Here is a 56,978-nt window from a genome sequence, read left to right as displayed (position 1 = left end):
GTGTACCGCCGCCTGCTGCCCCTGGGCCTGCAACAGGGCCGCCAGGCGCAGCGCATCGCCCTTGGTATCGGCCTGGGCCTTGGCGCAACCGCTGGAGCCGGTGCAGGCAATCAGGTGGGCCAGGGCCTGCTCGGGACGGCAAAGCAAACCCAGCTCGGCCAGGCCAGCGGTCACCGCCGGGGCATCCGCCACGGCAATGTCGGGCAGCAGCAGGCTCTGCCAGGGCGTCAGGCGCAGGCTGGCGTCGCCATAGCGCAGGGCCAGTTGCGCGGCCCCCTTGAGCATGCCCGGGTCGAGCCGCCCCAGGGGCGCGACCGCACCGACATAGACCCGCCCGGCCACGGCCTGTGGATAAGTTCCCAGGTGCAAGCCCTCGACGACCGCCGGCCGGCGCCAGCCATCGACGCTCAGCAGCGGGCCGCCCAGGCGCTGTTGCACCTGGAGCAGAAATTCCGCCAGCGGCACCTGGGCCAGCAAGTGCCGCATACGGGTCTGCTCGGGGCTCGCCAGGTCGAGGAACGCCTCCAGCACCGCCACCAGCAGGTCATGGCCCTGCTCCAGCGGCACCGCCGCCAACGGCGCATCCACCGGGCAACCGGCCAGGCCGAAGGCCAGCAACCGCTGGCCCTCTCGCTCGCAAGCCGCCAGCCACAAATCGTGGTGATGCTGGAGCATGGCCAGGGCTTCGCCACCGTCCAGTTGCACGGCGAACTTGGGCGACAACTCGTGGAACCGTGAATGACCTTGCAGGGTGTGCAGGATCTGCGCCGCCAGAGGCCGGGTATCGACCAGGCACTGGCGGTCGATACCGGCGCTGGGGCTGAGCATCAGGTTGCGCACATCGTCACCGGCCGCTATGGTCGGCCCCAGGCCTGCATCCAGCAGCTTGGCGATCAGTGCCTGGTGCTCGTCGCCGATGCCACGGATCTGCAGGTTGGCGCGATTGGTGGCCTCGATCACCCCGCCGGCGAACTCCTGCGCCGCCTCGGCCACGGCCACGGCCTGGGCCGCGCTGATGACCCCGCCGGCCAGCTTGATCCGGCAGATACCGCCGTCCAGGGCCGGGACGATACGCAACAACCCCGGACAGGCCGAGGGGCGGATGGCAGTGGACAGCGGACGTGGGTTCAAAGGAGTGACCGGCAGTGTGGGAAAAACGCTTCGCGGGCGAAGGCGCGGTATTATGCCTGCTTTGTCCGAAGGCATGAAAAGCCTGCCTGTCGGAACCCTGGCTTTTGTGTTCGAGGAATATCCATGTCGCCCTGGCTGACAGTAGTGGGAATCGGTGAAGACGGCTTCAAGGGCCTGGGTCGCAATGCCCGCCATGCCCTGTTGGGCGCTTCGCGGATCGTCGGCGGGCAACGTCAGCTGGAGCTGCTGCCGGCCTGCATCCGTGGCGAACGCCAGCTATGGCCCAGCCCGTTTTCCCTGGAGCCGGTACTCGCCCAGCGTGGTACCGCGGTGTGCGTGCTGGCCAGCGGTGACCCGATGTTCTTCGGCGTCGGCGCCAGCCTGGCGCGGCAACTGCCCGCCGAGGAACTGCTGATCTTGCCCGCGCCCTCCTCCTGCGCCCTGGCCGCCGCGCGCCTGGGCTGGCCCCTGCAGGAAGTGGTCAGCCTGTCGCTGGTGGCGCGGCCATTGGCCGCACTCAACGCCCATTTGGCCAACGGCCTGCGCCTGCTGGTGCTGAGCAATGACCGCCACAGCCCGGCGGCGGTGGCCGGCCTGCTGCGCGAGCGCGGCTTCGGCCCGAGCCGGATCAGTGTCCTGGAACACCTGGGCGGCCCGTTGGAGCGGCGTATCGACGGCACCGCCGACGACTGGCAAGACCCGGCCATCGCCGACCTCAACCTGCTGGCCATCGACTGCCGTGCCAGCCTCGACGCGCCACGCCTGTCGCGCCTGGCCGGCCTGCCGGACTCGACCTTTGCCCATGACGGCCAGTTGACCAAGCGCGACGTACGCGCCATGACCCTGGCCCGCCTGGCCCCGATGCCCGGCGAGCTGCTGTGGGATGTCGGTGCCGGCAGCGGCTCGATCGGCATCGAGTGGATGCGCGCCCACCCCAGTTGCCGCGCCCTGGCCATCGAGGCCGACGCGGGCCGCCAGCAGCTGATCGAACACAACCGCGACACCCTGGGCGTTCCCGGGTTGCAACTGATCCGTGGCAGCGCGCCCCAGGCCCTGGCTGGCCTGGAGCGCCCGGACGCGATCTTCATCGGCGGCGGCGTGACCCGCGACGGGGTGCTCGCCACCTGCTGGGAACGACTCAAGCCCGGCGGCCGCCTGGTGGCCAATGCGGTGACCCTGCAAAGCGAGATGACCCTGATGGACTGGCGCCAGCGCCACGGCGGCGAACTGACCCGCATCCATGTGGCCCAGGCCCAGCCGCTGGGGGAGTTCGACACCTGGCGCCAGGCTTTGCCCATCACCCTGCTGGAACTGCACAAACCCCAGGACCCAGCCTGCACGCCATCCGGGGACGCGCCCCATGCGTGAGGAAACCGCCGAACAGCCCGCTGCACTGCGCAGCGGCCTGACCACCGGCAGTTGCGCCACCGCCACCAGCCTCGCGGCCGCCCGCCTGCTGCTGGGCAACGTCGAGGCCGATGCGGTGGATATCGTCCTGCCCAAGGGCAAAGAGGTGCGGATGCGCCTGGAGTTCTGCCGGCGCACCAGCGACGGTGCCGAGGCCGGGACCATCAAGGATGCCGGCGACGACCCGGACGTGACCCATGGCGCCCTGCTCTACTCCCAGGTACGCCTGACCCATGAGCCAGGCATTCGCTTCGTGGCCGGGGCCGGGGTCGGTACCGTGACCCGCCCCGGGCTGGTCCTGGCGGTGGGCGAGCCGGCGATCAACCCGGTGCCGCGGCGGATGATCGGCGAGCACCTGCAACGCCTGGCCGAGGAACAGGCCTACAACGGCGGCTTCGAAGTCACGGTGAACGTCGAGGGCGGCGAGGTCCTGGCGCAGAAGACCATGAACCCGCGCCTGGGAATTCTCGGCGGATTGTCGATCCTGGGCACCAGTGGCATCGTCCGGCCGTTTTCCTGTGCGGCCTATATCGCCTCGATCCACCAGGGCATCGATGTCGCCAGGAGCAACGGCTACCAGCACGTCGCCGCCTGCACCGGCAACGCCAGCGAAGACACCATGCGCCGGGTCTACGACCTGCCGGAAATCGCCCTGATCGAAATGGGCGACTTCGTCGGCGCGGTCCTCAAGCATCTGCGCAAGGCCCCTGTGGATAAACTCAGCCTGTGCGGCGGCTTCGGCAAGATCAGCAAGCTGGCAGCCGGGCACATGGACCTGCACAGCCGCCACTCCAGCATCGACCTGCCGCAGCTGGCGCAATGGGCCGCCGAAATCGGTGCCGACCAACCGCTGCAAGAGGCCATCCGCCAGGCCAATACCAGCCAGCAGGCACTGGCCATGGCCAGCGCCGCCGGAGTCGCCCTGGGCGATGCGGTGTGCCGCCACGCCCTGGACTTCGCCCGCAGCGTAGTACCGGCCCAGGTCCAGGTGGAAGTCTTCGCCATCGACCGCCAGGGCGGCATCGTCGGCCATGCCGGAGCCCAGTCATGAGCCGCATCCTGCTGCTGGGTGGGGTCACCGAGGCCCTGGCCATCGCCCGCTCCCTGGGGCCTGAACATGTCTACAGCCTGGCCGGCATCGGCCGGGTGCCCACGGACCTGGCCTGCCAGGTGCGGGTCGGTGGGTATGGCGGAGCCGAGGGCCTGGCGCAGTTCATTCGCGCCGAGAACATCACTCTGCTACTGGATGCCACTCATCCTTATGCCGCGCAGATCAGCGCCAATGCCCAGGCCGCCGCCCGGCTCGTCGGCATTCCCTGCTGGGCCCTGCGCCGCCCGGCCTGGCAAGCGCAGCCCGGGGACGACTGGCGCGAGGTGGCCGACTGGCCGCAACTGATGCAAGCCCTCGAACCTTTCCAGCGACCACTGTTCACCCTGGGTCGTGAACCCTTGCAGCATCTGGAGGAGATTCCCGCCGGCCAGTTCTGGACCCTGCGCGCCCTGCAAGCCTGCCCGGGCAACGAGCGCTGCGAAGTGATCGGTGCTCGCGGCCCGTTCCAGATCGACGACGAGCGCGAACTGTTCACGCGCCGGCGCATCGATGTGCTGATCAGCAAGAACAGCGGCAGCAGCGCCACCGAACCCAAGCTGGAAGTGGCCCGCGAACGGGGAGTACCAGTGTTGATACTCAAGCGCCCCGAACTGCCCGAGGTCGATCGCTGTTTTACCGAAGTGCCCCAACTCCTGGCCGCCCTCGAGCGGCTGTCCAGCGCCTGACAGCAAAAAGCGCCGCGCCTCACCTCAACCTGGGAACTCCCTGGCTGTGCCCGCCAGTCTCCGACCTTAACTTCCTTGGGAGCTCTGCAACGGCCGGCTGCACGCCCGGTCGTCGCAGCGTTGCCTTTCATCTGGCAAATGAGTTGCCAGAGACGTATCCCAAGGAATACAGCCGCCATGTTCATCTTCGAGCAAACCCAGGAGTTCAGCCACTGGCTCACTCGCCTCAAGGCCCCTCAGGGGAAGACCCGCGTACTGGCCCGGATCAGGGCAGCGCAACTAGCAGGCCATTGAAAAATGTAGGCGAGGCAGCCAGCGCAAGGCAAAAACAGGCGAAAAAGCGCAGTTTACGAGTGGTAAATGAGCATTTTGACCGGGCTGGCGCACCAGCCTGTTTTTAACGCCGCGATGGCAACGCAGGTAGTTTTTCAACGGCCTGCTAGGGCGGTTCGGCGACTGTGTATCAATAGGAGGTGGAGTCCATGAGATGCGTATCCACCGCGGGCCCGGCTACCTCAAGACCCCGCAAGACATGGTGGCCTACCTCGATGCCTGCTTCGAGAAAGATGCCGGTGATGGCGTGCTGATCCGCGCCGCCCTCAACGACATCGCCCGCGCCCGTGGCATGACCCAGGTAGCCCGGGACACCGGCCTGGGCCGCGAAAGCCTGTACAAGGCGCTGGGCAGCCAGGGCAATCCCGAGTTCGCGACTATCATCAAGGTGATGAAGGCGCTGGGACTCAAGCTCCAGGTCAGCCCGGCCTGAGCCAGCACTGCGACACCACACCGCACACGGTGTTTTTTTACTTATCCACAGCGATCAGGCTAAATACCCGCCTGATCGCTCAACCGACGGATCGTCACCATGTCCCGACAACGGCTCGCATTTGCCTGGATCGCCTGCTTCGCAGTGCTGTTCAACATGCTTGCCATGCCGCTTTCCGGGGCCATGCAGAGCAGCGACCAAGGGCTGGATGAACAACTGCTATGGGGCAGTTTCTGTTCCTCCAGCGGCACCAAGATGATCGCCATCTCCCTGGGCAAGCTCGAACAAAAAGCCCCGCAGAACGACGATCACTCGAACATGCAGCATTGCTGGTGCTGCTCCGGCTCGGCGCCCTTGGTGGCCCTGCCTGGCCATGCGCCGCAGCTGTACTTCACCCGCTTCATCGCCCAGCCGGGCGCCCCGCAACCGCCGCTCGAGCAACTCACCCCGCGCCAGCAATGGCCCAGCCTGAATCCCGGTGCACCGCCTCTGGCATGATTCCCTTTCGCAAGTGACCTGCGTTTTTGAATCGTTCTGGAGAACCACCATGCTCAAGTCTTCCCTGGTCAAGCACACCCTGCTGCTGGCCGCCCTGCTGTTGCCTGCCAGCTTCGCCAGCGCCCATGAATACAAGGCCGGCCAATTGCAGATCGACCATCCCTGGTCCCAGGAACTGCCGCCGAACGCGCCGACCGTCGCCGCCTACTTCGTGCTGCACAACCCGGGCAAGAACGCCGACACCCTGCTCAGCGTCGAGACGCCGATCGCCGGTCGCGCCGAACTGCATGAGCATGTGATGCAGGGCGACATGATGAAGATGCAGCAGGTGGCCAAGGTGGTCGTGCCCGCCGGTGGCGAAGTGCGATTCGCGCCCATGAGCTATCACGTGATGCTCATGGAGCTCAAGGACCGCAGCCTGCTCAGCGATGGCAAGCGCTTCCCGCTGACCCTGCACTTCGAGAAGGCCGGCGACGTCACCGTCGAGGTCGCCGTGCAGAAGCAGGCACCCGGCGCAGCGCAAGAGCATCAGCACGCTCACTAAGCACTGACCGCCGGTCCCATCCGTGAACACCCCGCTCGCGCCTGGCCGCAGGCGGTCCGCAGCACGCCGTACCTCCATAGGGGTGCGGCGCGGCAGCTGGATCAGTCTGTTCGCCATGCTGATGATCTTCATCGGTCCGCTGATTTCCCAGTCGATGCCGATGGATCACGCGATGCCGATGAACATGTCCGTATCCATGGACATGGGCAGCGGCGTGTCCGGCTGCCACGGCGATAACCCACACGCTTCGCACCCTGCAAAATCCCAAGGCGAGCAACATGTGCTCTGGGAGAAATGCGGTTATTGCAGCCTGCTGTTCAACTGCCCGGCACTGCCATCGGGGCTGTCATTCGCCCAGCTCGATGCACCGCTGGCCCAGCATTTCCTGATCCCCGCCACGCGCCTGGGCCACGCCCGGCAGACCGTGTTCCCCGGCGCGCTGACCCGCGCTCCGCCGATCGACGCCTGAGTCACCTGCTCACTCCACACGGCCGGCTGTCAGCACGACAGGCGTGCGCTCGCGGCCGTGTCATTCAAGACCGATCGATGGAACCATTATGTTTTCTGCTGACTCTCGCCTGGGCGTTGCCCAGCCAACCAAGCCCTTTGCCCTGAACCCGTCGCGCCAGCACTTCAACCGTGCCCTGGCCGTGCTGTGTGGTGCCCTGCTGACGCCCCTGGCCATGGCCGACGACACTTCGGCCGAACACGCCCATCACAGTACCGAGCTGAGCCCGACGGTGATCACCGCCATCGCCCCCAGCTCGCCCCTGACCGTGGTCACCAACCCCAAGGACCCACGCCAGCCGGTGCCGGCCAGCGATGGCGGCGACTACCTCAAGACCATTCCCGGCTTCGCCCTGGTGCGCAACGGCGGCACCAACGGCGACCCGGTGCTGCGTGGCATGTTCGGCTCGCGCCTGAACATCCTCACCAACGGCAGCATGATGCTCGGCGCCTGCCCTGGCCGCATGGACGCCCCGACCTCCTACATCTCCCCGGAAACCTACGACCGGCTGACGGTGATCAAGGGTCCGCAAACCGTACTCTGGGGCCCCGGCGCCTCCGCTGGCACCGTGCTCTTCGACCGTGAGCCCGAGCACTTCGGCGAACTCGGCACCCGGGTCAACGCCAGCTTGCTGGCCGGCTCCAACGGCCGCTTCGACAAGACCCTGGACGCGGCCGCTGGCGGCCCCCTGGGTTATGTCCGGGTGATCGGCAACACCGCCCACTCCGACGACTACAAGGACGGCAACAACGACACCGTGGCCTCGCGCTACGACAAGTGGAACGGCGATGTCGCCCTGGGCTGGACCCCGGACGCCGACACCCTGCTGGAGCTGACTGCTGGCAAGGGCGACGGCGAGGCCCGCTACGCCGGTCGCGGCATGGATGGTTCGCAGTTCAAGCGCGAGAGCCTGGGCCTGCGGTTCGAGAAATCCAACATCGGCGAGGTCCTGGACAAGGTCGAGGCCCAGGTCTATTACAACTACGCCGACCACGTGATGGACAACTACAGCCTGCGCACCCCGTCGGGCAGCGGCATGATGGGCAAGCCCATGGTCAGCAACGTCGACCGCCGCACCCTGGGCGCACGGATCAAGGCCACCTGGCGCTGGGCCGATGTGCAGCTGATCGGCGGCATCGATGCCCAGACCAACGAACATCGCCAGCGCGGCGGCATGGGCGTGGATGCGCACAAGGGCCAGCCCTGGGCCAAGGACGCCGACTTCCACAACTACGGCGCCTTCGGCGAGCTGACCTGGTACGCCGCCGAGCGCGACCGGCTGATCACCGGCGCCCGCCTCGATCGAGCCTCGGCCAAGGACTACCGGCAGAGCATCAAGTCGGGAATGATGAGCCGCCCCAACCCCACCGCCGGCGACACCCGTGCCGACACACTGCCCAGCGGTTTCGTGCGTTACGAGCATGACCTGGCCGACAGCCCGACCACCTTGTATGCCGGTCTCGGCCACGCCCAGCGCTTCCCCGACTACTGGGAGCTGTTCTCGCCGAAGATGGGCCCGGCCGGCTCGTTGAACGCCTTCGACTCGATCAAGCCGGAAAAGACCACCCAACTCGACTTCGGCCTGCAATACCAGGGCGCCGACCTGGAAGCCTGGGCCTCGGGCTACATCGGCCAGGTACGGGACTACATCCTCTTCGACTACAACTCGAAAATGATGGGCATGAGCACGTCCCGGGCCGAGAACATCGACGCCCGGATCATGGGCGGCGAACTGGGCGCGGCCTACAAGCTGACCTCCAACTGGAAGGCCGATGCCACCCTGGCCTACGCCTGGGGCAAGAACAGCAGCGATGGCAAGGCCCTGCCACAGATGCCACCGCTGGATGCGCGCTTCGGCCTGACCTACAGCGAGGACGACTGGAGCGCCGGCGCCTTGTGGCGGGTGGTGGCGGCGCAGAACCGCGTCGACCTGAACAAGGGCAACGTGGTCGGCAAGGACTTCGGCAAGAGCGGCGGCTTCGGCGTGTTCTCCCTCAACGGCGCCTACCGCATCAACAAGAACCTCAAGCTCAGCACCGGGGTCGACAACCTGTTCGGCAAGGCCTACGCCGAGCACCTGAACCTGGCGGGCAACGCCGGCTTCGGCTACCCGGCCACTGATCCACAAGCCATCAAGGAACCCGGCCGCACCTTCTGGACCAAGGTCGACCTGAGCTTCTGACGAACCGTTGCAGCGGCTACACCAGGCACCTGTAGCCGCTGCCGAGCTGGCGAGGCTGCGACAAGGCCCGCAGGGCCCTCAGCAGTGGTTGCAGGAGCCACCCATAACGACAGATCCACAGCCTTGCGGAGCGCTTCCCGATGAACCGACCCAAAGTGTCTTTCTACAACCTGGCCTGGCGCTGGCATTTCTACGCCGGGCTGTTCGTCGCCCCTTTCATGGTGATGCTGGCCCTGACCGGTATCGTCTACCTGTTCAAACCGCAACTCGATCCACTGATGTACCCCAGCTTGCTCAAGGTCCCCGCCGGGCAGCACAGCCTGGCGGCCGACGAACTGCTGCAACGGGTCCAGGCGGCCTATCCCCAGGGCCATATCAAGCAGTACCTGCCACCTGTGGATGCCGGGCGCAGCGCCCAGTTCGTGGTGCAGCACAAAGGCCAGGAACTCAACGTCTTCATCGATCCCTACCATGGCGACGTACTCGGCGAGCAGGATGCCAAGCGCAACCTGCAAGCGGTGGCCCGGGCCATTCACGGCGAGCTGATGATCGGCACCGTCGGCGACCGGCTGGTGGAGCTGGCGGCCAGCTGGGGCATCGTCCTGGTGGTCTCGGGCCTGTACCTGTGGTGGCCACGGGGCAAGTCTTCGGCAGGCGTGCTATGGCCACGCCTGAATGCCCGGGGCCGGCTGTTCTGGCGCGACCTGCATGGCGTGCTGGGGTTCTGGGGCGCGGCCTTCCTGCTGTTGATGCTGCTCAGCGGCATGAGCTGGACCGGCTTCTGGGGCAGGCAGTACGCCGACCTGTGGAACCGCTTCCCGGTGGCCATGTGGAACGACGTACCGACCTCCGACCAGCAGGCCGGCGAGCTCAACAGCGCCACCCGCCAGACCGTGCCCTGGGCCCTGGAGAACACGCCGATGCCGATGTCCGGCGACCATGCCGAGCACATGGGCCATGCCATGGCCGCAGCGGCCCCGGCAGCCCCGGCCATCAGCTTGCAACAGGTCCAGGACATTGCTCGCCAGCGCCAGGTCGAGCCCGGCTACAGCATCACCCTGCCCAGCAGCGCCACCGGGGTGTTCACCATCGCCCTGTTCGCCGACGACCCGCGCAACGACGCCACGCTGCATGTCGACCAGTACACCGGCAAGGTCCTGGCCGATGTGCGCTGGCAGCACTACAGCAATGTGGCCCGGGCCACCGAGCTGGGCGTGATGCTGCACGAGGGCAAGATGTTCGGCCGCTTCAACCAGCTGGTGGTGCTGGTGGTGTGCCTGATGATCCTTCTGGGTGCGGTGAGCGGCATCGTCATGTGGTGGCAGCGTCGCCCCGCCGGCCGTCTCGGGGTGCCGCCGCTGCGCCACGATCTGCCACGCTGGAAAACCGCGATGCTGGTCATCGCCCTGCTGGCCGTGACCTTTCCCCTGGTAGGCGCCTCGCTGGTGGTGGTGTGGTTGCTGGATCGCCTGGTGCTCTCGCGCTGGAACCGCGATCCTGAATCTGCCTCATCTTCCACATGAATCAGCCGAGATGCGCATTGCAGAGGGCTCTGTACAATCCCCGCGCTTTAGCCGCGCACAGATATAGTGTTACTTTATAACACTTGATGTAAGCTCCTTGCCCGCAGCCCCCCACTGTGGGCAACCCTCTCGAAGAAGCGATTCACCGCCCCGATGAACAAGTACCTGCTGTCCAGTCTCTGCCTGCTCGCCCTGCCGTCCCTGTCCCAGGCCGACGATGCCGCCCTGACCCTGCCCACCGGCACCATCTCTGCCGCAGCCAACGACAGCAACGACAGCGTCAGCCTGAGGACCCCGACCACCGCTGGTTCACGCCTGGGCCTGAGCGCCCTGGAAACCCCGGCCAGCACCGACAGCCTGAGTGGCGAGCGCATCCGCGCCCGGGGCGATCGCAGCATCCAGGACGCGGTATCGCGCAGCGCCGGCATCAGCCGCACCGGCACCCCCGGGGACGGCGGCACCTCGTTGTCGGCCCGGGGCTTCACCGGGCAGAGTTCGGTGATGCAACTCTACGATGGCAACCGCATGTATACCGGCATGGGCACCGTGACCTTTCCGGTGAACAGCTGGGCCGTGGAACGGGTCGACGTACTGCGCGGCCCGGCCTCGGTGCTGTACGGCGAAGGCGCCACTGGCGCGGTGATCAACACCATCCCCAAGAAGCCCTTCAGTGGCGAGATCGAGAACCACCTGCGCTTGGGCTACGGCTCCTTCGATCGCCAGCAACAGGCCCTGGACAGTGGCGGTTCGCTGAGCGACAGCCTGAGCTACCGGCTCAACCTCAATCGCGAACGCAGCAACGGCTGGGTCGACCGTGGCGATTCCTCAGGGGATTTCGTCAGCGCCGCCCTGCGCTGGCAGGCCCGCGATGACCTGGCCTTCACCCTGGCCCACGACTACGGCGACCAGAACCCGATGAACTACTTCGGCACGCCGCTGATCGACGGGCGCTTGCACAAGCGCCTGCGGGACAAGAACTACAACGTCAGCAACGACAAGCAGCACTACAACGACCAGTGGACCCGCCTGACCAGCGAGTGGCAGATTTCCGATAACCTCAGCGCCAGCAACGAGCTGTACTACCTCAAGGCCCAGCGCCGCTGGCAGAACGCCGAGAACTACAACTGGAACACGACGGACCGGCAACTGAGCCGCAGCGGCTACTTCGGTATCGGCCACCAGCAGGAACAGGTGGGCGATCGCCAGACCTTCACCCTCAAGCACTCGCTGTTCGGCCTCGACAGCCAGACCCTGGTCGGGATGGACTACAACCGCATCCGCTTCCATATGAAGAGCAACTCGCCCTTCGATGACGTCACCACCCATGGTGACCCCATCGACCTGTACCACCCAGCCAAAGGCGAGTTCATCAGCAACAGCCCCTACCGCGATCAGTTCAAGACCACCACCAGGCAGATGTCGGTCTTCGCCGAAAACCGCCTGCAACTCAGCGAGCGCTGGTCCCTGGTGACCGGTGTGCGCCGTGACTATGCGCATATCGATCGCGATGACTTGAAGGACGGCAGCCAGAGCGACAAGACCCTGACCGGCAACAACTGGAAGGCCGGCCTGGTGTTCGCCGTCACCCCGGACACCTCCCTGTACGGCCAATACTCCACCAGCACCGATGGTGTCGGCGGATTGATTTCCCTGAGTCCGGATCAGCAGCAATTCGACCTGTCCACCGCCAAGCAGACCGAGATCGGCCTCAAGCAGATGTTCTGGGACCAGCGCGGCGAATGGACCCTGGCGGCCTACCACATCGTCAAGAAGAAGCTGCTGATAGATGTGCCTCAAGTTCCCGGGGTTGCGCCCCGCAAGGATCAAGTAGGCCAGCAATCCTCCAATGGCCTGGAGGCCAGCCTGGACCTGCAACTGCCCCACGCCTGGCAACTGCAGGCCAATGCCGCCATCGTTCGTGCCCAGTACGATGACTTCACCCAGATTGTGGATAACCAGCCAGTCTCTCGCGATGGCAAGCGCCCGGTGGACGTGCCACGGCGCACCGCCAACCTGTGGCTGAGCAAGGCCATCAACGACGACCTGCAGGCCGGCGCCGGGGTGCGCTACGTGGATGCGCGCTACGCCGACATGGCCAACCGCAACCAGCTGCCCAGCTACACCGTGGTGGACGCCAACATCTCGTGGCAAGCCTTGCGCAATACCACCCTGGGCCTGCAATTGAACAATCTGTTCGACCGCCAGTACGCCCAAAGCCAATACAATGACGGCCAGCAATGGATACTCGGCGAGCCGCGCTCGTTCTTCGTCACCGCCGACTATCGCTTCTGAACCCTTGCCGGACCACCGGCAACCACACGGACAAGGCATGACCTCGCTGAACCTCCTCGACCTGGCCTGGAGCCCCCTGGGCCAGGGCCACTGCCACCACCAGTTCCAACTGCGTGAGGCCAACCTGCACGTGCAGGCCGGGGAGTTCGTCGGCCTGATCGGGCCCAATGGCAGCGGCAAGACCAGCCTGCTGCGCTGCGCCTATCGCTTCAGCAAGCCGCAGCAGGGCGAGGTGCAACTGGCCCACCAGAATGTCTGGAAGCAGTCGCCACGCTGGTGCGCACAACGCATCGCCGTGGTGCTCCAGGAGTTTCCCGATGCCTTCGGCCTCACTGTGCAGGAGGTGGTCGCCATGGGCCGCACCCCACACAAGGGCCTGTTCGACGGCGACACCCGGCACGACCATGCCATCGCCCGCGAGGCCCTGGAATCCGTGGGTCTGCTGGGCTTCGAGGAGCATGCCTTCGCGACCCTGTCGGGCGGGGAAAAACAACGGGTGATCCTGGCCCGGGCCCTTGCCCAGCAACCGCAGTTGCTGATCCTCGACGAGCCGACCAACCACCTCGACCCGCGCTACCAGCTGGAACTGCTGCAACGGGTCAAGCGCCTGGGCATCGGCACCCTGGCCAGCATCCACGACCTGAACCTGGCCGCGGCCTTCTGCGACCGGTTGTACGTCCTCGACCACGGACGCATCGTCGCCAGCGGCACTCCCGGCGAAGTGCTCACAGTCGAGTTGCTGCGCAACGTCTTCGGCGTCGAGGCGCTGATCGATGCCCACCCCCTGTCCGGCTACCCACGAATCACCTGGATCACCCAACCATGACCTTGCGCTCCCTGCTTCGCTCCAGCCTGCTCCTGGCCCTGTCACTGGGGGCCGCCCAGGCCTTCGCCGAGGCCACCCGCTACCCATTGACCATCACCAGCTGCAACCGCGAAGTGACCTTCAAGCAAGCGCCCACGCATGCCCTGAGCCACGACATCAACATGACCCAGATGATGCTCGCCCTGGGGCTCAAATCGCGCATGGTGGGCTACAGCGGAATCAGCGGCTGGAAGGCCGTGACCCCACAGATGAGCGCCCTGCTGGACGGCCTGCCGGAGCTGGCGGCCAAGTACCCGTCGGTGGAGACCCTGCTCAATGCCAACGTCGACTTCCTGTTCGCCGGCTGGGACTACGGCATGCGCGTGGGCGGCGACCTGACCCCGCAGACCCTGGCGCCCCTGGGCATCAATGTCTATGAGTTGACCGAGTCCTGCGCTTTCGTGATGAAGCGCCCGGCCGCCAGTCTCGACGATACCTACAACGACCTGCGCAACCTCGGCCGGATCTTCGACGTGCAGGATCGCGCCAATGCGCTGATCGCCCAGATGCAGGAGCAGGTGGCCCAGGTGCAACAGGACCTGCCCGCGGAAAAACCCCAGGTATTCCTCTACGACAGCGGCGAAGACCGGGCCATGACCTCCGGCCGCCTGGGCATGCCCCAAGCGCTGATCGACGCTGCCGGCGGGCGCAACATCCTCGACGACGTCGAGGCCAGCTGGACCCGGGTCAACTGGGAGACCGTGGTGGAGCGCAACCCGCAAGTGATCGTCATCGTCGACTACAGCGAGGTCACCGCCGAGCAGAAGCAGCAGTTCCTGCTGGACAACCCGGCGCTGCAAGGCGTCGACGCCATCAAGAACCAGCGCTTCATCGTCATCCCCTATGTGCAGGCCACCCCCGGCATCGACAACGTGCTGGCGGTGGAAACCCTGGCCAAGGGTTTCCACGGCGAATGACTACACGTCGCTACAGCTGGCTGCTCTTGACCCTCGCCGGCCTGCTCCTGGTCTCTTGCGTGCTGTCCCTGGGCTTCGGCCCGGCGCGGGTGCCGGTGGACGTGGTGGGCCGAATCCTGCTGCACAAGACCCTGGGCCTGGGCGAGGTGGACTGGAGTCCCGGCCAGGAACATATCGTCTGGCTGATCCGCGTGCCGCGCATGCTCCTGGGGGCGCTGGTGGGCGCCGGGCTGGCGCTGATCGGCGCGGTGCTGCAAGCGGTGACCCGCAACCCGCTGGCCGACCCGCACCTGCTGGGCGTCACCTCCGGCGCCACCCTGGGCGCAGTGATCGTGGTCCTGCACGTGGGCCAGGTCATCGGCCTGCTGACCCTGCCCCTGGCCGCCTTCATCGGCGCCGTGGCGAGCATGATCCTGGTGCTGGGCATCGCCGCCCGCAGCGGTCGCCTGGACAGCGACCGCCTGCTGCTGTGCGGGGTGGCGGTGTCGTTCGTGATGATGGCGGTGGCCAACCTGCTGCTGTTCATGGGCGACCACCGGGCCAGCTCGGCGGTGATGTTCTGGATGCTCGGCGGCCTGGGCCTGGCGCGCTGGGAGCTGCTGGCGATTCCCGCGATCAGCGTGCTCCTCGGGTTGCTGTTGCTGCTGGGCATGGCCCGGCCATTGAACGCCCTGATGGCCGGCGAGCAGACCGCCGTGACCCTGGGCCTGAACGCGCGCAACGTGCGCCTGAAGGTATTCCTGATCGCCTCGCTGATGACCGGGGTGCTGGTGTCCATCAGCGGTTCCATCGGCTTCGTCGGGCTGATGGTGCCGCACATCGCCCGGCGCCTGGTGGGTGCCGAACACCGTCGATTGCTGCCGGCCTGCGTGCTGCTGGGCAGCCTGTTCCTGGTGTGGGTGGACGTCGCCGCGCGAACCCTGATCGCCCCCGAGGACCTGCCCATCGGCGTGGCCACCGCGGCCATCGGCGGCTTGTTCTTCATTGGTCTGATGCGCCGGCGCTGAGTCCGATACCTGGAGGCAGGAACCGGCTTGCCGGTGCCTGCACAAACCAGCCGCATCACTGGCAGCGATGCATTAAGATCTCGCCCTTCGGTCTCTCAGGATGAGTCTCATGCTTAAAACTGCGCTCCTGGCCTTGCTGCTCGGCACCTCCCTTGGCGCCGTGGCCGGCACCTCCGTCGATGTCTCGAAAATCTACGGCAACATCCAGTTCGTCAACAGCTTCCCCGACTACAAGGTCAAGGTGGTGAACTCCTTTCCCGACCTGAACGTGAAGCAGGTCAACGCCTTTGCCGACGCGCCGGGCAAGTGGAAGGTCGTCGACAGTTTTCCCGATTACAAGATCCAGATCGTCGACTCCTTTCCTGATTTCACCATCAAATATGTCGACTCCTTCCCCGGCGTAAATTAAGGCTCTGCGCCGCTCGCCGCTGCCGCCCAGCGGCAGCACCACAATGAAGCACCCGCGCGCACCAGCCCTTGCCCAAGCCTCGTCTTGGGGCATCACCGCCCCCACTCTTGCTGTTAAAGCAACGTTTCCATGCCTTGGCCAACCCGGCACACCCCTTGCAAAACACCCTTCACTGGTTCGCATCTGCCTCTTAAAAATCCAAGAGTTCACGGAGATCGCACAATGAAGCGTCGTAGCTTGCTCAAGGCTTTCACCCTCTCGACCGCTCTTGCCACCCTGGGCCTGACCTGGACCGCCCAGGCCGCCGAGACCATCAAGGTGGGCATCCTGCATTCGCTGTCGGGCACCATGGCGATCTCCGAGACCTCGCTCAAGGACATGGCCCTGATGACCATCGACGAGATCAACGCCAAGGGCGGAGTCAACGGCAAGCAACTGGAGGCGGTGGTGGTGGACCCGGCCTCCAATTGGCCGCTGTTCGCCGAGAAGGGCCGGCAGTTGCTGAGCCAGGACAAGGTCGCGGTGGTGTTCGGCTGCTGGACCTCGGTCTCGCGCAAATCGGTGCTGCCGGTGTTCGAGGAGCTCAACGGCCTGTTGTTCTACCCGGTGCAATACGAGGGCGAGGAAATGTCGCCCAACGTGTTCTACACCGGAGCCGCCCCCAACCAGCAGGCGATCCCGGCGGTGGAATACCTGATGAGCGAAGACGGCGGCAGCGCCAAGCGCTTCTTCCTGCTGGGCACCGACTACGTCTACCCACGCACCACCAACAAAATCCTGCGTTCGTTCCTGCACGCCAAGGGCGTGGCCGACAAGGACATCGAGGAGGTCTACACCCCGTTCGGCCACAGCGACTACCAGACCATCGTCGCCAGCATCAAGAAGTTCGCCGCCGGCGGCAAGACTGCGGTGATCTCCACGGTCAACGGCGACTCCAACGTGCCCTTCTACAAGGAGTTGGCCAACCAGGGCCTGAAGGCCACCGAGGTGCCGGTGGTGGCCTTCTCGGTGGGCGAGGAAGAACTGCGCGGCATCGACACCAAGCCACTGGTGGGCAACCTCGCCGCCTGGAACTACTTCGAGTCGGTGGATAACCCGGTGAACCAGAAGTTCGTCGCGGCCTGGAAGGCCTACGCCAAGGCCAAGAACCTGCCGGGGGCCGACAAGGCGGTGACCAACGACCCGATGGAAGCCACCTACGTGGGCATCCACATGTGGGCCCAGGCCGTGGAGAAGGCCAAGTCCACCGATGTCGACAAGGTTCGCGAGGCCCTGGCCGGTCAGACCTTCGCCGCGCCTTCGGGCTACACCCTGACCATGGACCCGAGCAACCACCACCTGCACAAGCCGGTGATGATCGGCGAGATCCAGCCCGACGGTCAGTTCAACGTGGTCTGGCAGACCGCAGGCCCGGTCCGCGCCCAACCCTGGAGCCCCTACATCCCGGGCAACGACAAGAAGCCGGACTACGCGGTGAAGAGCAACTGAGCAGCGTATCCATTCCTCTGTAGGGGCGAGCGGGCGGCGATCCGACTTGCCCGCGATGGCGGTGTACCAGACCCACCGCTATCACGGACAAGGACTAGGCGCCCCCTGCCCCTACAAGGCTCCCTGTTGTATCCAAGGACGTGACCATGTCGCTTTATCGCCTGCTCCTGGCTTGCTTGCTGTTGCTGCCAATCGCCGCCCATGCCGGTGACGCCGAAGACTTTGTCGCGGCCAACTCCAACCAACAGGCACAACTGCTGGAAGCCTGGGCCGCCCAGCCCGATCCGGCGCGCCTCGCCCTGCTCGCCAGCCTGCAGCAAGGCCAACTGACACTGGACGGCCAGGCCAAGCCCCTGCGCTTGAACAACCGCCTGCGCGGCTTGATCGATACCGCCCTGGCCAGCCACCAACTGCTGGCCGCTGACCCCGGCTCCCGCCTGACCGGTGCCCGGCAACTGCAGAAGAGCGCCAAACCGGCGCAGTTGAAGTTCCTCGACACACGACTGGCCGCCGAGCAGGACCCAGGCGTGCACGACGCCCTGAGCCTGGCCCTGGCCAACCTGCAACTGGTGGACAGCGACCCGGCCGTGCGCCTGGCCGCGGTACGCCTGCTGGGCGAGAGCGGCGAGCCGCTGGCCCGCACCCGACTCGAAAGCCTGCTGGAAGCGGGAATGGAGAGCGACTCCGGCGTGCGCACCGCCGCGCAAACCAGCCTGGCCCAGGTCAAGCGCAAGCTGCTGGTGGGCGAGGTGCTCGGCCAGGCCTTCAGCGGCCTGTCCCTGGGTTCGATCCTGCTGCTGGCGGCCCTGGGCCTGGCGATCACCTTCGGCCTCCTGGGGGTGATCAACATGGCCCACGGCGAGATGCTGATGCTCGGCGCCTACGCCACCTACGTGGTGCAATCGCTGTTGCAGCGCTACCTGCCCCAGGCCATTGAGTACTACCCATTGCTGGCCCTGCCGGTAGCGTTCCTGGTCACCGCCGGCATCGGCATGGCCCTGGAGCGCACCGTGATCCGCCATCTCTATGGCCGCCCGCTGGAGACCCTGCTGGCGACCTGGGGCATCAGCCTGATCCTGATCCAGCTGGTGCGCCTGCTGTTTGGCGCGCAGAACGTCGAAGTCGCGAACCCGGCCTGGCTCTCCGGCGGCATCCAGGTACTGCCCAACCTGGTGCTGCCCTACAACCGCCTGGCAATCATCGGTTTCGCCCTGGCCGTGGTGCTGCTGACCTGGCTGCTGCTGAACCGGACCCGGCTGGGGCTGAACGTGCGCGCGGTGACCCAGAACCGCAACATGGCCGCCTGCTGCGGGGTGCCCACCGGCCGGGTGGACATGCTCGCCTTCGGCCTGGGCTCGGGCATCGCCGGCCTGGGTGGCGTGGCCCTGAGCCAGATCGGCAACGTCGGCCCGGAGCTGGGCCAGGGCTACATCATCGACTCGTTCCTGGTGGTGGTGGCAGGCGGCGTCGGGCAGCTGGCCGGCAGCATCCTGGCGGCCTTCGGCCTGGGGGTCGCCAACAAGATCCTCGAGCCGGCGATCGGCGCCGTGCTGGGCAAGATCCTGATCCTGGGGTTGATCATCCTGTTCATCCAGAAACGCCCACAAGGACTCTTCGCCCTGAAAGGCCGGGTGATCGACTAGCCGGCAGATGCTCACGCCCATTGACGAACGCGCCGTCGCCTCGCTGGCGGCGGCCCCGAGAAGGAACACCAATATGTTTGCCAGCAGCCCGCTCGAAACCGCCCGTACCGCCATCGCGGCAGCCGCCCGGTGCACTGCACCCTTCGTCGCGAGCACACTGCGATGAACCAGCCACTGCTCATCACCGCCAGCCAGAAGGCCGGGCCCAGGGTCACCATCAGCATCGGCGCCCTGCTGCTCCTGGTGCTGCTGGCCCTGCCACTGCTGGCGCTGTTGCCGGCGGACAATCCACTGCACGTCTCGGCCTACACCCTGACCCTGGTGGGCAAGATCCTCTGCTACGCCGTGGTCGCCCTGGCCCTGGATCTGGTCTGGGGTTATGCCGGCCTGCTGTCCCTGGGGCATGGCTTGTTCTTCGCCCTGGGGGGCTACGCCATGGGCATGTACCTGATGCGCCAAGCCGCGGGCGACGGCCTGCCAGCGTTCATGACCTTCTTGTCGTGGAGCGAGTTGCCCTGGTACTGGACCGGCACCGAGCACTTCCTCTGGGCCTTGTGCCTGGTGGTGCTGGCGCCGGGGCTCTTGGCCCTGGCGTTCGGTTTCTTCGCCTTTCGCTCGCGAATCAAGGGCGTGTATTTCTCGATCATGACCCAGGCCCTGACCTTCGCCGCGATGCTGCTGTTCTTTCGCAACGAGACCGGTTTTGGTGGCAACAACGGCTTTACCAACTTCCGCAGCATCCTGGGCTTCGGCATCACCGAGCCCGGCACCCGGGCGGCGTTGTTCCTGGCCACGCTGGCGTTGCTGGTGGCCAGCCTGTACCTGGGCTGGCGCCTGTCGCGAAGCAAGTTCGGCCGGGTGCTGACTGCGCTGCGCGATGCCGAGAACCGCCTGATGTTCTGCGGCTACGACCCTCGCGGCTTCAAGCTCTTCGTCTGGGTCCTGAGCGCGGTGCTGTGCGGCCTGGCCGGGGCCCTCTACGTGCCCCAGGTGGGCATCATCAACCCCGGCGAAATGTCCCCGACCAACTCCATCGAGGCCGCTGTCTGGGTCGCCCTGGGCGGACGCGGCACGCTGGTCGGTCCGCTGCTCGGCGCCGGCCTGGTCAATGGCATGAAGAGCTGGTTCACCGTGGCCTTCCCGGAATACTGGCTGTTCTTCCTGGGCGCGCTGTTCATCGTGGTGACCCTGTACCTGCCCAAGGGTGTGATCGGTCTGTTCAAGCACAGGGGTGAATCATGAGAATCACGGCAACGGTGGACTACATGCTCGAACCCATCCTCGACAGCGCCCAGGATGCCGGCCGCGGCCAAGCCGCGGGCAAGGGCCTGGACACCCGCCATGGCACCATCCTGACCCTGGAGGACATCAGCGTCAGCTTCGATGGCTTCAAGGCCCTCAACGACCTGAACCTGTACATCGGCGTCGGCGAGCTGCGCTGCATCATCGGCCCCAACGGCGCCGGCAAGACCACCCTGATGGACGTTATCACCGGCAAAACCCGCCCCACCCGGGGCAAGGCCTGGTTCGGCGAGACCCTGGACCTGACCCGCTTGAGCGAGGTGCAGATCGCCCAGGCCGGAATCGGCCGCAAATTCCAGAAGCCCACGGTGTTCGAGGCCCTGAGCGTGTTCGAGAACCTGGAACTGGCCTACCGCACCGACAAGTCGGTATGGGCCTGCCTCGGCGCGCGCCTGGGCAGCGAACAGCAGGATCGCATCGCCCAGGTGCTGGACACCATTCGCCTGGCCAGCTCGGCCCGGCGCCCAGCCGGCTTGCTGTCCCACGGCCAGAAGCAGTTCCTGGAGATCGGCATGTTGCTGGTGCAGGAGCCTCGCCTGTTGTTGCTCGACGAACCGGTGGCGGGCATGACCGACGCCGAGACCGAGTTCACCGCCGAGCTGTTCAAGGGCCTGGCCGGCCAGCACTCGCTGATGGTGGTGGAGCACGACATGGGCTTCGTCGGCGCGATCGCCGATCACGTCACCGTGCTGCACCAAGGCAGCGTGCTGGCCGAGGGGTCCCTGGAGCAGGTGCAGGAAAATGAGCGGGTGATCGAGGTCTACCTCGGGAGATAGGCCCAGAGGCACGCTTCAAGCTTCAAGCTTCAAGCTTCAAGCAAGAAGCCAAAACCAAAACCAAAACCAAAACCAAAACGCACACCGTCCCGCTCTTACTTGCAGCTCGCAGCTAACCGCTTGCATCTGCCGTTTCGCTACTGCCCGGAGGGCTTCCATGCTGCAAGTCGACAAGCTTCACCAGTACTACGGCGGTAGCCACATCCTGCGGGGCCTTTCGTTCGAGGCCAGGGTCGGCGAAGTCACTTGCCTGCTCGGGCGCAACGGGGTGGGCAAGACCACCTTGCTAAAATGCCTGATGGGCCTGCTGCCGGCCAGGGACGGTGCGGTTACCTGGGAAGGCCGGACCATCACCGGCGACAAGCCGCACCAGCGGGTCCATGCCGGCATCGCCTACGTGCCCCAGGGGCGGGAGATCTTCGCCCGCCTGAGTGTGGAGGAGAACCTGCTGATGGGGCTTTCACGCTTCGCGGCGCATGAAGCCCGGGAGGTGCCGGCCTTCATCTACGAACTGTTCCCGGTGCTGCAGCAGATGAAGCAACGCCGGGGCGGCGATCTTTCCGGCGGCCAGCAGCAACAACTGGCCATCGGCCGGGCGCTGGCCAGTCGCCCGCGCTTGCTGATCCTCGATGAACCCACCGAAGGCATCCAGCCCTCGGTGATCAAGGAGATCGGCGCGGTGATCCGCCAACTGGCGGCCCGGGGCGACATGGCGATCCTGCTGGTGGAGCAGTTCTATGATTTTGCCGCCGAACTGGCGGACCACTACCTGGTGATGTCCCGCGGGGAAATCATCCAGCAGGGCCGGGGTGAAAATATGCAGGCCGACGGTGTACGCGGCCTGGTTACGATCTAATCTGTAGCCTCCTAACAATATCGATTGCCCATGAACTCACCTGCCGCCCACGCCCTGTTCACCCCCAGCTGGCACGCCGAGCTGGAGCTGGCCTATGCCTGTACCGGCAACGCCACGCGCCCGGTGCTGCGCCGCCACCAGGGCCCGCTGCGGGTGCAGAAGCACCTGTATGCCGAAGGCCCGCAGGTCTGCCAGCACATCATCGTCCACCCTCCGGGAGGCATTGCCGGTGGCGACCGCCTGGCCATCCGCGCCCGGGTCGATAGCGGCGCCTGGGCCCAGTTGACCAGCCCCGGGGCGGCCAAGTGGTACCGCGCCGCCAGCCCCGCCAGCCAGCTCCTGGAACTTGCGGTGGCGCCAGGAGCGACCCTGGAATGGCTGCCCCAGGAAACCATAGTCTTCAGCGCCGCCCAGGCCGAACTGACGACCCGCATCGAACTGCATGGCGATGCCCGGCTGTGCTACTGGGACATCGTCGCCCTCGGACGCCCGGCCAGTGGCGAGCGCTTCGCCCAAGGGCACTTCCAGGCCCACCTGGATATTCGTCGCGATGGCCGGCCGCTGTGGCATGAGCGCCAGCGCATCAGCGGCGGCGACGGCTTGCTCGACTCCCCGGTCGGCCTCGACGGCCAGCCGGTGTTCGCCACCTTGCTGGTCACCGGCGAGATCGATGCCCAACTGCTGGAACGTTGCCGCGCGCTGGAGCACCCGGTACGCGGCGACCTGAGCCAGTTGCCGGGCCTGTTGCTGGCGCGCTGCCTGGCCAGCGAAGCCTTGCAGGCCCGGGCCTGGCTGATGGACCTGTGGCGCTTGTTGCGCCCGGCACTGTTGGGACGCGCTGCCGTACCACCAAGGATCTGGAACACATGAACCGCCCCTTTTCCTTCAACTGCCCGACCACGGACCGACCACGATGGACCTGACCCCACGCGAAAAAGACAAGCTGCTGATCTTCACCGCCGGCCTGGTAGCCGAACGACGCCTGGCCCGTGGCCTCAAGCTGAACTACCCGGAGGCCATGGCCTACCTCTGCGCGGCTCTGCTCGAAGGCGCCCGTGATGGCCAGAGCGTGGCCGAGCTGATGCACTACGGCACCACCCTGCTCAGCCGCGAGCAGGTGATGGAGGGTATTGCGGAAATGATTCCGGAGGTCCAGGTAGAAGCCACCTTCGTCGATGGGACCAAGCTGGTCACCGTCCACCAGCCCATCGCCTGAGGAGCGCCCATGACGTATCAGATTCGTGACGCGGTGCACGCCGACTTGCCGGCGATCCGCGATATCTACAACGACGCCGTGCTCAATACCACCGCGATCTGGAACGAGACCCCGGTGGACCTGGATAACCGCCTGGCCTGGTTCAGCGCCCGCCAGGCCCAGGGTTATCCGGTGCTGGTGGTGGTCGACAGCGCAGGGCAGGTACTGGGCTACGCTTCGTTCGGTGACTGGCGGCCCTTCGATGGGTTTCGCCACAGCGTCGAGCATTCGGTCTACGTGCGCAGCGACCAGCGCGGCAACGGCCTGGGCCCAAAGTTGATGGAGGTGCTGCTCGAACGCGCCCGCGCCTGCCACAAGCACGTGGTGGTGGCCGCCATCGAAAGCGGCAATGGCGCCTCGATCCGCCTGCATGAACGCCTGGGCTTCATCACCACCGGACAGATGCCCCAGGTGGGCACCAAGTTCGGACGCTGGCTGGACCTGACCTTCATGCAACTGATCCTCAACCCCGGGGCACAACCACCCGCCCCTCACAAGGAGTGACACTTCGATGAACGCCGGCCAACTGCGACGGGTCCATGGAGAAAGCTTTGCCCACTACCGCCAGGGCTTGATCGAACTGCTGTTCGACTCGGTCCACCATGGCGCGTCCATCGGCTTCATGGCCGACCTCGACGACAGCCAGGCCCAGGCCTATGTCGCCGACGTGCAGGCTGGTGTCGAGAACGGCAGCCTGCTGCTATGGGTGGTGGTCGATGAGGAAAAGGTCCTGGCCAGCGTGCAACTGGCGCTGTGCATGAAGGCCAACGGGCGCAACCGGGCCGAAGTGCAGAAGCTCCAGGTCCTGCATGGCGCCCGGCGCCGGGGCCTGGGCCAGCAGTTGATGAATGTCCTGGAACAGGCCGCGCGCCATCTCAAGCGTGGCCTGCTGTACCTGGACACCGAGGCCGGTTCGCCCGCCGAGGAGTTCTATCGTGCCCTGGGTTACACCCGGGTGGGCGAGCTGCCTAATTACTGCCAGGGCCCGGACGGCCGCCACAGCCCGACCGCCATCTACTTCAAGACCCTGGAGCAACCCCTGTGATCCCTGGCCAGTACCAGATCCTGCCCGGCGACATCGAACTCAACGCCGGGCGCCGCACCCTGGCCCTGAATGTGGCCAACAGCGGCGACCGGCCGATCCAGGTCGGCTCCCACTATCACTTCTTCGAAACCAACGACGCCCTGGTCTTCGACCGTGCCGCCAGCCGCGGCATGCGCCTGAACATCGCCGCCGGCACCGCGGTGCGCTTCGAACCGGGACAGACCCGGGAAGTCGAGCTTGTCGATCTGGCTGGGTTGCGGCGAATTTATGGGTTCGCGGGACGAATCATGGGCGATCTTTAAAGATCAGCTTCAAGCTGCGAGCCACAAGCTGCAAGAAAGAGCAGTGCGGTGGCTCTGGGCGGCTTTCTTTTACTTGTAGCTTGCAGCTCATGGCTTGCAGCTCTGTTCCGAGGAATGAGGAATGCGCATTTCCCGCGAGGCTTATGCCGACATGTTCGGCCCCACGGTGGGCGACAAGGTCCGACTGGCCGATACCGAGCTGTGGATCGAGGTAGAGAAGGACTTCACCACCTACGGTGAAGAGGTGAAGTTCGGCGGTGGCAAGGTGATCCGCGACGGCATGGGCCAGGGCCAGCTGCTGGCGGCCGAGGTGGTGGACACCCTGATCACCAATGCCCTGATCATCGATCACTGGGGCATCGTCAAGGCCGACGTCGGCTTGAAGGACGGGCGTATCGCCGCCATCGGCAAGGCCGGCAACCCGGATATCCAGCCCGACGTGACCATCGCCATCGGCGCCAGCACCGAGGTGATCGCCGGCGAAGGCATGTTGCTCACCGCTGGCGGTGTCGACACCCATATCCACTTCATCTGTCCACAGCAGATCGAAGAGGCACTGATGAGCGGCGTCACCACCATGATCGGCGGCGGCACCGGGCCGGCCACCGGGACCAACGCCACCACTTGCACCCCGGGGCCCTGGCACATGGCGCGCATGCTCCAGGCCGCCGACGCCTTCCCCATGAACATCGGCTTCACCGGCAAGGGCAACGCCAGCCTGCCGGGGCCGCTGGTGGAGCAGGTACGGGCCGGGGCCATCGGCCTCAAGTTGCACGAAGACTGGGGCAGCACCCCGGCCAGCATCGACAACTGCCTGAGCGTGGCCGACGAATACGACGTGCAGGTGGCGATCCACACCGACACCCTGAACGAGTCGGGCTTCGTCGAGACCACCCTCGGTGCCTTCAAGGGCCGCACCATCCACACCTACCACACCGAAGGCGCCGGTGGCGGCCATGCGCCGGATATCATCAAGGCCTGCGGTTTTTCCAACGTGCTGCCCAGCTCCACCAACCCGACGCGGCCCTTCACCCGCAACACCATCGACGAACACCTGGACATGCTCATGGTCTGCCATCACCTGGACCCGAGCATCGCCGAGGACGTGGCCTTCGCCGAAAGCCGCATCCGCCGGGAAACCATCGCCGCCGAGGACATCCTCCATGACCTGGGGGCATTCTCGATGATCAGCTCCGACAGCCAGGCCATGGGCCGGGTCGGCGAGGTGGTGACCCGCACCTGGCAGACCGCCGACAAGATGCTGCGCCAGCGCGGGCCATTGCCGGGCGACGGGCCGGGCAACAGCAATTTCCGGGTCAAGCGCTACATCGCCAAGTACACCATCAACCCGGCCATCACCCACGGCATCAGCCATGAGGTAGGTTCCATCGAAGTGGGCAAGTGGGCCGACCTGGTGCTCTGGCGCCCGGCGTTCTTCGGGGTCAAGCCGAGCCTGATCCTCAAGGGCGGGGCCATCGCCGCGAGCCTGATGGGCGATGCCAACGCGTCGATCCCGACTCCCCAGCCGGTGCACTACCGACCGATGTTCGCCAGCTTCGCCGGCAGCCGCCATGCCACCAGCCTGACCTTCATCAGCCAGGCGGCGCTGGATGCCGGGGTGCCGGAGCAATTGGGCTTGAAGAAGCGCATCGCCGTGGCCAAGGGCTGTCGCAGCGTGCGCAAGGGCGACCTGATCCACAACGACTACCTGCCGCAGATCGAGGTCGACCCACAGACCTACCAGGTCAAGGCCGATGGCGTGCTGCTGTGGTGCGAACCGGCGGATGTACTGCCCATGGCCCAGCGCTACTTCCTGTTCTAGCCGCTGTCGAGCGCAGCGAGGCTGCGCACGGACGCGCAGCGGTCGCAAAGGAGGATTCACGAGGATCGGAACTGTACGCAGCGCCCGCAATTGCACCGAATCGACGAGGACTGCGTCCTGGGTCGCAGCTTCGCTGGCGCTCGGCAGCGGCTACAACATTCGGCAGATACGACCGTGGGGCCGGTCAATCCACCAGCAGGCGACCCAGGCGTTGCCTGAGCATGCGGTTTTCGGCGCGCAGTTGCTGCACCTCTTCGAGCAGGTCCAGCGCCAGGGCGACGCCTTCCCATTCCAGGTCCAGTTCGCGGTGCAACTTCGCCGCGCGCTTGGCCAGGGACAATTCATGATCGTTGAATCGCCACTCCTTGGGCGCGCGGCCCTGAGGTTCGAGGATGCCGTGCTCGACGATTTCGATCACGTAGGCCGCCGACAGGTCGGCCACTTCACAGAATTCTTCCATGTCCAGCTGAACGATCAGGGTGCTCATGATCAGCGCCTCCTAGTGTCGAATCAGAATTGTTCCCGTGGGTCGAACGCCGCCTTCTTCGCCAGCTCCTGCCACAAGGCCCTGGCCTCGTCGCTGGTGTGCTTGGGCATCACCGCCTTGAGCTGCACGAACAGGTAGCCGCGCTGGCCGGCCTTGTTCAGCAGGCCGTGGCCCTTGGCACGCATGCGCTGGCCGTTCTGGCTGCCGGCAGGCACCTTGAGGTTGATCTTGCCGGTCAGGGTCGGCACCGCGACCTCGGTACCCAGCGCCAGCTCCCAGGGTGCCAGCGGCAGGGTGATGATCAGGTTCTCGCCCTCGACATCGAACTTCGGATGGGGCGCGAAACGAATGGTCAGGTACAGGTCGCCATTGGCCCCGCCACCGACGCCCGGAGCACCCTGGCCCTTGAGGCGGATACGCTCGCCATCGGTAACCCCGGCCGGGATCTTCACGTTCAGGCTCTTGCTGGTGTTGCTCACATGCTGGCCGGACGCATTGTATTGCGGCACCTGGAAACTGATCTTCTTGGACTCGGTCGACAGGGTTTCTTCGAGAAAGATCGGCAGTTCCATTTCCACATCCTGTCCGCGACGGCCGCTGCTGCGACGCTGTTCCGGGCCGCCGAATCCTGGCCCCCGGTTACCAAAGATCGAACTGAAGAAGTCCGAGAAATCCCCACCGCCACCGCCGCCGAAGCCACCACGGCTCTGCCAGCCCGGTGGCCCCTGGAACGGCTGGCCATGCTGGCCGTACTTGCGCAGGTCGTCGTACTCGGCGCGCTTGTCGGCGCTCTTGAGCGCCTCGTAGGCTTCCGAGGCGTCCTTGAACTTGGCCTCGGCATCCTTTTCCTTACTGACGTCGGGGTGGTACTTGCGCGCCAGCTTGCGATAGGCGGCCTTGATCGCCTTGTCGTCCGCTGTCGGCTCCACGCCGAGAATCTTGTAATAGTCTTTGAAGTCCATCGAGGGAATCACCATCCGTTATCGAAGTCGCGCGGCGTGCAGCACAGCTGGACCGGTCTGGCAGCATGAGAATCGACCCGTCTCGATTCTCTGACTGAACGGCGCATCAGAAGTTTATCGGCAGCCGTCGGCGGATCTTGCGATCTCTTGTGGCTACCAGGCTCATGCCTGCAAGTTTGGGGGTCAAGGATAGTCTTTCAAGACGAAGCCAGTGACGAATTAGCAGATATCCGGCCTTTGCAACGGCGGGCGACTGGCGTACGCTGCGCGGCCGTTTTTTTGACCGGAACTGGAAAGACATGAACAACGCCTCCCCGGCCCGCGGCTGCGGCATCGACTTCGGCACCTCCAACTCCACCGTCGGCTGGTTGCGCCCCGGGCAAGAGACGCTGATCGCCCTGGAGGACGATAAGATCACCCTGCCGTCGGTGGTGTTCTTCAATATCGAGGAGCGTCGTCCAGTCTATGGCCGCCTGGCCCTGCACGAGTACCTGGAAGGCTACGAAGGCCGCCTGATGCGCTCGCTGAAAAGCCTGCTGGGCTCCAAGCTGATCAAGCACGACACCAGCGTGCTGGGCACGGCCATGCCGTTCAAGGATCTCCTGGGACTGTTCATCGGCCAGCTCAAGAGCCGCGCCGAAGTCACCGCCGGTCGGGAATTCACCGAAGTGGTGCTGGGTCGCCCGGTGTTCTTCGTCGATGACGATGCCGCCGCCGACCAGGAAGCCGAAGACACCCTGGTGGAAGTGGCGCGCAAGGTCGGCTTCAAGGAAGTGTCCTTCCAGTACGAACCCATTGCCGCGGCCTTCGACTACGAGTCCAGCATCGAGCGCGAGGAGCTGGTGCTGATCGTCGACATCGGCGGTGGTACCTCGGACTTCTCCCTGGTGCGCCTGTCCCCCGAGCGCCGTGGCGTCGACAACCGCCACGACGACATCCTCGCCACCGGCGGCGTGCATGTGGGTGGTACCGACTTCGACAAGCAACTGTCCCTGGCCGGGGTGATGCCGTTGTTCGGTTATGGCAGCCGGATGAAAAGCGGCGCCTACATGCCCACCAGCCACCACATGAACCTGGCGACCTGGCACACCATCAACTCGGTGTATTCGCAGAAGTCCCAGCTGGCCCTGGGCAGCATGCGCTACGACATCGAGGACACTGGCGGCATCGACCGGCTGTTCAAGCTGATCGAGCAACGTGCCGGCCACTGGCTGGCCATGGAAGTGGAAGAAACTAAGATCCAGCTGACCCACGCCGACCAACGCCTGGTGCCCCTGGACCGCATCGAGCGCGACCTGAGCGTCGACCTCACCCGGGCCCTGTTCGAGTCGTCCATCGACAACCTGCTGGAGCGCATCCGCGCCAGCGTCACCCAGCTGCTCGGCGATGCCAATGTCAGCGTGGGCCAGGTCGACACAGTGTTCTTCACCGGTGGTTCCAGCGGCATTCCAGCCCTGCGCCAGAGCGTGGCGGCCATGCTGCCCAATGCCCGGCATGTGGAAGGCAACATCTTCGGCAGCATCGGCAGCGGCCTGGCGATCGAGGCCAAGAAGCGCTACGGATAAAAACAGCGGCAAGCTTCAAGCGGCAGGCCACAAGTAAAAGCAGCAGCGGATCGGCTTTAGCTTGAAGCTTGCGGCTTGCGGTTTGCGGTTTGCGGTTTGCGGCTGCCGTCCTAAACCAGGCCCACCTGCTTCAATTCGCTTTTCAGGTAGGCGTAGTAGATCGGTCCTGCCACCACCCCCGGCAGGCCGAACGCCGCTTCGAACACCAGCATCGCCAGCAGCAGCTCCCAGGACTTGGCGCTGATCTGCCCACCGACGATCCGTGCATTGAGGAAGTATTCCAGCTTGTGGATCACGATCAGGTAGCCCAGGGCCGCCACCGCCACCCAGATCGACAGCGACAGGCCGACGATGGTGATCAGGGTGTTGGAGATCAGGTTGCCGATCACCGGCAGCAGCCCCAGCAGGAAGGTCAGGACGATCAGGGTCTTGGTCAGCGGCAGCTTGACCCCGAACATCGGCAGCACCAGGGCCAGGAAGATCCCGGTGAAGAAGGTGTTGAGCAGGGAAATCTTGATCTGCGCGAAGACGATGTTGCGAAACGCCTGGACCAGCAGGTGCAGGCGGTCGAACAGGGCCGCCGCCAGGGGCTTGCGCTTGGTCAGGTCGGGAATGCGCTGCAAGGCGATGATCGCCCCCAGCACCATGCCGATCAGTAGCGTCACGAACATGTGCGCGGCGTCCTTGCCCACCAGTTGCAGCTCGCTCAGGTGCTTGCTGGCCCAGGCGCCGATGGCCGCCTGGAATTCGGCAGCGCTGGCCGGCAGGTAGGAGTCGAGGAACGGCGGCAGCTGGCCCCGGGCCTTGTCCACCACCAGCATGAACTTGCCCAGCGAGGCGCCGGGGTTCTCCGCTTCATGCAACAGGAAACTGATGGCCCCGGCGAACAGCAGGGTCAGCAGGCTGACCACCAGGGTGCCGAGCAGGGCCACCGCCAGCCAGCGCGCGCGCCGGCCCTCGATCAGGCGCTGCAGTTGCGGGGTGAGCATGTTCACCAGTTCGAACACCAACAAGCCCGCCAGCAGGCTGGGCAGCAAGCGCAACGGCAGGGCCAGCAGCAAGCCGCCAAAGATGATGATCCAACTGATGAACAACAGGTGACGCTGTGAAAACGTTGGCATACAGCCTCAAGACAGACAGCGGGAAAAGACCCGCAGTCTGCCAGCCTTCACCCCGCAGGAATAGTGCCGGGCGCCCTGCGGGAGCCTGCTCGCAGCCTACCTGCGGACTGTGACAGCCGAGGTTCAGCCAGCCGTGGAAGACGCTCGGAGGGTCATTGGTAGCGGCTGATGAACGAGTACCTGAGGCCCGCCGCTTCGGCGCTGGCCTGCATCTGCCGGGACTGCTCTGGCTCACCGACGAAGAGCAGCCAGACGCCGGGAAAACGCTGCTCGCTCAGCGCCCCACCGACGATAGCCTGGTCCAGGGCCGGGCTGGCCCCGAAGATCACCACCCGGGCGCCGCCGCTGGCAGCAGCCTGGGCGAACAGCTCACGCACGTTCATACGATCCTGCCCGCCTCCCGCCGCGATCGTCACACGATCGGCCAGCAGGCCGTGGCTGTTGATCCGGGTAACCAGTAACGAAGGCAGCTGGTCGGTGGCCTGCCCCTGCCGGGACATCAGGCCCGCTACTTCGGCCAGCACCGCTTCCTGGCTCTTTGGCGCCGGTTGCGAAGCACAACCACCCATTACCAGGAGCAACCCGGTGATCATCAAGTACTTATACATGTTCATTTCCTTATGCCGTCAGATGGTGTCGGTGCCTTGAGATCAGGCAAGGGCACGTCGTAGCCGCAGTAATGCAGATGGGTCAGGATCAGGCGCTTGTCCGGATAATCATCGCCCCAGGGCAGCTTCTGGTCGTAGCGCGATTTGACATGGGCGCAGAACCCCTGGATATCAGCTCGGGCCTTAGCCAGCACCGGCGCCGGCAAGGGGTTGATCTTCAGGCTCTGGAAGAACGGCACGATGAACACCTGGTCCAGGTCGTAGCCCTTGCTCCCCAAGGGCAGGCGCTGGCCGGCATGCACATAGAAGGGCTGTTGCAGACCGCTCTCCTGCTCCCAGCACCAGTACTTGACCTCATCCTCGAAAATGCCGACTGCCCGCCCTTCCCAACGCTCGTAGATGCGCAGGCATTGGTGCCCCTGCATGCTCACCCAATCGATGCTGCTGGGCTTGACGCCACGATAGGAGGGCAGGGCCTGACGGGCCAGGAGATCGTCCAGAAACGCCTGTCGCGGGTAGGGCAAGCCGTCCGCCCGGCCATTGAGAAAGCTGTTGACCCGCATATAGAGCGCGGACGCCATCACCTGGGTATCGCCATAGGAGAACGACCCGGAAGTCCCTACCGACAGCGCATCGAGCTGCTTGTCATAGTAAAAACCGCCAGTGATGGTTCCGCACCGCGCATGCTGATAAGGCCCAGGCAGATCGAAGGAATAACGCTGCATCAGGGTGACTCGCTTCGCCCCCTCCTGGCAGAGCATGCGGGAGTCCAGGCGATCATTTTCATAGACCAGAGGGGGCGCCATGCAGCCACTGATGATCCCCAAAAAACCGCAGAGCAAGGTGATTTCGATACATCGGCGAATGGCCCTGGTTACTCCGTGCAAGCTCATTCCTTGTATTGGCTGATAAACGAATACTTGATACCTGCGGCTTCGACGCGTTGTGCTTGCGAGGCTCACGCCCCCATTACCAAGAGCGCCCCGGCGATCATCAAGTACTTATGCATGCTCATTTCCTCATGCCGTCAGATGGTGTCGGTGCCTTGAGATCAGGCAAGGGCACGTCGTAGCCGCAGTAGTGCAATTGTGTCCGGATCAGTCGCTGGTCAGGATAGTCACTGCCCCAGGGCAACTTGTGGTCGTAGCGCGATTTGACATGGGCACAGACCCCTTGGATATCAGCCCGTGCCTTGGCCAGTACCGGCGCCGGCAAGGGGTTGATCTTCAGGCTCTGGAAGAATGGCACGATGAACACCTGATCCAGGTCGTAACCCTTGCTCCCCAAGGGCAAGCGCTGGCCTGCATGCACGTAGAACGGCTGTTGCAGGCCGCTCTCCTGCTCCCAGCACCAGTACTTGACCTTGTCCTCGAGGATACCAACCGCTGTCCCTTCCCAACGCTCGTAGGAGCGCAGGCATTGATAGCCCTGCATGTTCACCCAGTCGAGACTGCTGGGCTTGACACCGGTATGGGATGGCCGCGCCAGCCTGGCCAGCAGATCCTCAAGAAAGGCCTGCTGCGGATAGAGCAAGCCATCCCCCCAGCCATCGAGAAAGCTGTTGACCCGCATATAGAGCGCGGAAGCCGTCACCTGAATGTCCCCATAGGAGAAAGATCCCGAGGTCCCAACAGACAGCGCATCACGGCCCTTTTCATAGTCGAACCCGCCAGTGATGGTTCCGCACCGCGCATGCCGATAAGGCCCGGGCAGATCGAAGGAATAACGCTGCATCAGGGTGACCCGCTTCGCCCCTTCCTGGCAGAGCATGCGGGAATCCAGGCGATCAGTTTGATAGACCAGAGGGGGGCCACCGCATCCCGGCAGCAACCCACAGATCATTACCATCAGTGCTATCGGTGCTACTTTCATTGCGAACCCAGTAATTTGTCGTTGCCATACTGATCGATCAAGGTCGGGATGATGTACTTGTCGGTCTTCTTGAAGGTCTCTTGTAGCCCGCTCTTAGCCCCGCCACAAATATCCTTGGCCACACACAGGTAGTTCGAGTGCGGACTATCCGCGCCCTTCAACTTGCCGGCCGTGGCCAACGACCCGAAAAATCGAGCAACAGGGTCAGACGAGTGCTGAGCATTGAGCCCCAAGAAGTCGGACACCGTATCGGTCACCGGTAGCGTATTGAAGAACATGGTGGAGGTCGGCCGGTTGATCTGGAAGAACGCCCCGTCACTGATATTGAACCCGGCATTCTTAGCGGCCTGGAAGAAGTCCGCCGACCCAACCGGCGCTCCCGACAATTGGATGCTGCCCACGTTGCCGTTGGCATTGAAGTTGAGTCCGGCAATGGCCCGGTACGTCAGCAATCCACCCTGGCTGTGCCCGAATACATCCAGTTTGTTGCCCTGGTCGATTCCGGCCCCGAGGAAATCGCTGAGTTGCCGTGCGTTGCCCGAACGAACAGCTCCGCCCAGTACGACATCCCACAGGGACTCCACCAAGTCGCCCAGGAAGCCATGCTCCGGGTTATAGGCCTGGATAAAACTGTCCTTCCCGGTTTGCATGCCGCCGTTGACCAGGGCCGCATCCAACGAGTTCTGGATTCCATTGGTGAACACGGCAGCATCATCGTCAGGTGTCAGTAAGCTCTGCAAGGTATTGCGTGTCGCGTCGACGTCCAGGACCGGCTTGTTGGTTTCAGGATCAATAAATACCTTGCCATTGGCATCTTTTTTGTACTCCATCTGCACACGATAGAAGCTCATGTCGCCTGTGAGCAGAGCCGGTACCTGGGTGACAACTCCGCCATGGCTCACGACTCCCGGCATCACTCCGCCGGTGTAGAAAGCCGACTCATCCATGACCTTCTGCAAGAAACCAGGTATCCAGGCCAAAGGAGCCAGAGCCGGGTTATCTACCAAGGCCTTATCCGCGGCATGGGTCAGATCCCCGTACTGGGTGAACGCCGCCGAAGAGTTCTTGCCGTAGTCCTTGATCCCCTGCACCCATTGATTCAGGGTCTGCAACGGATGGCTCACCGAGTCCAGGGATGATTGCGAGACATACAGGTCGGTACGCTTTTCCTTGTCCCGGGTGATTTCGTAGGCCCGGGACGGATCGCGGTTCAGGCCGGCGGTGGAGTCCTGGCCAGTCTTGGCATCGTTGCGCACGGTGATGCTGCCGGCGCCCACGGTGGCGCGCACCTCCTGCTCGCGGTCCTTGCGGTAGTCGTAGCCACTGACGCTCCAGCCGGAAGCCCCGGTCTTGCCCTTGCCTTCCTGACTCTTGTCGGTGGTGAAGGCCACGTCCTTGCCACCGGTGGCCTTGGCGCCATCGCCAGCGCCCCAGCCGAAGGTGCCGCCGGCATTCAGGTAGTAGCTGTGCTCCTTGTCTTGGCCTGCGATATCACGGAAGCCCAGGGTGCCGGTGTCCAGCTTGAGGTTGCCGTTGTTGGCAGCAATCAACGCACCGTCGAGCTGGGTATGGTTTTCGGTGCGGATATCCACGCCGTTCTGGCCGGTGATGCTGGTCTGCTCCTGCACCCAGTTGGTCTTGCCGGTGGTCTTGCCCAGGCCCAGGGAACCGCTGACGCTGCCCCCGCCGCCCAGGCCGATGCTCACCGTGACACTGGCATCCATCTGCTTGCCGCTGACCTTGCCGGTGTCTGGCACCGAGGACACAGTCAGGTCGCCGCCCACCCGGCCGACGACATCACCGCCGCGCAAGGTCGCACCGGCAATGGTCGTGTCCTTGCCGCTGCTGAAGCGCAGCTGATCGCCCGCCACCAGGTTGGCGTTCTGCTGCGCCTGGCCCTCACGGTCCAGCTTGCCCTTGCCCATGTCGACACTGGCGTAAACCGAAATGAAGTCCTTGCCGCCCAGGGCCAGGCCCACCTCGCCGCCGCCACTGCGGCGGTTGGACTCGCTGCTGGAAGCGTTCTCTGCGGCGCGGATGGTCAGGTCCTTGCCGGCGCTGAGATCGATATCGCGCCCGCTCTGCACCTGGGTACCCACCAGGGTCAGGTTGTCACGGGCCTCAAGGCTGACATCGCGCCCGGCCAGCAGCAGCGAAGGCGTGCTGGTACCCTGATTCGACTTCTCACTGGCGGTGCCATTGCTGCCGCCAATCCCGGCCCGGGCACTGCCACCGCCACTCTGGCCGTTGATCCCGCCCTGGCTGCGGCTGTTCTTGCTCTCCTCGGCCACCGAACCGCGGGCCACATCGACGACAATGTCGCGGCCCACCAGGGTGATATCGCGTCCGGCGTCGAAGTGCCCGCCGCGAATACTGATGTCATTGCCGGCCACGGCACTGATATCACGTCCGGCCCCCAGGCTGCTCGGGCTGTTGCCGTGCACCTCCTGGCGCGAGCTGCTGGACTGGCTGGCCGTGCCGAAATGAGTGGCGGTCGTCGGCCCCGAGGTGAACTGGTTGATGGCATCCACGGTGCTCAGCACGCTGGACGCCTTGCTCACGTTGTCCTGGCCCTTGCCGGTGCCCTTGAGGGCATCCATGGTGTTGCCGAAGTTGTGGCTGACATTGACCGTCAGGCCATTGCGGTCACGGCTCTTGCTGCGTTCCTCGATGCTGGTTTCCTTGCCGGCATCGATACTGATGTCACGCCCGGCCTGCAGGTTGACATCGCGCTTGGCATCCACCCGCGAGCCTTCCAGGGTCAGGTCGCGACCGGCCTTGATAGTCGCATCTTGCCCGGCCAGCAACTGGCTCGGCGCCACCGTTTCCTGGGCGTTGCGGGATTTCTCCTTGAGGTTTTCGTGGCCGAGGAAGGCAGTGACACCATTGCGATCACTGCTCAGGGACAAGCCGGTGTGTTTCTCCGACTTCCAGTGGCTCTGGTCCTGGCTGTTGCTGCCGGCCAGGACATTGACATCGCGTCCGGCGCCGACATTGAGGTTGCGCTCAGCCGCCGCCGTGCTGCCGATCATGTTGACGTCACGCGCGGCTTGCAGGGTGGTGTCGCGCCCGGCGCTGACCACACTGCCGACGCTCTGGCTCTGCTGCTGCTCCTGCCCCGATTTCTTCCCTGAGGCGACGGAGACGAAACCGCCGGAACTGGAGAAACCTACCTTGCTCTTGTATTTGTCACTCTGGCTGCTGGAGGTATTGGCCGCATCCATCAGGTTGATATCGCCGTTCTTGTCCACCAGCCCGGCCCGCACCTCGGCATCGCGCTTGGCCTCCACGGAGCTGGCCGAGAGGTTGACGTTGGTCCCGGCGATGATCACCGCATCGTTGCCGGCGCTGAGCTCGCTGCCCACCTGGGTGGTGCTGCTGGAGTTGCGGCTGTTGCCGCTCTTGTTCAGGCCGAAGCTGCCTTTCTTCTTCTGGCTGTAGGAACTGTCCTGATGCTCCTGGGCCGATACCAGGCTGACATCCCGGGTGGCACCGACCAGCAGGTCGTTGCCGGCCTTGAGCTCGCTGCCGATCACGGTCACGTCGCGTCCGCCGTTGAGACTGATGCGCCCGTCCTTGTCCTGGCTGACGTTGACCATCAGGTCGTGCCCGGCACTGATTTGCGAGGCCACGTTGCTGGTGGAGGAGTCGGCGCTGCGCGTGGTCTTGCTCTTGCCCCAGGAGCCTTTCTTCTTCTGGTAGAAGGTCGAGGACTGCTCGTCCTGGGCCGAGGCGATGACCATGTCGCGCTTGGCTTCGAGGGTCAGGTCATGACCGGCATCGACCTTGCTCGCCACCACCGCCAGATCGCGTCCAGCCTCCAGCTGCAGGTTGCCGCCGGCACTCACGCTGGAACCCAGGGTCTGCACCGTGTCGCTGGTCACCAGGCCGCGGCGGATGGCGCTCTGGGTGAAGGTATGGTCCTGCACCGCCAGCAGGTCGATGTCACGCCCGGCACTGAGCTTGGCATCGCCGGCGCTGGCGATCTGGCCCTTGTTGGTGAGGTCGCGGCCGGCGCTGAGGTCGAGCGTCTGCCGCGCGCTGATCTGGCTGCCCTGGTCGAGGATGGTCCGGCTGCCGGAGCCATAGCCCACGGCCACCGCCGTACGGTCGTTGAGGATGTCGCCCTTGATGGCGCTGACGCTGACCTGATTGCCGCGGATCTCACCGGCCAGGGCGTTGCGCACGCTGTCCTGGGCCATCAGGCTGACGCGCTCGTTGGCTTCGATCAGGCCGCCCTGGTAGAGGCTGCCCCCGGCGTTCACGTTCAGGTCGTTGCTGGCGCGCAGGGTACCGACGTTGCTCAGGTCGCCCCCGGCGATCAGGTTCATGTCGCGCCCCTGTACCAGGCTGCCGCCGCGCAGGTTACGACTTTCCGCCTGGGCCAGGTACAGCACCGGCACCAGCACTTTCTCACCCTGCACTTCGCGGGTTTCCATCCACACGATGTCGTGGGTCAGCGAAGCCACCTGGGCCGGAGTCAGGGACACACCGACACTGAGCTTGAGCTGGTCCTTGGAAGCGATGGCGTTGTCCATCAGGTAGCGATACTGGTCGTAGTCGCTGGTCAACCCGGCGGCGAGGAAGCGCTGCCCGGTCTGGGCCAGCACCGCATCACGGATCATCCGGGTTTCATAGAGCCCGTCGCCCAGGCGACGCCAGGTCTTGTCGTCGTTGTAGTTCAAGTGGCCGAGCATGTAGTCCGAACTCATGAAGCGCGAGAGGTCGGTAAAGGTCGGATTGGTTTCGATCAGATAGCGGCCTTGGGGGTTCTGGCTCTTGACGAACAGGCCGTACTCTCCCTGGGGCACGCGGAAGCTGGAGAGCGATGTCGGGTCCACGGCGGCGAAAGGCACGCCGGCGAAGTCCACCGGAACGAAAGTGACCTGGGTCGTGCCATCGGCGGCGATCCGCTCGACTCGCTGCACATCCTTGGCCACCTGGTTGGCGGCGGCGGAGCTCTGCGCGTTGACCGTGATCACCTGGCCGCCCACCTGGGACAGGCTGTTCTGTAGCGTCTGGCCGGTGAGCTGGGCCCGTGCCTGCTCGCTCAGTACACCATTCTCCAGGTTGCCGCTGACATTCAGGTCAAGGTGCTGTCCGGCCTGCAGGGTAGCGGCATAGGCGGTCTGGGTGCCCGGGCGGACCACGGTATGGGGCTCGAGCTGCGGATACTGGGTCACTACCGTCGGCAGCGGGTCTTGCTGGCCCGGTGCACGATCGCGGTTGGCGGCATTCCAGGCGTTGGTGGCGCGCTCGGCGGCGCGGAACGCCCCCTTGCTCACGTCCTGCAGGTAGTAGCTGATGCTCTCGGCGCGCTGGTCCAGGGTCAGGCCCCGGTTGTAGAAGTTGCTGGCCGTGACCGAGGCGTTGCGGTTGGCGGCGATCAGGCTCTGCTGGTTCTCCACCGTGTCGGCGTTGATGGTCAGGTCACGGTTGGACACCAGCCGGGCCGCGGCCGAATGGTCGCCCATGACGTCCTGGTAGGTGGTGTTGACGATGTAGGTGGCGGTGTGATGGCGACCGGAGCAGTCAGTGCAGTTGATCTCGATAAAGCGCTTGCTGATGCTCTGGCTGGTCTTGTACCAGTCCATGGCGTTCTCCAGGGTCGCCATGTTGAGATGCATGTCGCCTTCGCTCTCGATGGTTCCGGAGCGGTTGCTCAGCAAGCTGGCGCGGCCACCGTCGAGGGCGGCGAAACTGAGGTTGCCGACACTGTAGATGTCGCCATCGCTGTTGCTCAGGCTGTTGCCCCGCAGGAGCATGTCGGCACCACTGTAGATCAGGCTATCGGCGCTGTTGCTGATGCCATTGCCGGAGCGCAACTGCAACTGGCCCAGGGCGCCGAGAGTGCCACGGTTGTTGATCTGCGCCGCCGAGGTGTAGAGGTTCTGGCTGGCGATCAGCCGGCCGAGGTTGTCCAGGGTGCCACGCAGGTTGAGCTCGGTATCGCCGCCACTGGCGATGCGCCCGCCATTCTGGTTCAGGTCGCCGGCTCCGATGGTCAACTTGCCCCTGGAGGACAGCAGGCCGCTGTTGTTCAGGTTGCCGGTCAGGTCCAGGGTCAGGTAGCCATCGCTGGCCAGTTCGCCAGCGTTGTTCAGAGTCGCGGCGCCCAGGCGCAGGCCATTGGCGCTGGCGATGCGGTCGCCGGCATTGAGCGTGAGGTCGCCGCCGATACTCAGGTCCAGCGCACCGTTGAGCTGCATCAGCCCGCTACGATCCACTGCTCCGATATCCCAGTCGCCAACACCCAGGCCAGTGATACGCCCCTGGGCACCGGACAGCGCCCCCAGGTCGAGTTTGAACAGGCCGGTACCGGCGTGTTCGACGCCACCACCGATGTTGCTCAATAGCCCGGCACTCAGTGCCAGGGCACTGGACCCCAGGGCAAGACTGCCGCCCTGGTTGTTCAGAACGCCACCCAGGGTGATCCGGCTCTGCTCGCCAGCCAGGGCCCGGACGCGACCGCCGGCGCTGTTGTCGAGGTTGCCGCCCACCAGTAGCAGGGAGCCGGCCGACTCCACCAGGCCACCCTGGTTGTAGAGGTTGGCCGCAGCGTTCAGGTCCAGCTGCTGGGCACTGATCTGGCCACCCAGGCGGTTGTCGATAACCTGCCCGGTGCTTTTGAGCAGGCCACTGGCGTAGAGCTTGCCCGCCTGGTTGGTCAGGCGGTCCACCACCAGTTTGAGAGCGCCGGCCTGGCTGCTGATCAATCCGGCCTTGCCATCCAGGGCGCTGTTGTCCAAGACTCCGGCAGTCACGCCCAGGGACGCGCCCTGTACGGTGCCACCCTGGTTCTCGAGGGTGCCCTGGCCCAGGGCAATCTCGCCATGGCCGTCCTTGGCCAGGACCAGGCCCTGGCTGTTCTTCAGGCTGTCACCCACCAGGCTCAAGCCATCGGCGCCGGCCAGCAGTTGCCCCTGGCGGTTGTCCAGGGTCGTGCCCTGGACCTCAAGGCGCTTGCCCTTGAGCGTACCGCCCTGGTTGTCCAGCAGCGCCAACTGGCTGGCGCGCAGCTTCTGATTGGCGGCATCGATGGTGCCGCCGCGGTTGTTCAGCACGCCATTGTTCAGGTCCAGTTCCACGGCACCGGCCTTGGCCACCACCGCGCCCTCGGCACTGTTGTCCAGGCCTGCGGCGTCGATCCCGACACTGTTACCCAGCAACACCCCGCCGGCGTTGTTCAACTGGCCACCGCTCAGTTGCAGATGGCCGTCGCTTTGCAGGCGGCCCTGGCTGTTGAACAGTTGGCCCGGGGTCGCGCCGTCGGCCTCCAGGGTCAGTTTCAGGCCATCGCTGCCCGCCGCCAGCAGGCCGGCTTCGCGGTTGTCCAGGCGCTGGGCGCCAATGGTCAGGCGATCCCCCACCAACTGCCCGCCCCGGTTATCCAGTAACCCATGGCTGCTGACCTGTACCTGGTTGCCCACCACCACGCCACCCCGGTTGGCCAACCCACCCGTCTTGAGTTCCACGTCGCCATGCTTGGCCTGCAGATGGCCCAGGGCGTTGTTCAGGTGCTGGGTGACGGTCAGCGTCAGCTTGCCAGCCTCGGCGCTCACCACCCCGCCCTGGTTCTGGCTGAGGCTGTCGAGGGTGACATCCACCACGTTGCCGATGACCTGGCCCTGGTCGTTCGCCAAGTCCCTGGCCACCAGCAACAACTGCTCCTTGCCTTGCAGCAGGCCGCCCTGGTTGTCGATGTCGGCGACCCGCAGCTCCAGGTTGCCGGCATCCACGGTGCCGCCCTGGTTGTCGAGCTTGCCGGTACTGCCGAGGATCAGTTGCGGGCCGTGCAGGGTCCCGTTGTGGTTGTCGACGCTGGCGGCCTTGAGGTCCAGCCGCGAGGTGGCCTGGAGCTTGCCGCTGACGTTGAGCAGGTCCTGCTCGAGTTCCAGGTGCAAAGCACCCTGCTCGGCGCTGACCAGGCCGTCATGGCTGTTGTCCAGGCGCTTGCCGGTCATCGTGACCTGGTCGGCTAGCAGCTTGCCACCCTGGTTGAGCACTTCGCCGCCGGAAGTCTTGAGCAGGGTCTGGGCCTGGAGCCGGCCGGCATTGTTGTTGAGCTGCTCGGCGATGACGAAGGTCGCTGCATCCTGGCTGGCGCCGATCAGGCCCTGCTGGTTATCCAGCCGGTCGGCGGTGATGTGCAGCTTGTCGGCAATCACCGAGCCTTTCTGGTTGCTCACCTCGCGAGCCTTGACGGTCAACCCCGCGGCCGCCACCTCCAGGCGCCCGCCATTGTTGTTCAAGCTATCAAGCGCCAGGTCCACGGCTTGCCGGTCGCCGAAGCGGATCAGGCCGCCCAGGTTGGCGATGGCCGGGGTATTGAGCACCAATTCGTCCTGGGCCAGCAGCCGTGCCTGTTCGCCCTGGTTGAGAACTCGTGCGGCGTTGACCTGTACCTTGGGCCCCTGGATCACCCCGCCCTGGTTGTTCAGGGCCTGGCGTGCCGTGAGTTCGAGATTGCGACTGGCCAGGACATCCCCACGGTTCTCCAGGTTGCCGGCGACCAGCTTGACCTCGCCGTGGTCGTTGCGGCTGTTGTCGGCATTGACCCCCGCCTCGATGATGCCGTGGTTGACCACCTGCGCGGCGTCCACCACCTGGACCCGGTCACGGGCCGCCAGGCTGGTGCGTACCTGGACCTGCTCGCGGGCCTCCAAGGTCGCCTCGCTACCGGCATAGGCCTTGCCCTTGAGATCGATGTCCCGGGCCTTCACGGCGATGGCCTGGTTGGCGCTGATACCCGCTACCGTGACCTTGCCATTGGCGTCGATCTGGATGTCGCCGGTGCTGGCGGCCATGTCCCCGGACATGTTCACCCCCACGCCCCGTTCCGTGCCCACCAGGCGGATGGCCCCGGCATACATCCCACCCAGCGCCGAGCTGTCGATGGCCAGCTCCGGCTTGGCATCGGCCTCGCCGTCGCGGGCCGTGACGCTCAGGTCGTCGGCCTTGACGTCGTTGCGCCCGGTGATGACGTTGAGCTTCTTGGCGTAGAGGTTGGCATTGAGCTTGGTGCTGCGGGTGATCAGGTCGAACTGGTCGATGTTGCTGGCATTGAGCCCGGCGCCCTCGATGCTGATGTCACCACCCTCGACCTGGAACCGGTCGAGCCGCTGGCCTTCGATAACCGGCTTGCCGGTGGTCAGGGTCGCCCTCGGGGTGTTGATGAAGCCGCAACCGTTGCAGGTGATGCCATGGGGGTTGGCGACGATGACCCTGGCGGACTGCCCGGCCACCTCGGTGTAGCCAGCCAGCGTGCTGCGGTTGCTGCCGGTGACTTCGTTGAGAATGACCTGCGCCGCCCGGCCCTTGAGGTTGGGGTTGCCGAGGATGTAGCCACCCAGCTGGGTGCTCTGGGTCGAGCCAGTGGCGTTGTTGAGGATCAGGCCGTTACTGCCGACGTTGTATTCGCTGAACTTGTTGTGGGACAAGCCGCTGCCGTTGGCCGTGTTGATGTTGACGATGGGTACGCCGTTACCCGCCGCTCCGATGGTCGCATTACCGCCGGCCGCCGGGTCCAGGGCCAGCTCGGCGGCGACGCTGACGATCGGGTTGAGGAACAGGACCCCCGACAGCGACAAGGCAATGTATTGGGCAAAAGGCTTGCGTACGTCCATGTGCAAATCATCCATCCACTAACGGTTGAGTAGAGTCAGAAGAACAGGTCTATCCGGAAGTACACCGGGTGTTCTCGCCTCTCGATAATTGCCGGCCGCTCCAGGGAGCGGGCGAAACTGAGCGATGCCGCCAGATACTGGCCGCGGGCATTGAGTTCGATAGCGTTGCCACTCAGGCGCCCCTTGGCATCGCGGTTGTAGCGGTCGCCCTTGATCGCCCCGACGTCGTAGGCGAAGGCCAGTCCGTACTCCTGGACGAAGGGTTGCAGCGCCTGCCAGGTCACCGCCCGGCGCCAGCGCAGCTGGTTGCGCCAGTAGCCGCCACTGTTGCCGGAGAGGGTCTGGTCCTGGAAGCCGCGTACCGAGTTGAGGCCGCCGAGGCTGATGCGCTGGGGGCTGAAGAGCGAGTCTTCGCTACGCTGCCCGGTGGCCATGCTGTCGAAGCTGAAGTTCTCGTTCCACAAGCGAAAGGGCTGCAGGTAGCTCAGGGTCAGGCTGTACTTGTTGTAGCGCGACACCGGCTCGCTGCCACGGGGATGTCCGCTGGCCTGGGCGTCGAGGGCGCCGATGCCCTGCTGCCAACCGATGTCGGCGTTGACCAGGGCGTTGCCGATGCGCCGCCCGTGGTTGAACCCCAGCTGGCTTTCGGTGATGCGGTTGCTGGAGACGTCGATCAGGTTGTCGTCGATGTAGTTGCGGGTCCGCAGGTGGCTGATCCCCAGGCTCATGCCGGTCTTGCTGAGGTTGTCCCGGTGCAGCACGCGTTCGGCCCGCAGCTGTTGGTTTTTGCTCAGGCCATCCATGGAGAAGCTGAAGCCGGTGGCGTCGTTGCGGGTGCGGTAGTAGCTCTGGCTATAGGAATAGCTGAAGGTCCACCAGCCCCAGGGCAGGCTGTAGAACAGGCTCTGGTTGTCGGAATGACGCCAACGGTCGCTGACTGCGTCCTGGTTGGCCCGCAGGCTCAACTGGTCCGCCAGCCCGAGAGGGCTGTCCCAATCCAGGCCGAGGCCCATCTGCTGTTCACCGGTGCTCTTGTCACCGTTGTTGTTGCGCGTCGCCGATAGCCGCCAGGGCTTGAGGCGCTCGCCCTTGAGACCCACCCGGCTGTCGCCGAGCTGCGCGCCGGGGGCCAGTTCCAGTTCGACCTGGCGCGACGGTAGGCGGCTCAGCTGATCCACCAGTTGCTCCAGCTCCCGCAGGTTCAGCACCTCGCCGGTGGTACCGGGAAACGCCATGGCCAGCTCCCGGGAACTGGCCAGGGCAGAACTGTCCAGGCTCTCCAGGCGACCTTCGACCACCACGATCGTCAGTTGCCCGGCCCCCAACTCCTGGGCCGGCAGGTAGGCCCGGGTGGTGACATAACCCATTTGCAGGTAGTGGTGGGTGATGGCCTTGAGCAGGGTGTTGATCTGTGCAACCGACAGACACTGGTCGCGATAGGGAGCCACCAGGCGCTCCTGGTCGGCGGCGCTCAGGTGCTCGGCGCCCTTGAGGACTACCGTCCTGATGGTGAAGCAGCGCTGCTCGTCAGGCTGGGGAGCCGGTTCGGCGGGCAAGGTCTTGCCGGGCAGTTGCTGGAGTTCATCGAGACGTCGTTGCTGCTCCTGCAGCAATTGCTGCTGGCGGTCGCGAATCAGGTCGCGGTCGCCCGGCGTCTGGAAAGGCTCGGCGCAAACGACAAAAGAACCAGATAGAGCACAAAACGCTACAACAGGCTTCAACCAGCCAAAACGCGGCATGCTGTCATTCCCTTGAAACGGACACTGGGGAAGTGCCCATACGGCGCATCCAGGCGCCTATTCTCGAAGGGCATAAATTCTAAATGTAAATCGGGTATCCCCCTAAAAAACCGACGAGCGGTAATTACTTAGATAACTATTTGAAACAATGGATGTTTATGGCCGGCCCGTAGCGCCGGACCTCGATGGGGGCCAGGCGCCAGCGGGTTCCCGACGCCTCGCCCCCATCGATCCGCGATCATTTTTTCTTCAGGCAGTCGCTCATGAAGGTCTTGCGCGCATCGCCCTTGAGCGCCTTGGTCGTGGCGTCGGCGTTGCACGATTTCATTCTTTCCTGGGGCGTGGAAGGCGTCGCGGCGGCGGCCGGCGCAGCCTTGAGGCAGGTACTCATGAAGGCCTTGCGCTCATCGCCCTTGAGGCTCTTGGCGGTGGCTTCAGTGTTACAGGTGGTCATCTTGTTCTGCTGGGCGGTAGCGGCAAAACCCTGGGAGCACAGCAGCAGGCCCACCATCAGCAACGGGATACGCAACATCTTCATGGAGTTTTCTCCTTGTCACCGCACCGATGGGCGCGGCCTCCCAGGCAGTGTAGACAAAGCCTGTTACACCTTCACCTGTTCTGCAGGCCGGCCCGGCGGTACTGCTCGGGGGTGCAGCCGGCGTGGCGCTGGAACATCGCGATGAACGCCGAGGCGCTGCTGTAGCCCATGTCGAAGGCGATCTCCTGGATGCTGCGGGGGCTCTCCAGGATCTGGATCGCCGCCAGGAACCGCTGGCGCTGGCGCCACTCGCCGAAGCTCATGCCCAGCTCGCGCACGAACTGCCGGGCCAGGGTCCGCTCGCTGACATGGGCCTGTTGCGCCCAGTAGGCCAACGGCTGGTTGTTGCCCGGCTCGGCCTGCAGCGCCTGGAGCACCCGCAGCAGGTCGGGATTGTTGGCGTAGGGCAGAAAGCAGGTGTGCACCGGAGCCTGGCGCAACTGGTCCAGCAGTACCTGGGCCAGGCGCTGGTCGGCTGCGCCCTCGGGGATCTGCACGTCCCGGCTGGCGAAGTCCTTGAGGATCGCCTTGAGGATCTCGCTGATGCTCAAGGTGCAGCCTTGCTGCGGCAGGTCGCGGCATAGCTCCGGCGCCAGCAGCACCGCGCGATAGTTGATCGGCTGGCTGGTATAGAAACTGTGGACGGTATAGGGCGGCACCCAGACCGCGTACTGGGGCGGCGACATGAAGCGCTGGCCGGCGATCTCCATGTGCATCACGCCATGGGCCGAATACTCCAGGCAACCCCAGGGATGGCGGTGCTCCAGGGCATGGCTGTGGGCGGCGAAGTCGGCATAGCGGAAGTACACCGGCGCGGGCAGCCCGTGGAAGTCCAGCAGGTCGATGTGTTTTTTGCTCATGCTGTCCGGATGCAGGGGCGGGTTGTCCGGTTCGCAGTATAGGCGTTGATCCGGACAGGAGGATAATCAGCCCTCATTCACTTCCTGGCTGTCTCCATGCAATACGCTTATCCATTACTGGCCGTCTTCATCTGGGCCGGCAATACCGTGGTCAACAAACTCGCAGTGGGGGCGATCTTCCCTGCGGAGATCGGTTTCTATCGCTGGCTGCTGGCGGGCCTGTTGTTCACCCCGTTCATGCTCGGACCGGTGCGCCGCCACTGGCCGGTGATCCGCCCGAACCTTGGCCGGATCTTCGTCCTCGGCGTACTGGGCATGGCGGTGTACCAGAGCCTGGCCTACTTCGCCGCCATCCAGACCTCGGCCACCAACATGGGCATCATCCTTTCCCTGATGCCGCTGATGTCCCTGGCCATGGCCATCGCGGTGCTGGGCCAGCGCCTGACCGCCGGGGCGCTGGTCGGCGCAGTGCTGTCCTTCGCCGGGGTGCTGGTGGTGGTGTCCTCGGGCAGCCTGGCCAGCTTGCTGCAGCACGGGGTCAACCTGGGCGACGCGATGATGCTGGTGGCCACCCTGGCCTATGCGGTGTACAGCACCCTGCTGAAGAAATGGCAGCTGCGCCTGCCACCCCTGGTGCTGCTGTACTTGCAGGTACTGGTCGCGGTGCTGGTGCTGCTGCCGTTGTTCCTGGCATCGCCGAAAGTGGGCCCGACCCTGCAGAACATCCCGCTGGTGCTCTACGCCTGCCTGCTGGCCTCGATGCTCGCGCCACTGGCCTGGATGCAAGCCGTGGTACGCCTGGGGCCGAGCCGGACCACGCTGTTCTTCAACCTGCTGCCATTGGTCACCGCGCTGATCGCCGCCGTGGTGCTGCGCGAGCAACTGGCCTGGTTCCACCTGGTGGGCGGGGTCCTGACCCTGGGCGGCGTGGTGCTGTCCGAACGCTGGACCCAGGAGTTGGGCTCGCGCCTGCGTACGGCCTGAAGAACCACCGGTTCAAAGCCCGGCCGCCTTCAGCCGCCGGGCATGCTCGACGAACAGGCGGATTGGCTCGGCGCCCTTGCCCACCAGCCCCAGGGACTGGTTGACGATATCGAAGTGGTCCAGGGGATAGTCGTCGCCGATGACCATTCCCAGGTGCGAGCTGTAGCGGCCCACCATGCCGTCGCACTGCCCGGCCTCGCGCACGAAGGTCCGGGCGAACAACCGGCAACTGCGGCTCGAGCCGTCCATCAAGTTCCCGCCACGATTGGTCTTGCCCGGCTGCAAGGTGCCGGACCAGGAGTAGTAGCGCACGCCGGCGACCTCTTCCGCGCCCTGCCCGCCCCAGGTCGCCGGCAGGCCCTGTGGATACTGGCGGTTGAACAGGGCCACGCCCTCGCTGGTCAACGACTGGTGCGAAGCATGGATGTCCGAAGGCAGCTTCGGCCCGCGATAGCCGGTCTCCAGCAGCGTCATCAGCGCCGAGAGCCCACGCAGCAGCAGGCTCAGCATGCGTCCACGCCAGCTATGGGCCGGGGAATGCCGCTGCAGGTAGTCCGCCAGCTCGGAACCATGGTTGGGGCCCGCCACCGACGTCACCGAAGCCACCAGGTCCGCCCGCCGGGCCGCCGCGTAGCGTGCCGTGAGCGCGCCCTGGCTATGGCCGATCAGGTTGACCCGGGCGGCGCCGGTCTGCTCCAGGATCTGCTGGATCTGCGCCAGCAGTTGCTCGCCGCGCACCTCGCTGGAGTTGAGCGGCGAGACCTGTACCGCAAACACCTGGGCGCCACCCTGGCGCAAGGCCGGGATGATCCCGTACCAATAGGGATAGAGCAGCAGGCGGACAAAACCGAGCATGCCGGGCACCAGGACCAGGGGATAACGGGTGGCAAGCTCTTGGGACATGGGGACATCCTTGTACGGGGACGGTGGCCTGGCTGAAAGCTAGACCATAACCAAGGCCGTGGTCAGTCTTTGTGACCGTTTGGCGACCGCCCCATGACAAGCCCTCACGCGCCCTGCTTGAGCCCCACTACCCCCGCCAGGATCAACCCCACCGACACCAGCTTGAGCGGCGTCAGGCTCTCGCCCAGCAAGGCGAACCCCAGCAGCACCGTGCCCAGGGAGCCGATGGCGGTCCAGATCGGATACGCCACGCTGACCGGCAGCTCGCGCAGGGCCAGGGTCAGGAAGTAGACCCCGCCCAGCGCCGCCACCAGGGTCAGCAGCGACGGCCAGGGCCGGGTGAAACCTTCGGCGTACTTCATGCCCATGGCGAACGCCACCTCGAAGGCCGCAGCCAGCAACAACAATCCCCAGGCCATGGGCATACCTCAGAAGCGCCGGGCCAGGGCCAGCAATTGCTGTTCGGCCTGGACGCAGGATTGCTGGAATCGCTCGGGCACCGACTCTTCGCCTTCGGCCGCGATCACCGTGACGTCGTCGATGCCCATGAAGCCCAGGGCGGTACGCAGCCAGCGGTCGGCGTGGTTCATCGCCTCGTACTCGCCACCCGGGCCGAAACCGCCGCCGCCACGGCTGGTGATGACCAGCACCTTCTTGCCCAGTACCAGCGGCTGGTAGTGGGCCACGCCGTTGTCCAGCTGGGTGTCGAAGGTCAGCCCCAGGCGCACGATATGGTCGACCCAGGCCTTGATGCCGCTGGGCACGCTGAAATTGTGCATGGGCGCCGAGATCACCAGGCGCTGGTGCTCGAACAGCTCGCCGACCAACTCATCGCTCAGGGCCAGGTCGGCCTGCATCGACAGCGGGCGGGCCTCGGGTTGTGGATAGAACGCCGCGGCGATGAAGGCCTCGCTGACATGGGGAATGGTCCCGCGCCCGACTTCTCGGCGGGTCAACGAACCTTGGGGGTTGGCCGCTTGCCAGGCCTGCAGGAATACCTCGGCCAGGCGCCGGCTGTGGGATCGCTCGCCTCGGGGACTGCCATGGACTACAAGAACTTTACTCATCTGAACTTCCTCATGCGCTAGAACCTGGACGGCCTTGAATGCCTATCGATTTCGCGCTAAAGCTAGAGCCAGCGGCATTCGCCAACAAACGAATTAAAATCCATTCAGATGAATTCAACTCAGCTATGGAGAGCTCTATGTTCGCCCACCTGCCTCTCACCGCCCTGCGGACCTTCGAGTCTGCCGCGCGCTTGCTGAGCTTCAAGGAGGCGGCCGACGACCTGTCGGTGACGCCCACGGCAGTGTCCCATCAGATCCGCAGCCTGGAGCAATGGCTGGGCGTGCCCTTGTTCGAACGCCTGCCACGCCAGGTGCGCCTCACCGAAGCCGGCGATCGCTTGTTCCACAGCCTGCATGGCGCCCTGCTGGATGTGGCGCAGAGCGTCGCCACCCTGCGCCCGGCTCCGGACAACGGGCAGTTGACGGTGTCCACCACGGCCGCCTTCGCCGCCCTGTGGCTGGTGCCGCGCCTGGGTCGCTTCTACGCCCAGCATCCAGGCATCAACCTGCGCCTGGACACACAGTGCGAGGTGGTGGACCTGCAACAGGATGCCAGCATCGACGTGGCCATCCGCTATAGCCAGGACGGCTACCTGAATTTGCACGGCCTGTGCCTGTTCGATGAACGCTTCGCGGTCTATGGCTCGCCGCAACAAGTGGCGCTGGCCGGGCAACAACGGCCGGCGCTGATCAGCGTGCACTGGCGCAGCTCCACGCTGTATGCCGATGGCTGGCAGGCCTGGTGTGCCCAGGCCGGGGAAAACTGGCTCGAGGGCCAGCCGCAGGTACGCTCCTACGACGAAGAGCAGTACGCCCTGCAAGCGGCCATCGCTGGCCAGGGCCTGGTGCTGGCCAGCAATATCCTGGTATCGCAGAGCGTGGCCAGCGGTCTGTTGCAGGCCTACCGCCCGGACATCCATGTGGGCGGCGCCGGCTATTGCGCGTTGTGCGTGCCCGGGCGCGAGCGCCATCCGCCGGTGCGGGTATTCCTCCAGTGGTTGCAGCAGGAGGCGCTGCTGGCCGGGCACCCGTTGCTGGGTCGCAGCTGAAGCTGGCCGTCGCGGCACATCCGATCAAACTTTTTGCCGCTCCCGCGACTCACACCCTAGGTAGCGACCAGGCCCGCAGAGCCCGGCGCAAGACGGATTAGCCCCCTAGGAGAAACCAATATGAGCCAGATGCATTTGTCCGATGTGAACAGCCTGCGCGAACGGGCCCGCAGCCACGTGGAGAACGGCGCCGTGACCGCCGGCTACAACGCCGATCGCGAGGAAGTGCTGCGCCTGCTCAATGAAGCCCTGGCCACCGAGCTGGTCTGCGTGCTGCGCTACAAGCGCCACTACTTCATGGCCAACGGGCTCAAGGCCAGCGTGGCCGCCGACGAGTTCCTCGAACACGCCACCCAGGAAGCCGAGCATGCCGACAAGCTGGCCGAGCGCATCGTCCAGCTGGGTGGCGAACCGGAATTCAACCCCGACCTGCTGTCGGCCAAGTCCCATGCCCAATACGTGGCCGGCAGTAGCTTGAAGGAAATGGTCTACGAGGACCTGGTGGCCGAGCGGATCGCCATCGACAGCTACCGCGAGATCATCCAGTACATCGGCGACAAGGACCCGACCACCCGCCGCCTGTTCGAAGAAATCCTGGCCCAGGAAGAAGAGCACGCCGACGACATGGCGGACATCCTCCAAGACCTGTAGCGCCTGCCCGGCCCGCCCCTGGATGCAGGAACGGGCCGGCCCCTCTCAGTCCCTGTCTTACTTGCCCGGCTTGACCGTCGCCGGCGCCTTGCCCGCACGCATCTGCTGCAACAGTGGCGCGCACTGGTTGGGTTCGTCATTGCTCGGCGCCACCAACGCCAGGAGCCCTGCCGCCGGACCGGCGATCACCCCCAGCGCCACCATTCCCGCTCCACGCAATACCAGCGGCACGGCCTTGACCCCGGCGCTGGGCTGGATGAACTTGCCCTGCACATAGAGTGGCGAGCGCAGGGAGAACAGGCGCAGGCCCTTGGACTCGGGGGTGATGGTCAAATCCAGCTGCTCGGTGGCCATGTTGGCGGTGCCATCGACATAGATGATGGCGTTCTCGGTATCGAAGACGAACAGGCGCGAAGTGGCGAGGCCGGTCTTGATGCCGAAGTCGGCGGCGGCGCAGTTGATCTTCACATCCTTGTCGCCGAACAACTTGCCCACCACATAGTTGCCGACGTTGAGCCCGGCGATCTCCATCAGCCCGCGGCTGATGGCGCCATCGTTGATCAGCATCTTCAGGTCGCCGTTGGCGCTGCCCAGCAGGGCCGCCACCGAGTTGCCGCGCCCGGAGAGATCGGCATCGCCGTTGAGCTCGCCGAAGCTGGTCTTCATGGGCTCGAAGGTGGGGAACAGTTGCTTGAGCTTGAAGTTGCGCGCGGTCAGCCGGGCCCGGCCTTCCATGGGCGCGGTGTGGCCATTGAGGCGTACCTGGGCATCGAGCTTGCCGCCGGCCACGCCGAAGCGCAGGGGTTCCAGGCTGAGCTGGCCGTCGTTGAGCACCAGGTGGGTATAGAGATCGGTGAACGGCAGGTCGGAGCTGTGGACGATGCGCTTGCCGGTGAACTCGACGTCGGCGTCCATATCGCGCCAGCGCTCGGTGCGAAACTCCTCCACCGGCAACACCTTGTCCGCCGGTTGCTTGCTCTCGCCGCCCCGGGCCTTCTGCTTGGCATTGGAGTCGGCGCCGATCAGCGGCCCCAGGTCGCGGAACAGGAGCTGGTTGGAAACCAGCGCCCCGCTGAGCTTGGGCCGGGGTTGGCTGGCCACGTAGGTCAGGTTGCCGTGGATGTCGCTGTCGCCGATCTTGCCGTTGAAATCCTTGTAGCTGAACGTCGCGCCGGCCGGGTCGTGCAGCTTGGCGCTCAGGTGGCCATCGGTGGAGTACGGCGGGGAATCGGGCAGGGTCACCCCGGTCAATGGATAGAGGTTGCCCAGGCTAGTGCCCGCCAGCTTCAGGCGCAGGTCCAGGGCGCCCAGGTTCAGTGGATCGGTGAGGCTGCCGCGCAGCTCGATGCGCGAGTCGCCAATCTGCGCCTGGGCCTGGAGCGGGAACGGCCTGCTGCTGTCCTTGAGGGCCAGCAGGCCGCCGATCTTGCCGGTGCCAGCGAGCTTCTGCCCGTGGTACTGGCCCTTGACCTTGAGGGCGAAGGCATAGGCCTGGGGTTCGGCGCCTTGCTCGGCGGCTTTCTTCGCCTCGCTCTGGCCAACGATGTCACTGAACGGAATTGGCTGGCCGAGCAGTTCCACCAAAAGGTCCAGGCGGGTCTTGAGGCTCTGGTCGTCCAGGGTCACGTGGCCCTTGTCGAAGCCGATGGCGCCGATGTCCACCGTCCAGCTGGATGGCTCGGCATCGGGGTCCGCGGGATCGAAGGTGAAGGTCCAGTTGGCACGGCCGTCGGCCAACCGCTGCAAGGCCGCCTCGGGCTCGGTGAGGTCGATGCGCGGGATGCTCACCTGCCGCGCCAGCAGCGCCAGGGGCGAGATCCGCAGTTCGACCCGCTTGAGGCCGACCATCTGCGGTGCCTTGGACCAGTCCGGGTTGCCCAGGGTCAGGTCCTCGGCCACCACATGGGGCCAAGGCACCCAGGCCCGCCAGCCACCCTCGTCGGGCTCGCGCCGCCAGGCCACCGACAAGTCGCCATTGATCGCGAACGGCCGGTGCAATTCCTCGGACACCTTGGCATTGAGGGCCGGCTTGATCCGGTTCCAGTCGAAAAAGGCCACCACCAGCACCAGTAGGGCCAGCAACAGGACCAGGCCGGTGAAGGTCCAGGCGAGGATTTTACGAGTGCGCGTCATGGCACGAGGCTCCTTGAGACAACTGAGCGCCGAACCACGACGCATCGATGAAGAACCGGGGTAAAACCACCGGCATTGAAACTACGACTGACAAAGTCCCCACAGGTTTGATCGGCGACGCCGACCCGGGGGAAAAACCGGTCATTGCTGACCACTTGGACAGCCATGTGTTACCGCTCATCGCCCCTCCCTGGAGCATGGGTGAGTCGAAACTACCCACCCCGGTGCACGACCCTGAAAGCGGAGAAGCCCGGGCTAGAGCCTCGCGGCAAACAATCAATTCTGTTGATTATCATCATTGTGTTTATGAACTTTTATATCGATTTTGTGGCGGTAACATTAGCTCCGTACCCAGTTTTTCGCCCTCCCAAGGAGCACCCCCTATCATGAAACGCCACATCCTCTTGAGCCTGACCTTATCCATCCTGGCCGCCAACGCCTTCGCCCTGCCCGCCGCCGAACAGGCCACTCCACAGGTCCAGGCCAGCCATAGCAGCGTGTTCACCCAGACCCTGGCCGAAGGTGGTTCGGATCGCCTGATCGAGCGCAACAAGGTCGCCGCCGATGGCTATGATCGCACCCCACAAGGCCAGAGCGTTGCCGAAGATGGCTACGACCGTACTCCACAAGGTCAAAACGTAGCCGAAGGCGGCCGTGATCGCCTGGAAGAAAAAGGCCTGGTCGAAGATGGCTACAGCCGCACTCCACAAGGCCAGACCGTTGCCGAAGGTGGCCGCGATCGCCTGGAAGAGAAAGGCCTGGTCGAAGATGGTTACAGCCGCACTCCACAAGGCCAGACCGTTGCCGAAGGCGGCCGTGATCGCCTGGAAGAAAAAGGCCTGGTCGAAGATGGCTACAGCCGTACCCCACAAGGCCAGACCGTTGCCGAAGGCGGTGCCGATCGCCTGGCCGAACGCCATCAAGCTGCGAGCTGAGGCCATGTTGGCCCAGAAAAAAGCCCGGTCCCTGGATCGGGCTTTTGACTTTCCAGCGCAGCAATCCCACCTCCGGCCTACCCAGGCCTGACGCCAGTTCGACTCGGGCAAAGTTGATTTGCTAGAGTGCCCCGCTCTCCCAAGCGAAGAATTCCCTTCCAGATGCTGCCCCGCGCCGAACAGAAGCAACAGACCCGCAACGCCCTGATGGATGCCGCCCGGCACCTGATGGAGGGTGGTCGTGGTTTTGGCAGCCTGAGCCTGCGGGAAGTGGCCAAGGCCGCCGGCATCGTCCCCACTGGTTTCTACCGGCATTTCAGCGACATGGACCAGCTTGGCCTGGAGCTGGTCAGCGAAGTGGGCCAGACCTTTCGCGAAACCATCCGCCTGGTCCGCCATAACGAATTCGTCATGGGCGGCATCATCGACGCGTCGGTGCGCATCTTCCTCGATGTGGTGGAGGCCAAGCGCGTGCAGTTCCTGTTTCTCGCTCGCGAGCAATACGGCGGCTCGTTGCCGGTACGCCAAGCCATCGCCAGCCTGCGGGAAAACATCAGCTCGGACCTGGCCGCCGACCTGGCGCTGATGCCCAAGCTGCAGCACCTCGATGTGGCCGACCTCAGCGTCATGGCCGACCTGGTGGTCAAGAGCGTGTTCGCCACCTTGCCGGACATCATCGATCCGCCGGTCCAGGCCTTGCCCGAACACCTCACACCCCAGGCGAAGATGACCCAGCAGCTGCGCTTCATCTTCATCGGGCTCAAGCACTGGAACGGCTTGGGCAGTACCGAGTAATTCCCCCCACCACTGCGCCAGATCTCCCCCGCCCTGCTCTGGAGCAGGCCTTTGCGCCTGCCCGTCAAACAGGCACCGGATTGCGGCAAAAACATTTGCAGCGCACCAAGCCAGTGCTATAAATCAGCTCGGCGCAGCAATTTGTAACAAGATGAAACAAGGCTTTGCCCCTTTTCCAGGCGCAGTAGCAGGGGTTTTCCTTTCCTTCGAGCGATTGGCAAGGCCCTTGCTCTGGCTTGTGCATCGTTCATAGCTGGAAGCTTTCCGATGCTGGTGATCCATCGCCGAACCACCCCCCAGGCCTCCTGGTCCGCTGAACTGCACCTGACCTATGAAGCGCGCAGCAAGAGCCGCCTGCGCTGCTTCAGCGTCGAAGGCGAGGACGTCGGCCTGTTCCTGGAACGTGGCCAGCCACCGCTACATGATGGTGAGTTCCTGGTCGCCGAGGACGGGCGCATCGTCAGGGTCTGCGCCCGCGCCGAGACCCTGCTGCATGTCACCTGTGGCAATGCCCTGGAACTGACCCGCGCGGCCTATCACCTGGGCAATCGCCACGTGGCCTTGCAAGTGGGCGATGGCTGGCTGCGGTTGCTGGACGACTACGTGCTCAAGGCCATGCTCGAACAACTGGGGGCCTGCGCCAGCGTCATCGAGGCGCCATTCCAGCCCGAGCATGGCGCCTATGGGGGCGGGCACCATCACTCCCATCACGGCGACGCGGACTTCAACTATCCGCCACGCCTGCACCAGTTCGGCGCTCGCCCTTGAACCCGGCCTGGGCCCTGTTGCGCCTGGCCAGTCCGCAGCTGCCCATCGGTGGCTACAGCTATTCCCAGGGCCTGGAGATGGCGGTGGAACAACAGCGGGTGCATGACCCTGACAGCGCCCGGCGCTGGATCGGCGACCAGTTGCTGCTCAACCTGGCGCGCTTCGAGGCCCCGCTGCTCTGGGGCCATTGCCTGGCCGCAGCGGAGCAGGACTGGCAGCGCCTGCACCAGCTCGGTGAAGAGCATCGGGCCAGTCGTGAAACCCGCGAGCTGTACCTGGAGAGCCGGCAAATGGGCTACTCCCTCAAGCAACTGCTCGAAGGCCTGCCGGAACTGGACGCCGGCGCCCGGCAAATGCTGGCGCGACAGGACGAACCGCACCTGGCCCTGGGCTGGGCCCTGGCCGCCCGTGCCTGGCAAATCGCCCCGCGCGATGCCCTGGCCGCCTGGCTTTGGAGCTGGCTGGAGAACCAGCTGGCAGTGCTGATGAAGACCCTGCCCCTGGGCCAGCAGGCCGCCCAGCGCCTGACCAGCGACCTGCTGCCACTGCTGCAACAGGCCCAGCAGCAGGCCACCACTCTTGATCCCCAACACTACGGCAGCGCCGCCTTCGGCCTGTCCCTGGCGAGCATGGCCCATGAGCGCCAGTACAGCCGCCTGTTTCGTTCCTGAGGGCCTGTCATTTTGGAGAAGCACATGAATACACAACCCTTGCGCGTCGGTATCGGAGGCCCGGTGGGCTCCGGCAAGACGGCCCTGACCCTGGCCCTGTGCCTGGCCCTGCGCGAGCGCTACAACCTGGCGGTGGTGACCAACGATATCTACACCCGCGAAGACGCCGATTTCCTGGTGCGCAACCAGGCCCTGGCACCGGAACGGATCATCGGCGTGGAAACCGGTGGCTGTCCGCACACCGCCATTCGCGAAGACGCCTCGATCAACCTGGAGGCCGTGGATCAGCTGAACCGCCGCTTCCCGGGGCTGGACCTGATCCTGGTGGAGTCCGGCGGCGACAACCTGTCGGCTACCTTCAGCCCGGAACTCTCGGACCTGACCATCTACGTGATCGATGTCTCGGCCGGCGACAAGCTGCCGCGCAAGGGTGGCCCCGGCATCTGCAAATCCGACCTGCTGGTGATCAACAAGATCGACCTGGCGCCGCTGGTCGGCGCCTCCCTGGACCTGATGAACAGTGACACCCAGCGCATGCGCAGCGGCAAGCCGTTCGTCTTCAGCAACCAGAAGACCGGCCAGGGCCTGGAGGACATCATCGCCTTCATCGAACGCCAGGGCCTGCTGAGCGCAGCCTGAACCCAACCTCGACCCTAGAAAAGGACAGCGATCCATGACCTTCCAACGCATCCTCGGGGCCCTGGCCCTGCTGCTGGCTCCCACCCTGGCCCTGGCCCACCCCGGCCATGGCGACAACGGCCTGGTGGCCGGCATCGGCCATCCGCTCGGCGGCCTCGACCATCTGCTGGCGATGGTCGCGGTAGGCCTGTGGGCCGCCCAACAACAAGGCGTGGCGCGCTGGGCGCTGCCCTGCACCTTCGTCGGCACCATGTTGCTGGGCGGGCTGCTGGGTTTCACCGGCCTGCAACTGCCAGCCCTGGAAAGCGGCATCGCCGCCTCGGTCCTGGCTCTGGGCTTGGCGGTCGCGCTGGCAGTACGCCCGCCGCTGGCCCTGGCCATGGCGGCCACAGCCTTGTTCGCCCTGTTCCACGGCGTGGCCCATGGCCTGGAACTACCGGACATGTCCAGCCCCTGGGCCTATGCCGCAGGCTTCGTGGCTGCCACCGCGGCCCTGCATGCCGCAGGGTACGCCCTGGTGCGAGCGCTACCGCGGACCGCCGCGCCCCTGGTGCGCATGGCCGGTGCGGCCTCTGCCGCCGCCGGCGTGTGGCTGCTCGCCGGTTGAAACCCTCAGATCGCAGTCGCCTCGGTGGCTGCGACGCAGGGCCAATCGGCACGGCCTTCTCTGCTAACATGTCGCGCATTCAAA

At 65.1% G+C, this 56,978-nt stretch carries 50 protein-coding genes (1 of these 50 only partly in view); 35 read left to right on the top strand and 15 right to left on the bottom strand.

Translation table 11 applies throughout. The features are described 5' to 3' along the window. A protein-coding gene (gene cobG, locus GDH07_RS24470) for a precorrin-3B synthase (protein ID WP_152899148.1) crosses the window boundary here: on the bottom strand, window positions 1-1,206 show its 5' portion. 198 nt of this gene lie to the left of the window's left edge; only the first 1,206 of its 1,404 coding nucleotides appear in the window; the start codon lies at window positions 1,204-1,206; the stop codon falls past the left edge of the window. A gap of 48 nt (window positions 1,207-1,254) precedes the next feature. On the opposite strand from cobG, the gene cbiE reads away from it, so the two are divergent. From cbiE to ureC, 25 genes are all read left to right on the top strand, one after another. Continuing rightward, complete coding sequence (gene cbiE, locus GDH07_RS24465) at window positions 1,255-2,499, top strand: precorrin-6y C5,15-methyltransferase (decarboxylating) subunit CbiE (protein WP_152899147.1); 1,245 nt, start codon at window positions 1,255-1,257, stop codon at window positions 2,497-2,499. Next, on the top strand, window positions 2,492-3,589 hold the full coding sequence (locus GDH07_RS24460) for a cobalt-precorrin-5B (C(1))-methyltransferase (RefSeq protein WP_152899146.1): 1,098 nt from the start codon (window positions 2,492-2,494) through the stop codon (window positions 3,587-3,589). Before cbiE ends, GDH07_RS24460 begins: the two co-directional genes overlap by 8 nt. Next, complete coding sequence (locus GDH07_RS24455) at window positions 3,586-4,314, top strand: cobalt-precorrin-6A reductase (RefSeq protein ID WP_152899145.1); 729 nt, start codon at window positions 3,586-3,588, stop codon at window positions 4,312-4,314. The genes GDH07_RS24460 and GDH07_RS24455 overlap by 4 nt, the downstream gene beginning before the upstream one ends. Window positions 4,315-4,801: 487 nt before the next feature. Continuing rightward, window positions 4,802-5,080 carry an addiction module antidote protein gene (locus GDH07_RS24445; RefSeq protein ID WP_152899144.1) on the top strand — a complete coding sequence of 93 codons (279 nt, stop codon included), beginning with the start codon at window positions 4,802-4,804 and terminating at the stop codon, window positions 5,078-5,080. A 99-nt stretch (window positions 5,081-5,179) separates the two neighbouring features. After that, window positions 5,180-5,578 (top strand): DUF2946 domain-containing protein, encoded by a 399-nt coding sequence (locus GDH07_RS24440; RefSeq protein WP_053132267.1) that lies wholly within the window; start codon window positions 5,180-5,182, stop codon window positions 5,576-5,578. Between the two features lie 49 nt (window positions 5,579-5,627). Next, window positions 5,628-6,122, top strand: a complete 495-nt coding sequence (locus GDH07_RS24435) for a copper chaperone PCu(A)C (protein ID WP_053132269.1) — start codon at window positions 5,628-5,630, stop codon at window positions 6,120-6,122. Between the two features lie 115 nt (window positions 6,123-6,237). Further along, on the top strand, window positions 6,238-6,591 hold the full coding sequence (locus GDH07_RS24430; RefSeq protein WP_053132933.1) for a DUF2946 domain-containing protein: 354 nt from the start codon (window positions 6,238-6,240) through the stop codon (window positions 6,589-6,591). An 88-nt stretch (window positions 6,592-6,679) separates the two neighbouring features. Continuing rightward, window positions 6,680-8,812, top strand: coding sequence for a TonB-dependent copper receptor (locus tag GDH07_RS24425; RefSeq protein ID WP_152899143.1), 2,133 nt, complete (start codon window positions 6,680-6,682; stop codon window positions 8,810-8,812). A 140-nt stretch (window positions 8,813-8,952) separates the two neighbouring features. Next, window positions 8,953-10,335 (top strand): PepSY-associated TM helix domain-containing protein, encoded by a 1,383-nt coding sequence (locus GDH07_RS24420; RefSeq protein ID WP_152899142.1) that lies wholly within the window; start codon window positions 8,953-8,955, stop codon window positions 10,333-10,335. A 153-nt stretch (window positions 10,336-10,488) separates the two neighbouring features. Then, entirely contained in the window at window positions 10,489-12,627 is a 2,139-nt protein-coding gene (locus GDH07_RS24415) for a TonB-dependent receptor (protein ID WP_152899141.1), read from the top strand. 37 nt (window positions 12,628-12,664) lie between these two features. Further along, complete coding sequence (locus GDH07_RS24410) at window positions 12,665-13,453, top strand: ABC transporter ATP-binding protein (protein WP_085595414.1); 789 nt, start codon at window positions 12,665-12,667, stop codon at window positions 13,451-13,453. Beyond that, the gene (locus GDH07_RS24405) at window positions 13,450-14,409 is read left to right on the top strand and encodes an ABC transporter substrate-binding protein (RefSeq protein WP_152899140.1); all 960 of its coding nucleotides are present in this window, start codon (window positions 13,450-13,452) and stop codon (window positions 14,407-14,409) included. Before GDH07_RS24410 ends, GDH07_RS24405 begins: the two co-directional genes overlap by 4 nt. Further along, window positions 14,406-15,416, top strand: coding sequence for a FecCD family ABC transporter permease (locus tag GDH07_RS24400; RefSeq protein WP_085595418.1), 1,011 nt, complete (start codon window positions 14,406-14,408; stop codon window positions 15,414-15,416). Before GDH07_RS24405 ends, GDH07_RS24400 begins: the two co-directional genes overlap by 4 nt. A gap of 109 nt (window positions 15,417-15,525) precedes the next feature. Then, complete coding sequence (locus GDH07_RS24395) at window positions 15,526-15,825, top strand: 7(1) septoil knot domain-containing protein (protein ID WP_085595420.1); 300 nt, start codon at window positions 15,526-15,528, stop codon at window positions 15,823-15,825. A 222-nt stretch (window positions 15,826-16,047) separates the two neighbouring features. Continuing rightward, window positions 16,048-17,313 carry an urea ABC transporter substrate-binding protein gene (urtA, locus tag GDH07_RS24390; protein WP_152899139.1) on the top strand — a complete coding sequence of 422 codons (1,266 nt, stop codon included), beginning with the start codon at window positions 16,048-16,050 and terminating at the stop codon, window positions 17,311-17,313. Between the two features lie 146 nt (window positions 17,314-17,459). Then, the gene (gene urtB, locus GDH07_RS24385; protein WP_152899138.1) at window positions 17,460-18,956 is read left to right on the top strand and encodes an urea ABC transporter permease subunit UrtB; all 1,497 of its coding nucleotides are present in this window, start codon (window positions 17,460-17,462) and stop codon (window positions 18,954-18,956) included. Between the two features lie 162 nt (window positions 18,957-19,118). After that, complete coding sequence (urtC, locus tag GDH07_RS24380; RefSeq protein ID WP_152899137.1) at window positions 19,119-20,198, top strand: urea ABC transporter permease subunit UrtC; 1,080 nt, start codon at window positions 19,119-19,121, stop codon at window positions 20,196-20,198. Next, the gene (urtD, locus tag GDH07_RS24375) at window positions 20,195-21,034 is read left to right on the top strand and encodes an urea ABC transporter ATP-binding protein UrtD (RefSeq protein ID WP_152899136.1); all 840 of its coding nucleotides are present in this window, start codon (window positions 20,195-20,197) and stop codon (window positions 21,032-21,034) included. Before urtC ends, urtD begins: the two co-directional genes overlap by 4 nt. Before the next feature lie 157 nt (window positions 21,035-21,191). Beyond that, a complete protein-coding gene (gene urtE / locus GDH07_RS24370) occupies window positions 21,192-21,890 on the top strand; it encodes an urea ABC transporter ATP-binding subunit UrtE (protein WP_022642028.1) in 699 nt (232 codons plus the stop codon). Between the two features lie 30 nt (window positions 21,891-21,920). Further along, on the top strand, window positions 21,921-22,760 hold the full coding sequence (locus GDH07_RS24365; protein ID WP_152899135.1) for an urease accessory protein UreD: 840 nt from the start codon (window positions 21,921-21,923) through the stop codon (window positions 22,758-22,760). Window positions 22,761-22,803: 43 nt separating this feature from the next. Continuing rightward, on the top strand, window positions 22,804-23,106 hold the full coding sequence (locus tag GDH07_RS24360) for an urease subunit gamma (protein ID WP_022642026.1): 303 nt from the start codon (window positions 22,804-22,806) through the stop codon (window positions 23,104-23,106). Window positions 23,107-23,115: 9 nt separating this feature from the next. Then, window positions 23,116-23,649: a GNAT family N-acetyltransferase gene (locus GDH07_RS24355; protein WP_103325885.1), complete on the top strand. Its 534-nt coding sequence runs from the start codon at window positions 23,116-23,118 to the stop codon at window positions 23,647-23,649. 7 nt (window positions 23,650-23,656) lie between these two features. After that, the gene (locus GDH07_RS24350; protein ID WP_152899134.1) at window positions 23,657-24,190 is read left to right on the top strand and encodes a GNAT family N-acetyltransferase; all 534 of its coding nucleotides are present in this window, start codon (window positions 23,657-23,659) and stop codon (window positions 24,188-24,190) included. Continuing rightward, window positions 24,187-24,492, top strand: a complete 306-nt coding sequence (locus GDH07_RS24345; RefSeq protein ID WP_022642023.1) for an urease subunit beta — start codon at window positions 24,187-24,189, stop codon at window positions 24,490-24,492. The genes GDH07_RS24350 and GDH07_RS24345 overlap by 4 nt, the downstream gene beginning before the upstream one ends. Before the next feature lie 121 nt (window positions 24,493-24,613). Next, complete coding sequence (gene ureC, locus GDH07_RS24340) at window positions 24,614-26,314, top strand: urease subunit alpha (protein ID WP_085595438.1); 1,701 nt, start codon at window positions 24,614-24,616, stop codon at window positions 26,312-26,314. 184 nt (window positions 26,315-26,498) lie between these two features. Here ureC and GDH07_RS24335 read toward each other — a convergent pair whose 3' ends face one another. Both GDH07_RS24335 and GDH07_RS24330 read right to left on the bottom strand, forming a co-directional pair. Then, the gene (locus tag GDH07_RS24335; protein WP_031320783.1) at window positions 26,499-26,804 is read right to left on the bottom strand and encodes a chaperone modulator CbpM; all 306 of its coding nucleotides are present in this window, start codon (window positions 26,802-26,804) and stop codon (window positions 26,499-26,501) included. A gap of 20 nt (window positions 26,805-26,824) precedes the next feature. Continuing rightward, window positions 26,825-27,763, bottom strand: a complete 939-nt coding sequence (locus tag GDH07_RS24330; RefSeq protein ID WP_022642020.1) for a DnaJ C-terminal domain-containing protein — start codon at window positions 27,761-27,763, stop codon at window positions 26,825-26,827. A gap of 299 nt (window positions 27,764-28,062) precedes the next feature. On the opposite strand from GDH07_RS24330, the gene GDH07_RS24325 reads away from it, so the two are divergent. After that, window positions 28,063-29,328 (top strand): Hsp70 family protein, encoded by a 1,266-nt coding sequence (locus tag GDH07_RS24325; RefSeq protein WP_152899132.1) that lies wholly within the window; start codon window positions 28,063-28,065, stop codon window positions 29,326-29,328. Window positions 29,329-29,438: 110 nt separating this feature from the next. On the opposite strand, the gene GDH07_RS24320 is transcribed toward GDH07_RS24325, so the two are convergent. From GDH07_RS24320 to GDH07_RS24285, 8 genes are all read right to left on the bottom strand, one after another. Beyond that, on the bottom strand, window positions 29,439-30,449 hold the full coding sequence (locus tag GDH07_RS24320; protein ID WP_152899131.1) for an AI-2E family transporter: 1,011 nt from the start codon (window positions 30,447-30,449) through the stop codon (window positions 29,439-29,441). Between the two features lie 152 nt (window positions 30,450-30,601). Next, entirely contained in the window at window positions 30,602-31,057 is a 456-nt protein-coding gene (locus GDH07_RS24315; RefSeq protein ID WP_246196020.1) for a hypothetical protein, read from the bottom strand. Between the two features lie 2 nt (window positions 31,058-31,059). Beyond that, window positions 31,060-31,944, bottom strand: coding sequence for a hypothetical protein (locus GDH07_RS24310; RefSeq protein WP_246196019.1), 885 nt, complete (start codon window positions 31,942-31,944; stop codon window positions 31,060-31,062). 124 nt (window positions 31,945-32,068) lie between these two features. Then, complete coding sequence (locus GDH07_RS24305; RefSeq protein ID WP_152899129.1) at window positions 32,069-32,929, bottom strand: hypothetical protein; 861 nt, start codon at window positions 32,927-32,929, stop codon at window positions 32,069-32,071. Next, window positions 32,926-42,555 (bottom strand): hemagglutinin repeat-containing protein, encoded by a 9,630-nt coding sequence (locus GDH07_RS24300; protein WP_152899128.1) that lies wholly within the window; start codon window positions 42,553-42,555, stop codon window positions 32,926-32,928. The genes GDH07_RS24305 and GDH07_RS24300 overlap by 4 nt, the downstream gene beginning before the upstream one ends. Before the next feature lie 35 nt (window positions 42,556-42,590). Next, window positions 42,591-44,294, bottom strand: coding sequence for a ShlB/FhaC/HecB family hemolysin secretion/activation protein (locus tag GDH07_RS24295; RefSeq protein ID WP_152899127.1), 1,704 nt, complete (start codon window positions 44,292-44,294; stop codon window positions 42,591-42,593). Between the two features lie 238 nt (window positions 44,295-44,532). Next, window positions 44,533-44,832: a PsiF family protein gene (locus GDH07_RS24290; protein WP_152899126.1), complete on the bottom strand. Its 300-nt coding sequence runs from the start codon at window positions 44,830-44,832 to the stop codon at window positions 44,533-44,535. Between the two features lie 71 nt (window positions 44,833-44,903). Next, the gene (locus GDH07_RS24285; RefSeq protein WP_152899125.1) at window positions 44,904-45,692 is read right to left on the bottom strand and encodes an AraC family transcriptional regulator; all 789 of its coding nucleotides are present in this window, start codon (window positions 45,690-45,692) and stop codon (window positions 44,904-44,906) included. A 96-nt stretch (window positions 45,693-45,788) separates the two neighbouring features. On the opposite strand from GDH07_RS24285, the gene GDH07_RS24280 reads away from it, so the two are divergent. After that, window positions 45,789-46,676 carry a DMT family transporter gene (locus GDH07_RS24280; protein ID WP_022642009.1) on the top strand — a complete coding sequence of 296 codons (888 nt, stop codon included), beginning with the start codon at window positions 45,789-45,791 and terminating at the stop codon, window positions 46,674-46,676. 12 nt (window positions 46,677-46,688) lie between these two features. Here GDH07_RS24280 and GDH07_RS24275 read toward each other — a convergent pair whose 3' ends face one another. The 3 genes from GDH07_RS24275 to GDH07_RS24265 all read right to left on the bottom strand — a co-directional run bounded on the left by GDH07_RS24275 (window position 46,689) and on the right by GDH07_RS24265 (window position 48,646). Further along, window positions 46,689-47,579 (bottom strand): esterase/lipase family protein, encoded by an 891-nt coding sequence (locus tag GDH07_RS24275; RefSeq protein ID WP_022642008.1) that lies wholly within the window; start codon window positions 47,577-47,579, stop codon window positions 46,689-46,691. A 104-nt stretch (window positions 47,580-47,683) separates the two neighbouring features. Next, window positions 47,684-47,998, bottom strand: coding sequence for a DMT family transporter (locus GDH07_RS24270; protein WP_022642007.1), 315 nt, complete (start codon window positions 47,996-47,998; stop codon window positions 47,684-47,686). A 9-nt stretch (window positions 47,999-48,007) separates the two neighbouring features. After that, on the bottom strand, window positions 48,008-48,646 hold the full coding sequence (locus tag GDH07_RS24265; RefSeq protein WP_152899124.1) for an FMN-dependent NADH-azoreductase: 639 nt from the start codon (window positions 48,644-48,646) through the stop codon (window positions 48,008-48,010). A gap of 137 nt (window positions 48,647-48,783) precedes the next feature. Here GDH07_RS24265 and GDH07_RS24260 point away from each other — a divergent pair, with 137 nt between their 5' ends. Both GDH07_RS24260 and GDH07_RS24255 read left to right on the top strand, forming a co-directional pair. Next, window positions 48,784-49,695, top strand: coding sequence for a LysR substrate-binding domain-containing protein (locus GDH07_RS24260; RefSeq protein ID WP_152899123.1), 912 nt, complete (start codon window positions 48,784-48,786; stop codon window positions 49,693-49,695). A 120-nt stretch (window positions 49,696-49,815) separates the two neighbouring features. Then, window positions 49,816-50,346 carry a ferritin-like domain-containing protein gene (locus tag GDH07_RS24255; protein WP_022642004.1) on the top strand — a complete coding sequence of 177 codons (531 nt, stop codon included), beginning with the start codon at window positions 49,816-49,818 and terminating at the stop codon, window positions 50,344-50,346. A 57-nt stretch (window positions 50,347-50,403) separates the two neighbouring features. Here GDH07_RS24255 and GDH07_RS24250 read toward each other — a convergent pair whose 3' ends face one another. Further along, window positions 50,404-52,479, bottom strand: a complete 2,076-nt coding sequence (locus GDH07_RS24250) for an AsmA family protein (protein WP_053132311.1) — start codon at window positions 52,477-52,479, stop codon at window positions 50,404-50,406. Window positions 52,480-52,865: 386 nt separating this feature from the next. Between GDH07_RS24250 and GDH07_RS24245 the strand changes: the two genes are divergently transcribed. From GDH07_RS24245 to GDH07_RS24220, 6 genes are all read left to right on the top strand, one after another. Further along, the gene (locus GDH07_RS24245; RefSeq protein ID WP_022642002.1) at window positions 52,866-53,414 is read left to right on the top strand and encodes a hypothetical protein; all 549 of its coding nucleotides are present in this window, start codon (window positions 52,866-52,868) and stop codon (window positions 53,412-53,414) included. A 162-nt stretch (window positions 53,415-53,576) separates the two neighbouring features. Beyond that, a complete protein-coding gene (locus tag GDH07_RS24240) occupies window positions 53,577-54,209 on the top strand; it encodes a TetR family transcriptional regulator (RefSeq protein ID WP_022642001.1) in 633 nt (210 codons plus the stop codon). Window positions 54,210-54,476: 267 nt separating this feature from the next. Further along, on the top strand, window positions 54,477-54,977 hold the full coding sequence (gene ureE, locus GDH07_RS24235) for an urease accessory protein UreE (RefSeq protein ID WP_152899122.1): 501 nt from the start codon (window positions 54,477-54,479) through the stop codon (window positions 54,975-54,977). Then, the gene (locus GDH07_RS24230) at window positions 54,974-55,648 is read left to right on the top strand and encodes an urease accessory protein UreF (protein WP_022641999.1); all 675 of its coding nucleotides are present in this window, start codon (window positions 54,974-54,976) and stop codon (window positions 55,646-55,648) included. Before ureE ends, GDH07_RS24230 begins: the two co-directional genes overlap by 4 nt. A gap of 24 nt (window positions 55,649-55,672) precedes the next feature. Continuing rightward, window positions 55,673-56,287, top strand: a complete 615-nt coding sequence (ureG, locus tag GDH07_RS24225) for an urease accessory protein UreG (protein ID WP_152899121.1) — start codon at window positions 55,673-55,675, stop codon at window positions 56,285-56,287. 34 nt (window positions 56,288-56,321) lie between these two features. Further along, window positions 56,322-56,894 (top strand): HupE/UreJ family protein, encoded by a 573-nt coding sequence (locus GDH07_RS24220; RefSeq protein ID WP_152899120.1) that lies wholly within the window; start codon window positions 56,322-56,324, stop codon window positions 56,892-56,894. Window positions 56,895-56,978: the final 84 nt, after the last annotated feature.

It is taken from the genome of Pseudomonas piscis (assembly GCF_009380155.1).
GTDB classification, from domain to species: domain Bacteria; phylum Pseudomonadota; class Gammaproteobacteria; order Pseudomonadales; family Pseudomonadaceae; genus Aquipseudomonas; species Aquipseudomonas piscis.
Note: the sequence above shows the minus strand (reverse complement) of the source record. Positions and strands in the feature narration are given on the sequence as shown.

What these genes read in the sequence shown, in the direction of transcription:
- ureE (WP_152899122.1), top strand. Translation starts at nt 54,477, where the DNA reads ATGCTGGTGATCCATCGCCGAACCACCCCCCAGGCCTCCTGGTCCGCT.
- GDH07_RS24430 (WP_053132933.1), top strand. Translation starts at nt 6,238, where the DNA reads ATGCTGATGATCTTCATCGGTCCGCTGATTTCCCAGTCGATGCCGATG.
- GDH07_RS24280 (WP_022642009.1), top strand. Translation starts at nt 45,789, where the DNA reads ATGCAATACGCTTATCCATTACTGGCCGTCTTCATCTGGGCCGGCAAT.
- ureC (WP_085595438.1), top strand. Translation starts at nt 24,614, where the DNA reads ATGCGCATTTCCCGCGAGGCTTATGCCGACATGTTCGGCCCCACGGTG.
- GDH07_RS24395 (WP_085595420.1), top strand. Translation starts at nt 15,526, where the DNA reads ATGCTTAAAACTGCGCTCCTGGCCTTGCTGCTCGGCACCTCCCTTGGC.
- GDH07_RS24305 (WP_152899129.1), bottom strand. Translation starts at nt 32,929, where the DNA reads ATGAAAGTAGCACCGATAGCACTGATGGTAATGATCTGTGGGTTGCTG.
- cbiE (WP_152899147.1), top strand. Translation starts at nt 1,255, where the DNA reads ATGTCGCCCTGGCTGACAGTAGTGGGAATCGGTGAAGACGGCTTCAAG.
- GDH07_RS24365 (WP_152899135.1), top strand. Translation starts at nt 21,921, where the DNA reads ATGAACTCACCTGCCGCCCACGCCCTGTTCACCCCCAGCTGGCACGCC.
- GDH07_RS24285 (WP_152899125.1), bottom strand. Translation starts at nt 45,692, where the DNA reads ATGAGCAAAAAACACATCGACCTGCTGGACTTCCACGGGCTGCCCGCG.
- GDH07_RS24445 (WP_152899144.1), top strand. Translation starts at nt 4,802, where the DNA reads ATGCGTATCCACCGCGGGCCCGGCTACCTCAAGACCCCGCAAGACATG.
- GDH07_RS24265 (WP_152899124.1), bottom strand. Translation starts at nt 48,646, where the DNA reads ATGAGTAAAGTTCTTGTAGTCCATGGCAGTCCCCGAGGCGAGCGATCC.
- GDH07_RS24400 (WP_085595418.1), top strand. Translation starts at nt 14,406, where the DNA reads ATGACTACACGTCGCTACAGCTGGCTGCTCTTGACCCTCGCCGGCCTG.
- GDH07_RS24295 (WP_152899127.1), bottom strand. Translation starts at nt 44,294, where the DNA reads ATGCCGCGTTTTGGCTGGTTGAAGCCTGTTGTAGCGTTTTGTGCTCTA.
- GDH07_RS24420 (WP_152899142.1), top strand. Translation starts at nt 8,953, where the DNA reads ATGAACCGACCCAAAGTGTCTTTCTACAACCTGGCCTGGCGCTGGCAT.
- GDH07_RS24220 (WP_152899120.1), top strand. Translation starts at nt 56,322, where the DNA reads ATGACCTTCCAACGCATCCTCGGGGCCCTGGCCCTGCTGCTGGCTCCC.
- GDH07_RS24440 (WP_053132267.1), top strand. Translation starts at nt 5,180, where the DNA reads ATGTCCCGACAACGGCTCGCATTTGCCTGGATCGCCTGCTTCGCAGTG.
- GDH07_RS24435 (WP_053132269.1), top strand. Translation starts at nt 5,628, where the DNA reads ATGCTCAAGTCTTCCCTGGTCAAGCACACCCTGCTGCTGGCCGCCCTG.
- urtA (WP_152899139.1), top strand. Translation starts at nt 16,048, where the DNA reads ATGAAGCGTCGTAGCTTGCTCAAGGCTTTCACCCTCTCGACCGCTCTT.
- GDH07_RS24270 (WP_022642007.1), bottom strand. Translation starts at nt 47,998, where the DNA reads ATGGCCTGGGGATTGTTGTTGCTGGCTGCGGCCTTCGAGGTGGCGTTC.
- GDH07_RS24245 (WP_022642002.1), top strand. Translation starts at nt 52,866, where the DNA reads ATGAAACGCCACATCCTCTTGAGCCTGACCTTATCCATCCTGGCCGCC.
- GDH07_RS24405 (WP_152899140.1), top strand. Translation starts at nt 13,450, where the DNA reads ATGACCTTGCGCTCCCTGCTTCGCTCCAGCCTGCTCCTGGCCCTGTCA.
- GDH07_RS24320 (WP_152899131.1), bottom strand. Translation starts at nt 30,449, where the DNA reads ATGCCAACGTTTTCACAGCGTCACCTGTTGTTCATCAGTTGGATCATC.
- urtB (WP_152899138.1), top strand. Translation starts at nt 17,460, where the DNA reads ATGTCGCTTTATCGCCTGCTCCTGGCTTGCTTGCTGTTGCTGCCAATC.
- GDH07_RS24250 (WP_053132311.1), bottom strand. Translation starts at nt 52,479, where the DNA reads ATGACGCGCACTCGTAAAATCCTCGCCTGGACCTTCACCGGCCTGGTC.
- urtE (WP_022642028.1), top strand. Translation starts at nt 21,192, where the DNA reads ATGCTGCAAGTCGACAAGCTTCACCAGTACTACGGCGGTAGCCACATC.
- GDH07_RS24290 (WP_152899126.1), bottom strand. Translation starts at nt 44,832, where the DNA reads ATGAAGATGTTGCGTATCCCGTTGCTGATGGTGGGCCTGCTGCTGTGC.
- GDH07_RS24315 (WP_246196020.1), bottom strand. Translation starts at nt 31,057, where the DNA reads ATGTATAAGTACTTGATGATCACCGGGTTGCTCCTGGTAATGGGTGGT.
- GDH07_RS24255 (WP_022642004.1), top strand. Translation starts at nt 49,816, where the DNA reads ATGAGCCAGATGCATTTGTCCGATGTGAACAGCCTGCGCGAACGGGCC.
- GDH07_RS24325 (WP_152899132.1), top strand. Translation starts at nt 28,063, where the DNA reads ATGAACAACGCCTCCCCGGCCCGCGGCTGCGGCATCGACTTCGGCACC.
- GDH07_RS24460 (WP_152899146.1), top strand. Translation starts at nt 2,492, where the DNA reads ATGCGTGAGGAAACCGCCGAACAGCCCGCTGCACTGCGCAGCGGCCTG.
- GDH07_RS24240 (WP_022642001.1), top strand. Translation starts at nt 53,577, where the DNA reads ATGCTGCCCCGCGCCGAACAGAAGCAACAGACCCGCAACGCCCTGATG.
- GDH07_RS24455 (WP_152899145.1), top strand. Translation starts at nt 3,586, where the DNA reads ATGAGCCGCATCCTGCTGCTGGGTGGGGTCACCGAGGCCCTGGCCATC.
- GDH07_RS24415 (WP_152899141.1), top strand. Translation starts at nt 10,489, where the DNA reads ATGAACAAGTACCTGCTGTCCAGTCTCTGCCTGCTCGCCCTGCCGTCC.
- GDH07_RS24330 (WP_022642020.1), bottom strand. Translation starts at nt 27,763, where the DNA reads ATGGACTTCAAAGACTATTACAAGATTCTCGGCGTGGAGCCGACAGCG.
- GDH07_RS24350 (WP_152899134.1), top strand. Translation starts at nt 23,657, where the DNA reads ATGAACGCCGGCCAACTGCGACGGGTCCATGGAGAAAGCTTTGCCCAC.
- GDH07_RS24275 (WP_022642008.1), bottom strand. Translation starts at nt 47,579, where the DNA reads ATGTCCCAAGAGCTTGCCACCCGTTATCCCCTGGTCCTGGTGCCCGGC.
- GDH07_RS24300 (WP_152899128.1), bottom strand. Translation starts at nt 42,555, where the DNA reads ATGGACGTACGCAAGCCTTTTGCCCAATACATTGCCTTGTCGCTGTCG.
- urtC (WP_152899137.1), top strand. Translation starts at nt 19,119, where the DNA reads ATGAACCAGCCACTGCTCATCACCGCCAGCCAGAAGGCCGGGCCCAGG.
- GDH07_RS24355 (WP_103325885.1), top strand. Translation starts at nt 23,116, where the DNA reads ATGACGTATCAGATTCGTGACGCGGTGCACGCCGACTTGCCGGCGATC.
- GDH07_RS24425 (WP_152899143.1), top strand. Translation starts at nt 6,680, where the DNA reads ATGTTTTCTGCTGACTCTCGCCTGGGCGTTGCCCAGCCAACCAAGCCC.
- GDH07_RS24410 (WP_085595414.1), top strand. Translation starts at nt 12,665, where the DNA reads ATGACCTCGCTGAACCTCCTCGACCTGGCCTGGAGCCCCCTGGGCCAG.
- urtD (WP_152899136.1), top strand. Translation starts at nt 20,195, where the DNA reads ATGAGAATCACGGCAACGGTGGACTACATGCTCGAACCCATCCTCGAC.
- GDH07_RS24260 (WP_152899123.1), top strand. Translation starts at nt 48,784, where the DNA reads ATGTTCGCCCACCTGCCTCTCACCGCCCTGCGGACCTTCGAGTCTGCC.
- GDH07_RS24360 (WP_022642026.1), top strand. Translation starts at nt 22,804, where the DNA reads ATGGACCTGACCCCACGCGAAAAAGACAAGCTGCTGATCTTCACCGCC.
- ureG (WP_152899121.1), top strand. Translation starts at nt 55,673, where the DNA reads ATGAATACACAACCCTTGCGCGTCGGTATCGGAGGCCCGGTGGGCTCC.